The 57,671-nt window shown below is 40.5% G+C and carries 51 protein-coding genes and 2 pseudogenes (1 of these 53 running past the window's edge); 24 read left to right on the plus strand and 29 right to left on the minus strand.

Annotated features, from left to right (window positions below):
* Positions 1 to 144 precede the first annotated feature (144 nt).
* The 10 genes from ACK4HU_RS03330 to ACK4HU_RS03375 form a co-directional block, all read right to left on the minus strand.
* The gene (locus tag ACK4HU_RS03330; protein ID WP_409803431.1) at positions 145 to 342 is read right to left on the minus strand and encodes a hypothetical protein; all 198 of its coding nucleotides are present in this window, start codon (positions 340 to 342) and stop codon (positions 145 to 147) included.
* Positions 343 to 499: 157 nt separating this feature from the next.
* Positions 500 to 3,460, minus strand: a complete 2,961-nt coding sequence (locus tag ACK4HU_RS03335) for a TOTE conflict system archaeo-eukaryotic primase domain-containing protein (protein WP_409803432.1) — start codon at positions 3,458 to 3,460, stop codon at positions 500 to 502.
* Positions 3,461 to 3,569: 109 nt separating this feature from the next.
* Positions 3,570 to 4,652: a Fic family protein gene (locus ACK4HU_RS03340; RefSeq protein ID WP_409803433.1), complete on the minus strand. Its 1,083-nt coding sequence runs from the start codon at positions 4,650 to 4,652 to the stop codon at positions 3,570 to 3,572.
* Positions 4,642 to 4,956 carry a helix-turn-helix domain-containing protein gene (locus ACK4HU_RS03345; protein WP_409803434.1) on the minus strand — a complete coding sequence of 105 codons (315 nt, stop codon included), beginning with the start codon at positions 4,954 to 4,956 and terminating at the stop codon, positions 4,642 to 4,644. Before ACK4HU_RS03345 ends, ACK4HU_RS03340 begins: the two co-directional genes overlap by 11 nt.
* A gap of 437 nt (positions 4,957 to 5,393) precedes the next feature.
* On the minus strand, positions 5,394 to 6,401 hold the full coding sequence (locus ACK4HU_RS03350; protein WP_409803435.1) for a Gfo/Idh/MocA family protein: 1,008 nt from the start codon (positions 6,399 to 6,401) through the stop codon (positions 5,394 to 5,396).
* A 21-nt stretch (positions 6,402 to 6,422) separates the two neighbouring features.
* Complete coding sequence (locus ACK4HU_RS03355; protein ID WP_409803436.1) at positions 6,423 to 8,255, minus strand: hypothetical protein; 1,833 nt, start codon at positions 8,253 to 8,255, stop codon at positions 6,423 to 6,425.
* 379 nt (positions 8,256 to 8,634) lie between these two features.
* The gene (locus ACK4HU_RS03360; RefSeq protein ID WP_409803437.1) at positions 8,635 to 9,141 is read right to left on the minus strand and encodes a heme-binding domain-containing protein; all 507 of its coding nucleotides are present in this window, start codon (positions 9,139 to 9,141) and stop codon (positions 8,635 to 8,637) included.
* Between the two features lie 126 nt (positions 9,142 to 9,267).
* Positions 9,268 to 9,477, minus strand: a complete 210-nt coding sequence (locus tag ACK4HU_RS03365; RefSeq protein ID WP_409803438.1) for a hypothetical protein — start codon at positions 9,475 to 9,477, stop codon at positions 9,268 to 9,270.
* A gap of 29 nt (positions 9,478 to 9,506) precedes the next feature.
* Entirely contained in the window at positions 9,507 to 10,547 is a 1,041-nt protein-coding gene (locus tag ACK4HU_RS03370) for a zinc-dependent alcohol dehydrogenase family protein (RefSeq protein WP_409803439.1), read from the minus strand.
* 217 nt (positions 10,548 to 10,764) lie between these two features.
* Positions 10,765 to 12,231 (minus strand): Gfo/Idh/MocA family protein, encoded by a 1,467-nt coding sequence (locus ACK4HU_RS03375; protein ID WP_409803440.1) that lies wholly within the window; start codon positions 12,229 to 12,231, stop codon positions 10,765 to 10,767.
* A gap of 349 nt (positions 12,232 to 12,580) precedes the next feature.
* On the opposite strand from ACK4HU_RS03375, the gene ACK4HU_RS03380 reads away from it, so the two are divergent.
* The 7 genes from ACK4HU_RS03380 (at position 12,581) to ACK4HU_RS03410 (ending at position 18,830) form a co-directional block, all read left to right on the plus strand.
* Positions 12,581 to 13,720: a Re/Si-specific NAD(P)(+) transhydrogenase subunit alpha gene (locus ACK4HU_RS03380; protein WP_409803441.1), complete on the plus strand. Its 1,140-nt coding sequence runs from the start codon at positions 12,581 to 12,583 to the stop codon at positions 13,718 to 13,720.
* A gap of 1 nt (position 13,721) precedes the next feature.
* The gene (locus ACK4HU_RS03385; protein WP_409803442.1) at positions 13,722 to 14,009 is read left to right on the plus strand and encodes an NAD(P) transhydrogenase subunit alpha; all 288 of its coding nucleotides are present in this window, start codon (positions 13,722 to 13,724) and stop codon (positions 14,007 to 14,009) included.
* Positions 14,006 to 15,391, plus strand: a complete 1,386-nt coding sequence (locus tag ACK4HU_RS03390; protein WP_409803443.1) for an NAD(P)(+) transhydrogenase (Re/Si-specific) subunit beta — start codon at positions 14,006 to 14,008, stop codon at positions 15,389 to 15,391. Before ACK4HU_RS03385 ends, ACK4HU_RS03390 begins: the two co-directional genes overlap by 4 nt.
* A gap of 285 nt (positions 15,392 to 15,676) precedes the next feature.
* A complete protein-coding gene (locus tag ACK4HU_RS03395; RefSeq protein WP_409803444.1) occupies positions 15,677 to 15,874 on the plus strand; it encodes a hypothetical protein in 198 nt (65 codons plus the stop codon).
* 74 nt (positions 15,875 to 15,948) lie between these two features.
* Positions 15,949 to 17,127 (plus strand): DUF4221 family protein, encoded by a 1,179-nt coding sequence (locus ACK4HU_RS03400; protein WP_409803445.1) that lies wholly within the window; start codon positions 15,949 to 15,951, stop codon positions 17,125 to 17,127.
* Positions 17,124 to 18,170, plus strand: coding sequence for a hypothetical protein (locus ACK4HU_RS03405; RefSeq protein WP_409803446.1), 1,047 nt, complete (start codon positions 17,124 to 17,126; stop codon positions 18,168 to 18,170). Before ACK4HU_RS03400 ends, ACK4HU_RS03405 begins: the two co-directional genes overlap by 4 nt.
* Before the next feature lie 219 nt (positions 18,171 to 18,389).
* Positions 18,390 to 18,830 carry a hypothetical protein gene (locus ACK4HU_RS03410; protein WP_409803447.1) on the plus strand — a complete coding sequence of 147 codons (441 nt, stop codon included), beginning with the start codon at positions 18,390 to 18,392 and terminating at the stop codon, positions 18,828 to 18,830.
* A gap of 559 nt (positions 18,831 to 19,389) precedes the next feature.
* Here the strand turns inward: ACK4HU_RS03410 and ACK4HU_RS03415 are convergent.
* Together ACK4HU_RS03415 and ACK4HU_RS03420 are read right to left on the minus strand one after the other, a co-directional pair.
* Positions 19,390 to 20,001 carry a ribonuclease HII gene (locus ACK4HU_RS03415; RefSeq protein ID WP_409803448.1) on the minus strand — a complete coding sequence of 204 codons (612 nt, stop codon included), beginning with the start codon at positions 19,999 to 20,001 and terminating at the stop codon, positions 19,390 to 19,392.
* A complete protein-coding gene (locus ACK4HU_RS03420) occupies positions 19,973 to 22,645 on the minus strand; it encodes an MGH1-like glycoside hydrolase domain-containing protein (protein ID WP_409803449.1) in 2,673 nt (890 codons plus the stop codon). Before ACK4HU_RS03420 ends, ACK4HU_RS03415 begins: the two co-directional genes overlap by 29 nt.
* Before the next feature lie 338 nt (positions 22,646 to 22,983).
* Between ACK4HU_RS03420 and ACK4HU_RS03425 the strand changes: the two genes are divergently transcribed.
* Together ACK4HU_RS03425 and ACK4HU_RS03430 are read left to right on the plus strand one after the other, a co-directional pair.
* On the plus strand, positions 22,984 to 23,352 hold the full coding sequence (locus tag ACK4HU_RS03425; RefSeq protein WP_409803450.1) for a BlaI/MecI/CopY family transcriptional regulator: 369 nt from the start codon (positions 22,984 to 22,986) through the stop codon (positions 23,350 to 23,352).
* Positions 23,349 to 25,655 carry a M56 family metallopeptidase gene (locus ACK4HU_RS03430; protein WP_409803451.1) on the plus strand — a complete coding sequence of 769 codons (2,307 nt, stop codon included), beginning with the start codon at positions 23,349 to 23,351 and terminating at the stop codon, positions 25,653 to 25,655. The genes ACK4HU_RS03425 and ACK4HU_RS03430 overlap by 4 nt, the downstream gene beginning before the upstream one ends.
* A gap of 6 nt (positions 25,656 to 25,661) precedes the next feature.
* Here the strand turns inward: ACK4HU_RS03430 and ACK4HU_RS03435 are convergent, their stop codons facing one another.
* The 4 genes from ACK4HU_RS03435 to ACK4HU_RS03450 form a co-directional block, all read right to left on the minus strand.
* Positions 25,662 to 26,801, minus strand: coding sequence for a glycosyltransferase family protein (locus ACK4HU_RS03435; RefSeq protein WP_409803452.1), 1,140 nt, complete (start codon positions 26,799 to 26,801; stop codon positions 25,662 to 25,664).
* A 1-nt stretch (position 26,802) separates the two neighbouring features.
* The gene (locus tag ACK4HU_RS03440) at positions 26,803 to 27,678 is read right to left on the minus strand and encodes a UDP-2,3-diacylglucosamine diphosphatase (RefSeq protein WP_409803453.1); all 876 of its coding nucleotides are present in this window, start codon (positions 27,676 to 27,678) and stop codon (positions 26,803 to 26,805) included.
* 188 nt (positions 27,679 to 27,866) lie between these two features.
* The gene (locus ACK4HU_RS03445; protein ID WP_409803454.1) at positions 27,867 to 28,292 is read right to left on the minus strand and encodes a putative toxin-antitoxin system toxin component, PIN family; all 426 of its coding nucleotides are present in this window, start codon (positions 28,290 to 28,292) and stop codon (positions 27,867 to 27,869) included.
* Complete coding sequence (locus ACK4HU_RS03450) at positions 28,276 to 28,497, minus strand: hypothetical protein (RefSeq protein ID WP_409803455.1); 222 nt, start codon at positions 28,495 to 28,497, stop codon at positions 28,276 to 28,278. The genes ACK4HU_RS03445 and ACK4HU_RS03450 overlap by 17 nt, the downstream gene beginning before the upstream one ends.
* 435 nt (positions 28,498 to 28,932) lie before the next feature.
* On the opposite strand from ACK4HU_RS03450, the gene ACK4HU_RS03455 reads away from it, so the two are divergent.
* The 3 genes from ACK4HU_RS03455 (at position 28,933) to ACK4HU_RS03465 (ending at position 33,394) form a co-directional block, all read left to right on the plus strand.
* Complete coding sequence (locus ACK4HU_RS03455) at positions 28,933 to 29,157, plus strand: hypothetical protein (protein WP_409803456.1); 225 nt, start codon at positions 28,933 to 28,935, stop codon at positions 29,155 to 29,157.
* Positions 29,151 to 31,409: a DPP IV N-terminal domain-containing protein gene (locus ACK4HU_RS03460; RefSeq protein WP_409803457.1), complete on the plus strand. Its 2,259-nt coding sequence runs from the start codon at positions 29,151 to 29,153 to the stop codon at positions 31,407 to 31,409. The genes ACK4HU_RS03455 and ACK4HU_RS03460 overlap by 7 nt, the downstream gene beginning before the upstream one ends.
* A 938-nt stretch (positions 31,410 to 32,347) precedes the next feature.
* Entirely contained in the window at positions 32,348 to 33,394 is a 1,047-nt protein-coding gene (locus ACK4HU_RS03465) for a putative zinc-binding metallopeptidase (RefSeq protein WP_409803458.1), read from the plus strand.
* Positions 33,395 to 33,594: 200 nt separating this feature from the next.
* Here the strand turns inward: ACK4HU_RS03465 and ACK4HU_RS03470 are convergent, their stop codons facing one another.
* The 8 genes and pseudogenes from ACK4HU_RS03470 to ACK4HU_RS03505 all read right to left on the minus strand — a co-directional run bounded on the left by ACK4HU_RS03470 (position 33,595) and on the right by ACK4HU_RS03505 (position 40,676).
* Positions 33,595 to 33,951 (minus strand): hypothetical protein, encoded by a 357-nt coding sequence (locus tag ACK4HU_RS03470; protein WP_409803459.1) that lies wholly within the window; start codon positions 33,949 to 33,951, stop codon positions 33,595 to 33,597.
* 207 nt (positions 33,952 to 34,158) lie between these two features.
* Complete coding sequence (locus ACK4HU_RS03475) at positions 34,159 to 35,202, minus strand: hypothetical protein (protein WP_409803460.1); 1,044 nt, start codon at positions 35,200 to 35,202, stop codon at positions 34,159 to 34,161.
* Between the two features lie 138 nt (positions 35,203 to 35,340).
* Positions 35,341 to 35,643 (minus strand): annotated as a pseudogene (locus ACK4HU_RS03480) (M43 family zinc metalloprotease); the annotation flags it as partial.
* A 369-nt stretch (positions 35,644 to 36,012) separates the two neighbouring features.
* The gene (locus ACK4HU_RS03485; RefSeq protein ID WP_409803461.1) at positions 36,013 to 37,173 is read right to left on the minus strand and encodes an aspartyl protease family protein; all 1,161 of its coding nucleotides are present in this window, start codon (positions 37,171 to 37,173) and stop codon (positions 36,013 to 36,015) included.
* A gap of 119 nt (positions 37,174 to 37,292) precedes the next feature.
* The gene (locus ACK4HU_RS03490; protein WP_409803462.1) at positions 37,293 to 37,664 is read right to left on the minus strand and encodes a VOC family protein; all 372 of its coding nucleotides are present in this window, start codon (positions 37,662 to 37,664) and stop codon (positions 37,293 to 37,295) included.
* Positions 37,665 to 37,881: 217 nt separating this feature from the next.
* A complete protein-coding gene (gene pruA / locus ACK4HU_RS03495) occupies positions 37,882 to 39,516 on the minus strand; it encodes an L-glutamate gamma-semialdehyde dehydrogenase (protein ID WP_409803463.1) in 1,635 nt (544 codons plus the stop codon).
* 73 nt (positions 39,517 to 39,589) lie between these two features.
* On the minus strand, positions 39,590 to 40,285 hold the full coding sequence (locus ACK4HU_RS03500; RefSeq protein ID WP_409803464.1) for a YjjG family noncanonical pyrimidine nucleotidase: 696 nt from the start codon (positions 40,283 to 40,285) through the stop codon (positions 39,590 to 39,592).
* 7 nt (positions 40,286 to 40,292) lie between these two features.
* Positions 40,293 to 40,676, minus strand: a complete 384-nt coding sequence (locus ACK4HU_RS03505; RefSeq protein ID WP_409803465.1) for an ArsR/SmtB family transcription factor — start codon at positions 40,674 to 40,676, stop codon at positions 40,293 to 40,295.
* A 73-nt stretch (positions 40,677 to 40,749) separates the two neighbouring features.
* Between ACK4HU_RS03505 and ACK4HU_RS03510 the strand changes: the two genes are divergently transcribed.
* The 12 genes from ACK4HU_RS03510 to ACK4HU_RS03565 all read left to right on the plus strand — a co-directional run bounded on the left by ACK4HU_RS03510 (position 40,750) and on the right by ACK4HU_RS03565 (position 51,137).
* A complete protein-coding gene (locus ACK4HU_RS03510) occupies positions 40,750 to 41,427 on the plus strand; it encodes a carboxypeptidase-like regulatory domain-containing protein (RefSeq protein ID WP_409803466.1) in 678 nt (225 codons plus the stop codon).
* 200 nt (positions 41,428 to 41,627) lie between these two features.
* Entirely contained in the window at positions 41,628 to 41,873 is a 246-nt protein-coding gene (locus tag ACK4HU_RS03515; protein ID WP_409803619.1) for a type B 50S ribosomal protein L31, read from the plus strand.
* Positions 41,874 to 41,942: 69 nt separating this feature from the next.
* Complete coding sequence (locus ACK4HU_RS03520) at positions 41,943 to 43,139, plus strand: GlmU family protein (RefSeq protein ID WP_409803467.1); 1,197 nt, start codon at positions 41,943 to 41,945, stop codon at positions 43,137 to 43,139.
* A 10-nt stretch (positions 43,140 to 43,149) separates the two neighbouring features.
* Entirely contained in the window at positions 43,150 to 44,298 is a 1,149-nt protein-coding gene (locus ACK4HU_RS03525) for an ATP-binding protein (protein ID WP_409803468.1), read from the plus strand.
* 1 nt (position 44,299) lies between these two features.
* The gene (locus tag ACK4HU_RS03530) at positions 44,300 to 44,737 is read left to right on the plus strand and encodes an ATP-dependent zinc protease (RefSeq protein WP_409803469.1); all 438 of its coding nucleotides are present in this window, start codon (positions 44,300 to 44,302) and stop codon (positions 44,735 to 44,737) included.
* A 111-nt stretch (positions 44,738 to 44,848) separates the two neighbouring features.
* Positions 44,849 to 45,757 (plus strand): 30S ribosomal protein S6--L-glutamate ligase, encoded by a 909-nt coding sequence (rimK, locus tag ACK4HU_RS03535; protein WP_409803470.1) that lies wholly within the window; start codon positions 44,849 to 44,851, stop codon positions 45,755 to 45,757.
* On the plus strand, positions 45,754 to 46,689 hold the full coding sequence (gene hemC / locus ACK4HU_RS03540; RefSeq protein ID WP_409803471.1) for a hydroxymethylbilane synthase: 936 nt from the start codon (positions 45,754 to 45,756) through the stop codon (positions 46,687 to 46,689). The genes rimK and hemC overlap by 4 nt, the downstream gene beginning before the upstream one ends.
* A 4-nt stretch (positions 46,690 to 46,693) precedes the next feature.
* Positions 46,694 to 47,539, plus strand: a complete 846-nt coding sequence (locus ACK4HU_RS03545) for a peptidylprolyl isomerase (protein ID WP_409803472.1) — start codon at positions 46,694 to 46,696, stop codon at positions 47,537 to 47,539.
* Positions 47,511 to 48,446, plus strand: a complete 936-nt coding sequence (locus ACK4HU_RS03550) for an SDR family oxidoreductase (protein ID WP_409803473.1) — start codon at positions 47,511 to 47,513, stop codon at positions 48,444 to 48,446. The genes ACK4HU_RS03545 and ACK4HU_RS03550 overlap by 29 nt, the downstream gene beginning before the upstream one ends.
* 39 nt (positions 48,447 to 48,485) lie before the next feature.
* The gene (locus ACK4HU_RS03555) at positions 48,486 to 49,871 is read left to right on the plus strand and encodes a sodium-dependent transporter (RefSeq protein WP_409803474.1); all 1,386 of its coding nucleotides are present in this window, start codon (positions 48,486 to 48,488) and stop codon (positions 49,869 to 49,871) included.
* Between the two features lie 248 nt (positions 49,872 to 50,119).
* Complete coding sequence (locus ACK4HU_RS03560; RefSeq protein ID WP_409803475.1) at positions 50,120 to 50,491, plus strand: response regulator; 372 nt, start codon at positions 50,120 to 50,122, stop codon at positions 50,489 to 50,491.
* A gap of 67 nt (positions 50,492 to 50,558) precedes the next feature.
* Positions 50,559 to 51,137: an outer membrane beta-barrel protein gene (locus ACK4HU_RS03565; protein ID WP_409803476.1), complete on the plus strand. Its 579-nt coding sequence runs from the start codon at positions 50,559 to 50,561 to the stop codon at positions 51,135 to 51,137.
* A gap of 126 nt (positions 51,138 to 51,263) precedes the next feature.
* Here the strand turns inward: ACK4HU_RS03565 and ACK4HU_RS03570 are convergent, their stop codons facing one another.
* The 5 genes and pseudogenes from ACK4HU_RS03570 to ACK4HU_RS03590 form a co-directional block, all read right to left on the minus strand.
* The gene (locus tag ACK4HU_RS03570) at positions 51,264 to 53,774 is read right to left on the minus strand and encodes a WD40/YVTN/BNR-like repeat-containing protein (RefSeq protein ID WP_409803477.1); all 2,511 of its coding nucleotides are present in this window, start codon (positions 53,772 to 53,774) and stop codon (positions 51,264 to 51,266) included.
* Between the two features lie 93 nt (positions 53,775 to 53,867).
* Positions 53,868 to 54,995 (minus strand): hypothetical protein, encoded by a 1,128-nt coding sequence (locus ACK4HU_RS03575; protein WP_409803478.1) that lies wholly within the window; start codon positions 54,993 to 54,995, stop codon positions 53,868 to 53,870.
* Positions 54,992 to 56,137 (minus strand): hypothetical protein, encoded by a 1,146-nt coding sequence (locus ACK4HU_RS03580; protein ID WP_409803479.1) that lies wholly within the window; start codon positions 56,135 to 56,137, stop codon positions 54,992 to 54,994. Before ACK4HU_RS03580 ends, ACK4HU_RS03575 begins: the two co-directional genes overlap by 4 nt.
* A complete protein-coding gene (locus tag ACK4HU_RS03585) occupies positions 56,134 to 57,327 on the minus strand; it encodes a hypothetical protein (protein WP_409803480.1) in 1,194 nt (397 codons plus the stop codon). Before ACK4HU_RS03585 ends, ACK4HU_RS03580 begins: the two co-directional genes overlap by 4 nt.
* Before the next feature lie 62 nt (positions 57,328 to 57,389).
* A pseudogene (locus ACK4HU_RS03590) lies at positions 57,390 to 57,671 on the minus strand (DUF6340 family protein) (its annotated part continues 3 nt past the right edge of the window); the annotation flags it as partial.

Here is a 57,671-nt window from a genome sequence, read left to right on the forward strand (position 1 = left end):
AAGGGAATCATCCAGGCAGGTGGGGAAAAGTGCGAGCTGGGTTCGGTCTGTTCCTTGGATAAATTTCATACAAAAAGATAAAAAAAATACCTGATATATCCCATAGGAATAGTAGGTCTATTTATAAAAATATTAAAGGGGTTTTTAGACAGTCTGACGGTTTGCAGCTATAAGAAGTTGGCGATTTCGAAGCACAAAACTGTCTGCCACCACTGAACTTGATACGAAGCACAAAGCTTCATTTAACCACTGAACCGCCAATTTCTTATAGGTGCTGTTGTAAGCTGGCCTTCTGTCCACCGTCATTGTTAAGTCGTTGTATTTCTGTGCTTTTTCAGTCATTTTACTGTTTCTATTTTTCTGTCTGTTTGGCGTGTGTGTCGGCTGTTTTAAAAATTTTAGAGGGAAGAGATTTTAAAAAATAATTTTTCCTTTGGGTGGCAATGGTGGAAGCTCTTCCCGATTTTTCTTCGGGATGTGCTTACACCTGTGAGATGGGTTAGATTAATTCTTCTATTGCTGATTTCCATATAATAAAACCTTTTTTGTTGTCCGAATAGTCGTGTATAATCCTTGTAAAATTGTCAGGACTATTTTCTAAAAATGTCTGTCTTCCTTTTTCTCTAATAATGTTTAGTTGGCTGTCAATTTGTTTTACTTCTTCAATTAGAGATGCTTTGTTTTTTGGTGTATGCCAAATATATGTTGCTTCTTCTGTGTCCAAGGTTTCCAAAACAATAAAATAACTTTGCTCTCCTGCAAGCAGAAATACGAATGAAAATGGATTAAGTACAAAACGAATTTTCATTACCTGATTTTCGTGTTTGTCTGCTAAATATTGAATGTGTTGTGAATGTTTGTATTGCTTGTTTTTGAGAATTTCATTCAACAACTCTTCTGCATTTGAATAAATTTTTCCCTGCTCTTGTAATTCGTCAGATGTAACGATATTTTGCTTTCGTGGAGTGAATTGCTTGAGCAATCCTTTATTTAAAAATTGAAATTTCACACCCTCAACTGCTTCTTTATTTATATGGTCAATGTCAGTTGATAGTGCTAATTGAGAAACCAATTTTCCGTTTTCAAACTCGGCAAATATTTCTACAGTAATATTCTTTGATTTTAATGTTTTGATGAAGTAGGGTTTTAATACCTCAAATTCTGGTCTTATTTCAATGTTTTCAACTTGGAATTCAAGAGTTGTATTCATCTCATTTACAGGATATTTTAACCCTACACTTCCATAATGAAACTCCAATTCCTCAATTGAAACTTTGATTTTCTTTTCTATAGTTAAAATGTGATTTGAAGTTTTGATTTCATCCTTTGGCTCATCAAATAAAGTTACTTGCTTGTCAATTTTTCGATAATAAGTATTGCGTTTCAGGAAAAGCTTATTGAGATAATCAATTTTATAGTCTCTGTAGTCGTAAATAGTAGGGTTTATTTCCGAGCGTTGCACTCTGCCGATATATTGAATTAGTTTGCCCTCAAAAGAAAATGGATAGACCAAAAATAAACAGTTTATGTTTTGTAAATCTGTTCCTTCTCCAAAATATTGCCCTGCGGTAATTAAAACCTGAAAATTACCTTCTTGTAATATTTTCCATTTAGCTTTTTTGGAAGTTTCTGAATCTTCTCCGCTTAGAGCAATTACTTCATAAGATTGTTTAAGAAACAAATACAGCGTGTCAATATGTTCTTTACGCTCGGTAATGATAACCGCCTTTTTTCCTTGATTCAGTTCATTTTTTACATCTTCCAATATCAGTTTATTTCGGGCTGTATCGTGAACCAATATTTTTGATAAAGATTCAAAATTATCTGTTTTGGAGTTGAAAGGAACATTTAATTCCGTGTTTCGGATAATGATTTTTGCCTGTTTGTAATTTTCAATTTCTGTGGTTTGAATATTGGCAATGATTTCTCCCAAATGGGTAAAAATCATTCTTCCATCATTATACTTTCTGAAAGGTGTGGCAGTTAACCCATAAAGAAAATAGGTGTGTAATTTTGCAATCGTATTCCTGAAAGTTTCAGCAGGAACGTGATGGCACTCGTCCACAATAATGGTTCCGAATTGATTTTGTACAGATTCTATTTGTTTTGGTAAACTTTGAATAGTTGCCACAGTAATTTGCTTTCCGATTTTTAACTTCCCTTGACCAATAACGCCAATATCTCTTTTCGGAATACCCAAAAATGCTTCAATGCGTTCTGTCCATTGCTCCAATAATTGTTTTCGGTGAACAATAATAAGTGCAGGTTGTCTTTTATCGGCAATAATTTTTAAACCAATAAGGGTTTTTCCTGAACCTGGTGGAGCTACAATTACTCCGTAATCCTTTTTGGAAGCTGCTTCTATTACTCCTAGCTGATGATTTCGTAAAGAAGCATTGAACACATAAGAAATTGATGGATTCAATTTTCTTGCATCAACAAACCCAAATTCGATTTGTGATTCTTTACAAAATCGCAAAAGCTTTCCGATAAAACCTCTTGGAATGAAAATCTCACTTTCGGTTTCCTCAACCAATTTAAAATATCGGGCTGTTTCATAAGTATTTCTTCCTGATTTCTTTTTAATGAAAAACTCGGAATTGGCAAAATTCAATTCTTCTTTCAGGAAGTTGATAAGTGCAGGAGTCAAACCGCTTCTACTTATCCTGATATTATTATTTAAAGAAATATTCAGTTTGTCGTCTGTTGCTATCGGAGGGTTAAATTCTACTCCTGACTTTAATCCATTATACAGTTCGTCTAAATGGTCTGTGGTAACTTTTTGAATGATTTTAAGAAAGTTCCATTGGTCAGCGATAGGTACAAATGATTCGGGATTGACAAAGCAGCTATTTCCTTTTTCAAAAGTTGGTTTAAAAAGTGGTAAAGCAATCAAGTTTCCAAAGCCTTTTCCTGAAAGGAAATCCTGATTTGGAAACAGTCTGTCAAAACTTGAACTTTTGTCAAACATTGAAAATACACCCGACTGTTCTAAAATAGATACGAATATTTTTCGGCTTCTTATTGCAGGATATGGTTTATCAAAAAATATCCAAACGTGTCCACCATTTCCTGAACGAAAACGCTCCAAGTAGGCTGGAATTTCTTTTTCTTTACAAGCATTAAGAAAAGTAACGGCTTCCTTATGCCAATTGTCTTTATCGAAATCGGCTGCTAAAAACCAAGTTGTATTATCTTGTAGTAATGGATAAACTCCAATCTGATGAAACCCATCCAAGTGCTTTTGGATTTGTTCATCTGAAATTTTCAGATAAGACTTTTCGGTAAAATTCTGAAATGTCCCTCCATTCATTTTATGTGCCCGAAGACGATAAGGGTCATAAAAAACAGCTGGCATATAGCCCGATTTGTTCCCTTTCTCCCAACGAACAGCAAATACATCTTCACGTCCTTTGAAGAGGGAGCGGAATGTGTTTATGTTATCTTGATGTTTTTGCACTACATTTTATTTATGTACCAAAAAGTCTCATATCTAATTTTCGTGTACCATAAATACGGTATTTGGTACGCGTTTTATTTACGTGGGACAATTTGGTACACGTTGTCTTTCATCCTTTTTTCAGTAAATTATAAAGTTTGGTATTGATATAAATAACCTCTCTGCCTTTTTGTTGTGATTTCAAAATTCCTATTTCCTCAAGACCATTTAAATATCTTGATGCTGCTTTCCTTTCAATTCCCAAATTATTTACTAAAAACTCAATCTTGCTGTAAGGATGGATGTAAAGCTGTTCTATCAAATCTTTTGAATATATTCTAGGTAATTTTTCCTGTACCAATTTTTGAGTCTCACTGAACAAATGGTTGATTTTGTTAATTTGTTCAATTGTGCTTAAAGCTGTTTGTTCTATGCCTTTCAGCATATACAAAATCCAATCTTCCCAATTATTTTCAGTACGTACTTCTTGTAATAGTCGGTAGTAATCTCCTTTGTTTTGAATGATATATGAACTCAAGTACAAAACAGGTTCGTTCAATAAACCTTTCAAGATCAAATACAAAACATTGATAATCCTTCCAGTCCTACCGTTTCCATCATAAAAAGGATGAATACTTTCAAATTGATAATGCTGGATGGCTAACTTGATTAACGGAGATACATCATCTTCTCCATCATTCAGATACTCCTCTAAATTTTTCATCAGATTACTAATTGTATCAAAATTATCAGGAGGCGTATAAATCACTTCATTAGTCAAATCATTAACCAATGCTGTTCCTGGAAGTCTTCTAAGTCCGGCATTGTTTTCTTCCAATTCTTTTTGAATGGAAATTATTCCGTTCGTATTAAGAAACCCCTTCTCTTTGATTAAGCGTGTACCCATAAGAAGAGCTTCTCTGTATCGTAAAACCTCTTTAGTTGCTACATCAGGTTTGGCCGATTTCGAATATAAAGCTTGATAAAGTTTATCTTGAGTTGTAATCACATTCTCAATTTCAGAACTCGCTTGCGCTTCTTTTAAAATCACAGCATTGATGAGAATGTTTGGATTGGGCAAAGTGTTTGTAAGTCCTTTTAATTCTGCTAAAGCAACAGCAGATTTACTTTCTTGCTTTAGAATAGCAATTGTTTCCACCAGAGATTTTTTTGGAGGAAGAATAGGTAAGTCGTTAAAAGCCTTATTTTTCATTCTTATTCGCCTTTAGATATTTCGCTCTTTTTTCTGCTGCTTTCAGTGCTTCTATTCCTAAATCTTCGTCTTGAATTTCATGCAAAATCTTGTCGCTTAAAAACAAAACCAAAAGTTCGTCTGTGCTGTAATCGTATATGTCGGCAAGTTTTAAAACTACTTCTTTTGTGATTTTCCGCTCTCCACGCTCCATTTTGCTTAAAATAGCTACATCAATGTCGAGCAAAGCAGCAACTTTCCGCAATGGAAGTTCCTTTTCTTCTCGTATGTGTCTTAACTTTTCGCCTATTGTTTCTGTTGACATAACCTCTATTGACATAATGTGTCAAAATTAAAAAAGATTTTTGGTTTGTCTTCACTTATTTCAAATTATTTTCAACATTCCTGTCGAGCGTTGGGAAATTGGCTCTTTTGTCCCGCATTTGGCGGGAGGTTGTGGGTCGGATTGTGAGGTTTTGTCCCAATATGAATCGGGATGCCAATGTGTGGCTGGCTAAAATTATCCGCCTCAGGAGGATGTGCGGTGGGTCCCGATAGCTCTATCGGGATTAAAACATTGGGGTCGGATTGTGTGTCGCCAAAGTCAGTCCGAAAGTTTTTGTCAAGATGTCAAAGTTCGATTTTCAGATGTCTATTTTTTCGGAGTACTGTCGTTCTTTAGGCTTGCTTACTTATTTATTCCCGCCATTTTTTGGCGGTAATTGGTCTAATTTGGTTCGATTACCGCCATAAATATTCCTTTTATTGTATTTCATTCCTCACCAATTCCCCCATAACCCAATTCGCTCTGGCACCGGAGATTCCTGAGCTTGGACAGGTGCCTTTTCCTAGTAATTCATCTACGATACTATGAATCAGCGGCTGCTGAATATGTTGGGGAAGAGGGAGATTGAAATACTGCGCTTCTTTTTCGCCATCCAAAATCAGATGGAATTCACCTTTTCCGAAGGTGGGGAATCGGATTTGACCTTTGTTGCCATCAATGATGATTTCATCTTTTCGTGCCGATTGTGAGGTGGTAAAACACCAGTTTCCTGTTCCAAGTACACCGCTTTCGAAGGCAAAACTTCCAGTCACGATGTCTTCGGCTTCGTAGGCTTTGGCTTGGTTTGCCGAGAAACCACTTGCTTGGGTGATTTTCCCAAAAAAGAAATCCAATAGATCCAGTTGGTGTGAGGCAAGATCGAAGAAATATCCTCCGCCTGCGATTTCTGGATTGACACGCCAGTTGTCTTCCAGTTTCGTGATCAGGTCGGCCTCGACTTGTTGTTTGAGATTGATATGTACAGTACGGATTTCACCGATAGCGCCATCTTCAAGAAGTTCTTTGATCCGCAGGAAATGGGGGAGCGCCCTTCGGTAGTAAGCAACAAAAAGCGGTACGCCGGCGCTTTCACATACATCGATCATTTCCAGGCATTCTGCGTGATTGCGGGCCATGGGCTTTTCCACATAGACGGGTTTGCCGGCTGCTGCTGCCAGACGAGTGAGTTCGAGATGGGCATTGGGAGGTGTGGCGATATAGATGGCATTGACCTCGGGGTCATGGATCAGGGCCTCGGCGGAGGTGTACCACTTGGGAACCCTATGCCGAGCTGCATAATCCCTTACTTTGGCTTCGTCCCGGCGCATCACCGCAACCAGTTTGCTGTTTGGGATGAGATTCATTGCGGGGGCAGACTTGACTTCGCAGACATTACCTACGCCAAGAATTCCCCACCGTACTTCCGAATCGGTAAATTTTTCCATTGGGGAAAATAAGAAAAGATTTTAATTAGTTTTTCTCGCTTCTTTTCTAGCTTCCCGTTTTGTCTGGTTGAAATCCCTTCTATTTTCCTTTGAAAGGAACATCGTCTCTCGCATACCATCAAGAATTGACTTGATGATCAAGTTTATAAATCCTCTGTTCATATCCCGATCCGCTTTAAATTTTACTTCTCTGGGCGGCATGTTTGGTGAGGCTGGATTATTGGTGTTCAAGGCCGTATTTGCCCCGAAAGTAAGGATATCACTTTTCCATTTAGCTTTATCTTCCAGCTCCAAATTAACTTTTAAGTCGTGGTATAGAAATGATAGGTTCCCTGTGGAGCTTGTCCGTTTGGCTACTCCTGAGAATTTGATTTCGTCGGCAATTCCGGCTGTAAAATTAGCAGGGGTGTAGGCCTCCATGATCTGATTGATTTGTGCCAACTCAAACTTTTTCATAAGGCCTGAAAAAGTGAACTGATATTGAGAATAGCTGAATTCCAAGTCTAGTCGAAAGGGGACTCTATCTTCCAAATACGCCTCGCTTTTAAGGATAAGTGTTTCGCTAGGCGCTAGATTTGTGATATTAGATGCTTCCAAGGTGCCACGGTTGACTTTTACTCTTGCCATAGATCCGTCTGGTTTCCGTTCCTCATTGATCAGATTGACATTGGTTGCTGATAGCGTTTTTATCCTCACTGGATTTGTAATTCCCATGATGGTCTGACCAAGGTATTCCGGGAAATGATTTAGGTCCCTAGCCTTGGTATTGTCCTTGTAGATCAATGCTGATATGCTGTCCAAGACTACATTTTCGACGAAAAGTTTACTTGAATGAATCAGGGAATCGAAGTTGACTCCTTCAATGGCGATTTTGCCGACAGTACCGGAGAATTGAGTATGCTGAAATTTGTAGTTCTTTTGAATTATAGCATTGCTGACATTAGGTTTGAAACTCAATTGCTCCAGTAGAATTGCTTGATCCAGGTAAGAAAGATCAAAAGAGCCCATAGTAATATGGAAAAGGCTGTCACGTGTCTGAATGTCCAAGTTGTTTACTTCGGAACTGAAATCCCGAAACTGGAAAATGAGCGTATCCAGATTTTTTTTAGCGATAACTGAGTCGAATTTGATTTTGAAATCCGTAAAGCCCAAGTGCTGTAAGGGATCTTCTTCCATCTCTCCAGTGAATGTTTTAAGAGAAATTTCCATCTCCTTGAGAAAAAACAAGTCTTCAAGATCATTCTTATCAAGGAGGACATCTTTAACTGAGACACTAAAATTTTCGATGGAAAATTCTCGTTTTCTCAGTGGGTTAATTAATCGAAAAGCAGCGTCTCTAAGCTCAAAAGCTTCCAGAAAATACGAATCAGGCAGTTTGTTTTCTCCAACCGAAGCAGAGTCAGGGTAATCCATAAAAGGGAAAAAGATGGGATTGTATCCATTGACGTTGAGTTCCAAATCAGGTCGGATGATGGCTACTTTTTCCAGTTTAAGTATGTTGGATCTAAGCAGTAAGAAGATGTCGACATTTTCCAGAATCAATTTGTCAGTTTTCAGCGTGATGCTGCTATTGATATAGGGATAGGACTTTCGGGGCTTATCTCTGAGTTGGAAAGTTACATCCAGCACGCTGATATCTCCATCAATGGGGTTTGCCCGCAAGTTTCTAAAACTCATTTCATATACGTCGGCTACTTGGCTAGACTCAAAAACATTGTGCAGTGCCGCAGCGAGCATTTTGTTGATGTTGAGATAAAAAATAAATGCCGCGCCTAAAATTAAAATGATCACCGAAATCAGGATAAGTCCCAGCTTAGATCGTCTTTTTTTCGGCGGATTAGGTTCGTTGATCATTTAGGGACTATCTCGGGTTAAGTATGGATGTTGTGTACTGAAAATTTAAGGCTACGGTTTCAAATTTCAATCCCCGCTAAAAAAATAAGATCTTCGCTTTTGTTTTTGCGAAATTTTTGGCCGAGTAAAAAACCATTTCGAAATAATATCTTTATATGAGTATCCGCTTCTTTGCCAGTAGAAAAAACCAAAGGAAAAAATAGGCGCAAAATTAAAGTTTAGGCTCTTTTCGGTCTCCCGTCTTCCAGCCGAATTTCAAGAGATAATTTGTTCAGTGGCAGAAATGAGTATATCCATATATTATTAATTGCTATGATGTATATCCTTTTTGAAGAGGATAAAAAAAATGCCCCAAATTTAGAATTTGAGGCCGGTTATTTTATTGTGCGGGCGGGGTTCGCCGTTTCATTACCAAACTATCGGGAGGATAAGTTGCTGCGAGCATAGCCATTTGGTCTTTGGCCCAGTCCACTAGGATTTTTCGTTCTTCATCAGAGAGTTTTGCTTCGGGATGAAGTCCGAGGTAGGTGTAAGAAGCCAAGGGCATTTCCTTTTCCTCCACCATTTCGATGATTTCCTCCAATTTATGATTCTGAACAGCAAGCGGAAGTTTGGTGAAAGCGGATAAATTCAATTTTCGTTTGCCTTCATTTACATGATCTGCAAGCATGTATTTGACTGGTTGAATATTAGAATACCAAGGGTAACGAGTCAGATTTGTGTGACAGTCGTTACAGGCACCTTTGAGAATCATGGCTACATGACCAGGTACATTGTAGCTTTTGGTGATGTCAAATTCAGTGTCATTGCTTTCGTTTTTTTCAGCAGGAATAAACTGGATGAGGACGAAAAGTGCAATAAGTCCAAGGGTGATTTTCTTAATCATAGTTGCGAAGGTTTACGGGGTTTTGACAGAAATATTTTTATTTGGTTTAATCCGGATTTATTAAAATCCAAATTCTAATTTCTGTAAAAACACGGAATATTCTATTCGCAAAAGATTAAGATTCCCTTAAATATTTTCTCGCTTTAGCCGGAACCGAAGTGCATCAATTAATAAACACAAACCCGCCTGAAATAGGATCAGAGAACCCGTTCCATACCAAAACCACTCTTCTTCAGCGGATCGAGCAAAAGCTGCATCTATTGTCATGCAAAGTCCTGTTCCAGTAAGTAATAAACCTGAAACAGACTGAATAAGCCATCTAATTTTTGATTTCATTTTTTTTAATTCTTTGAAAAAAAACCAAGTTAAAACCGATCAATCATTACCATTCCATTTTCCTGAAAGGTGTCCATCGCTATCAGTGATTCCACTGCTTGTTCCAAACTGATTCTTCTGCCAATGAGTTTTTCGGGGGCGATTTTTCCTGTCAAAATCATTTGCAACATCTCCGGATAGGCATGTGCTTGCATACCATGACTTCCAAAAATTTCGAGCTCTTTGGCTATGACCAAATACATGGGAATCTCAGGATTTGAATCCGAACCTGCCATCAAGCCGACTTGGATATGTTTGCCCCTTTTTCTAAGACTTGCGATCGAATTGAAGCAGGTCACTTTGCTCCCCAAAGCATCTACAGAAACATGAACTCCGCCCTTTGTGATGTCCATTATTTCTGCCGAGACATCAGGTGATTTTTTTCCATTGATTCCAACAAGAGCTCCTGCAGATTTGGCCAAAGCGAGTTTTTCCTCTGAAATATCCACCGCAATCACGGTAGCACCCAAGGCTGCTGCAATCATAATCGCAGAAAGCCCCACGCCACCACAACCGTGAACAGCAACCCATTGACCTCCGCTGACTTTACCCTGAGCGACGATCGCTCGGAATGAAGTAGCAAACCGACAACCTAGGCTAGCTGCTTTTTCGAAAGTCATTTCCTCAGGAAGTTTGATCAGATTGGTTTCAGCCCGATGAATAGCTACATACTGCGCAAAAGAACCCCAATGTGTAAATCCGGGCTGAAATTGGTCATCGCAGATCTGCTGATTACCGGAATGGCAAGTAGGACAAATCCCACAGGCGCAGACAAACGGGACAGTCACTCGATCACCGACTTTCCAATTGCTTACTCCTTTTCCGACTTCCCGGATCACTCCGGCAAATTCATGACCGGGAACGTGTGGTAGCCGGATATCCGAATCATGCCCCATCCAGCCATGCCAATCACTTCGGCAAAGGCCAGTGGCTTTGACCTCGATAACCACACCATCTAAAGGTGGAGTTGGATCGGGTACAGTCTGAATGGATGGTTTTTGATGGAAAGATTCGAAAATAAGGGCTTTCATAGGTTGATTGGTTTTCTTTTCCCAAGATTGATAATTCTGAACTGAATATGTTGGGAAAATTGGAAGTTTTGGACGAAAAAAACCGTGAGTCATTCCACCCACGGTCTTCTTTTCATTTTTAATTACTCAATACAGGCTTCGTTTCGTGTCACACTGAGCGAAGTCGAAGTGTCAGCCTTACATGCCTGCCAACTGATCACTGCGACTGCATACTGAATTAAACTTCGAAACCAGCTCTATAAGTCCTTCCGACAAACTGATTAGCTTCCTCCAGATTGGTGATTCGCATATTTTCACCATCCCAAAGCAGTTTCTTTCTGCCGTAGAATTCTTGCTGACCTCGGCTGTTTTCTCTTCTAAGCATATAGCTTCGAATAGCTAGATTTCCCATCAAAACAGTTTCTGTCATTGGGCCAGCATAGTCAAAGGATGAAGTCAAGCCTTTGTGTTCGGTGGAACCAAAACCCGCTTTGCAGGCATCTACCCACTTGCGCTGATGGCCATATTCAGGTTCCGTGCCTTCGATTCGATCTGGGCCAAAGTCTTGTGTTCCGTCATTCAGATACAGTTTCGGCATCAAGGGTGAGCTGTCATTGATATTGTGTGATATGATTCCTTTTTCTCCGATAAGCAAAACACCATTTGCTGAATTAGCACCTCCGATATCGTGATCAGCAGGAATAATATCCGGATGAGAAGGTCGCAAACCTCCATCACTCCAAGTCATTTCCAGCGGAACTGGATTTTTGGCCGTAGGCGCATAATGTAAAGTGATGAATGAGGATGCAGGGCAACCCTCAGGGTTGTAATCTGCTGTCCACATGCCGGAATAAACTGAACCTACAGAACACTCGGCATCTTTTGGATAATGAAGGCCAAGCGTACGGAATGGAATATCCATCAAGTGACATCCGACGTCACCCAAAGCTCCTGTTCCATAATCCCACCACCCTCTCCAGCTGAATGGATGCATTCCTGGAGTATAAGGTTTGAAGCTTGCCGGACCTAGCCAAAGATCCCAATCGAGATCCGCCGGTTTTTGGTTTGGATCTGGAGCTGGAAGTGGACCACCTTGAGGCCAAACCGGGCGATTGGTCCAAACTTGAACTTTGGAGACATTTCCGATTTTTCCTGAGTCGATCCAACCTTTGACCATGTCGAGTAGTGGATTGGAAGCTCCTTGGTTACCCATCTGAGTGACGACTTTCTGATCTCTCGCCATTTGGGTTAGCAATCGAGCTTCGCGAATATTGTGTGTCAATGGCTTCTGAACATAGACATGCTTGCCGCGCTCCATACAGAATTTGGCCGCTGGACCGTGAACGTGGTCCGGCGTGGAAATCGTTACCGCGTCGATGTCTTTTTGTTCCTCAAGCATTTTGCGGTAGTCTGCATACAGTTTGGCATTGGGGAATTTACCTACGGATTCTTTTGCAGTACCGGAAAAGTCCACATCGCAAAGTGCGACTACGCGCTCTCTGCCATTTACTGAAGCGTTCAAAATATCACTTCGGCCTTTTCCTCCAGCCCCGATTGCAGCTAAGTTGAGTTGGTCAGAAGGTGCAGTGAATCCAACACCTCCCAATACGTGCCGAGGCACAATGAAAAATGAGGAGGCAATTGCTGCGTTTTTGATAAAGTCTCTTCGGGTTTGTCCAGAAGAGGAGTGATCAGATTTTTCCATGGGTTGTTGTTAATTCTGGTTTAATAGTAAGACAAAATAAGAATTATTGCATTCTGTAGGTACTTGTTTTTGAAAAGGATAAGATAATTGGGATTAATGGTTGGAGATTATTTGATGAAAATTTTGAAATACTGAGGTATATCAAAATTAAACTCACACTATAATTGCATCGTGGAGAATAATATTTGGTTTACAGCACAATTTTTTTAAAATACCGTAATCAAATATCGATTGCGTAAAAAAAACTTTAATTTTCAAAAGACAGGATGGGTAAAAAGTTGTTAGGAATTTACTTTCGAGAATAATTTGGAGTAAATTATTTTCCCATACCCTGTTTAAATCTCTAAAAATGAAGATTGGAGTAATAAAAGAAACGAAGGAATTTGAGAAAAGAGTTGCGCTCAGTCCTGATGTCATCAAACTTCTCAAGAAGAAAGAATTTGATGTAATCATCGAATCCGGGGCTGGAGAAGGGTCTTATTTCTCAGATCAGGATTATAAAAATGCCGGAGCGGAGGTTTCAGGACTTCCAGAAGTTTTTTCTTCAGATGTGATTCTCAAAGTAAATATTCCCACTCTGGAGGAAATTGTACAAATGAAGCAAGGTTCGGCCTGCATTTCTTACATGTATGCCTATCAGCATCCTGATGTAATCGAGGCTTTGAATAAAAAATCCATTTCATCTTTCTCCATGGATGCCGTACCTCGAATTTCACGGGCTCAAAAAATGGATGCGCTATCCTCACAAGCTAATCTCGCTGGGTATAAGTCGGTGATTTTGGGAGCTAATTACCTAGGAAAGATTTTTCCATTGTTGATGACAGCCTCAGGCACAATTACTCCTTCTAAGGTATTGATCTTTGGGGCTGGCGTCGCAGGATTGCAGGCAGTTGCCACAGCTAAACGGCTCGGAGCTATCGTCGAAGTGTCTGATGTAAGACCTGAGACCAAGGAGCAGGTAGAGTCGCTTGGGGGGAGATTTTTGACGGTGGAAGGTGTCGAGGATGTAAAAATGGAAGGTGGATACGCCAAAGAGGTTTCCGCTGAATTCCTTGAAAAGCAACAGCAACTAATCAAAGACAAAATCAAAGATGCCGATTTGGTGATCACTACTGCCCTGGTGATGGGAAGGAAATCTCCAATTCTTGTTTCTGAAGAAATGGTCAAAAGTATGAAAACTGGCTCAGTGATCGTGGATATGGCCGTGGAATCGGGTGGGAATTGTGCTATTTCTGAAAAGAACAAAACAGTGGTAAAGCATGGAGTTACGATCGTTGGTGAATCAAACTTGCCATCACTGTTACCTGTGAACGCCAGTCAGCTTTACGCTACAAATATCAGCACCTTATTCCTTCATCTTTTCAATTCTGTTGGTTTAAATCCAAATCTCGAAGAGGAAATTACAAAAGGTGTGATGATTACGCATGAAGGTCAACTCGTGCACGAGTTCACCAAAAGCATTTTGAATTCACAAGCTAAAAACTCTTGATATGACACTTGAGTCCTTAATAATACTCATTTACGTTTTAGTCCTGGCGAGTTACCTAGGATTCGAACTGATCACCAAAGTACCACCGACCCTGCACACACCACTGATGTCAGGTTCCAATGCAATCTCGGGCATCACCATCGTGGGAGCCTTGATCGCAACAAGCGAACTCGGTTTTACCACGCTAAGTAAATATCTGGGCATGTTGGCACTAGTCCTTGCTACCATCAATGTGGTCGGAGGATATGCAGTGACAGATCGGATGCTTAAAATGTTCAAGAAGAAATGACAATAGCCACACAACTTGCCTACCTGCTTGCATCCATTCTGTTCATCATGGGGATCAAGCTTCTTGGAAAAACCAAGGATGCCAGAAAGGGAAATATGCTGTCAGCCGTCGGGATGCTGGTCGCCATTGTAGCTACCTTGGTCACATTGGATATTCTATCTTTTGTTGAGATTTTTGCTTGTATGCTTTTGGGTGGTGGAATAGGCCTCTATTACGCCAAAAAAGTCGAAATGACCCAAATCCCGGAGATGGTTGCCCTTTTTAATGGGTTTGGTGGATTGGCATCTTTGAGTGTTGCCCTTTCAGATCATTTCCTCAAAACGGAAGTACTTTCCGTGGAAATTGACCCTGTCAACTCCGTCAGTATCATTGCAAGCGTTTTGATTGGAGGGGTTACGTTTACCGGTTCGATTGTGGCATGGCTGAAGTTGAACGGAAAAGTTTCCGGTCAACCGATTACTTTCAAAGGACAACACTTGCTGAATTTGGGTCTTTTGATTTCATTTTTGGTGATTTCAGTTTTCACTTTCATGTACCAGAATGATCCCATGTACATCACGATTCTCGTCGTGATGGCGCTTCTTGTCGGGATTTTGATCGTAATTCCAATCGGTGGAGCAGATATGCCGGTGGTAATTTCCTTACTGAACTCCTACTCCGGGATGGCTGCTTGCGCCACAGGATTTATCCTGAATAATAATGTGCTGATAGTTGCAGGTTCGCTTGTCGGAGCTTCCGGCCTGATTTTGACACAGATTATGTGTAAAGCCATGAACCGATCACTCACCAATGTCCTTTTGGGAGGGTTTGGTCAAACCGTGGCTACGGGTACAGCCGACGGACCAAGTATTGTGATCAAAGAGATCGGGGTGGAGGAAACCGCTATGCTGTTCGATTCCGTCTCTTCTGTGATCGTCGTTCCGGGATATGGAATGGCGGTGGCCCAAGCGCAACACGTGATCCGTGAATTGATGGAGCAATGCGAAAAGCGCAATATCGACTTCAAATTTGCGATTCATCCAGTTGCCGGTCGAATGCCAGGTCACATGAATGTGCTCCTTGCCGAGGCGAATATCAGCTATGATAAACTCATTGAAATGGAGGCCATAAACGATGAGTTTCCAAATACAGATCTTGTCCTGATCGTCGGTGCAAATGATGTGGTCAATCCAGCTGCCCGAACCAATCCTCAAAGCCCGATTTACGGCATGCCGATCCTAAATGCGGATAAAGCAAAAACTGTCATTGTCAGCAAGCGAAGCATGGGCAAAGGCTATGCAGGAGTGGAAAATGAGCTTTTTGGCTATTCCAACTGTCTGATGCTCTTCGGCGATGCGAAGCAGACAATCACAAAAGTGGTGAGTGAGATGAAGGAGATGTGATAAGTCGTTAAAATTCAAAATGAAAAGTCTTCCTTTCGGTTATGAGAGGAAGACTTTTTTTTAAGGAAAAACGACCAAAAGTGGAAAGTTTTAATTTACCACTCAACCCATTTTTTTGAACGCTATAGATTCCTTAAAAAACTCTTTTTATCTGAAACTAATTTTTAAAATAATCATCCTGAAAATCAACAACTTAATATTTAAATCTAATATTAGGTTTGCGAATTTCCATTTTTTTTTTAGTTTTCAAACGATAACTTATTATTAACCATTAATTATTCTTTTATGAAAAAATTTCTTTTAGTGGCGTTTGTATTCGCCATGGGTCTCTCATTCAATATCGGTGGGAGCCAAAAAGTTGAAGCAGGTCCATTCGGGAATCAAGGTCATTGGGTTCCTATGGGTGGAGGTGGTGAGGTTTGTGCTACACACTGGTGGCTAAACAAGTGTATAGTAGGTCAGGAGCGAGAGACCGACAGTTAAAAATCAAAGGAGTGGTTTAGGTTAACCATAGGCCACTCCTTTCTTTTGTTTTTATAATCATTTGTTTTAAAGTCATGAATCTCCAAAAAGCCCCTGTTTTTTATCTTTATCTGATCCTTCAAGGTTTCTGGGGATGTACCTCCTCCTCTCAGCATCAGGAGGAATTTTGTAAGAGTGAAAAATCCAACCAATTCTTTCCCAAGGCAGAAAATCTTGAAATTATTGCACAACAAGATTTTGGAGGTACGATTCGCAGCAGTTTCATTTTTCAGGATACGCTGATTTATCTCCTGGCGGATAAGCCAAAGCATGAAATCAAAATTCTGGACCTGAAAAATCGGCAATTTATTGGTGGAGTACCATTAGATCCCAATTTCTTTGATTTCCCATCCGGGATTCAAGTGATATCAAAGGACAGCATCCTGGTGAGTGACTTCCATTTTCCTATGATTCGACTGATCAATAGCCTTGGCGAGGTTTTAGACACGTATAATCTCTATAAAGAAAACCTTTGGGAAATGCCAAAGGAAGGATTTGCCAATTTCGGCCTTTATGGAGGATTTGGGATTGATTTTCAATATATCCCGGAGCGGAACAGTTTCTTGGTTCCTTTGAGGCAATTGGATCAATGGTACTTTGCCAAGGAAAAGAAAAACTTTCCCGCCATTGGTGAATTCAGTCTCGAAACTCGTGATTTTTCTAAGGTTTTTGGCAAATATGAGGGGCTATACGTTTCAGATGAAAATTTTCTCCTGCCTTTTTATTTAAGTCACCCAATCATTGAGCGGGTCGAAAATCAGATTATTCTGTCATTCTCCATGAATCCCAATCTATATGTTTATTCATTAGATGGGAAATTCTTGCAGCAAAAATGTGGTAGCATTTCTGAATTTGAATTAGGCGAGCCTCTACGGTATGACATTAATGATTACGACAGCGATGGAATTATGAATTTCAATAAAGGCAATTCCTACTTCGGTGAATTTTTCTATGTAAAAGATGTAGAACGATTCATAAGGGTGTATTGGAAATGCGAGATAGGAAAAAAAGGGGAATGCAAATCGAAGCAAGCTTTTGTTCTGATTTTTGATCGTGATGTCAATTTATTGGAGGTTCGGAAGACCAACGAAATTTTTGAAGGAGATGCGTATTCCTATCAGGTACCGTATCAAAATGGGTTTTTATCCAAGCTTGCTACAAGAGAAAGTGATGATCAGTTTATTCTCAGTTTATATTACCAGTTAGACAAATGATGAGGTTCCCAAGGACTTTACTTTACATTTTTGCTACCCAATTTCTGGGAATTTTTGCAATGGCAAACTCGGATTCCCTGAGCAAAGAGGTCAAGCCTACCCTAGAAAATCTATACTATGGAAATATAAATGAAGTGATCACCAAAATGCTTTGGATTGGAGATCAATCAGCAATTGGATTGAGATATAATGAAAAAATTCCAAAGGATTTGGTTTTACTCAACCGGAACAAATTGATTGTAGATAGTCTGAGCTTTAATGAGATGTTTTTGGAAGGATATGATAAGCAATCCGGCAGATTTAACTCCATTGATGGATTGGTTCAGGCTAGTGAGAATGAATTTTTAGTAATACATAGTCATGGCACAACAATCCTAGAAATAAATCAAGATAAACTTGACGTGAATATTAAACAATTGGAGAAAAGAAAACCTGCTATTGAGGACAAGTATTTGAAGGGGTATAGCTTAGTTCAGTTAGAAAAATATACGATAGGTTATCGAGTTGAATCTAATAAGTACCTCAGCTCTGCAGATTTTTGGGTCTATGATTGGGAGAACAAAAAACACGTGATCTATTTAGATTCACAACATTCCGAAGCATCCAAAAATTGGTATTGGAAATTAAAGGGTACTCCAGAGGCTTATAGTACTGCTTCAATTTATAGACACAATATCATCCAGACTCGGGACGGATTTATTTTCAATCTGCCTCTAAAAAATCGGTTCTTGAAATTTTCCAAAGCCACAGGGGCAATTCAAGGCTATACCTTTCCAGAATTAGAAAAGAAGAACCAAGCTTGGTTTGCCTTTTACGACTGGAAGTTAGACAGGGTATTTCCAATTTTGGATACGGGAAAAGAGTATCGGGTTTACTCTTTGGATAGGGAGTTGAAGAATTTCTATTACTTGGCGTCCTCTACAGAACAGCCTTTCGGTGTGATGGATGGGAAAGTTTATTTGAGAGAGATTGAGTTTAAGGAAAAAAATAAGACTTGGTTTTGTAACCATTATCTGGTCGATCTGTATCCAAAGCTAGATTGAGCCTAATGTTTTGAGATAAAGACCATGCCCCGACTTGCTGAGGCCTTGACCAAGCACCATATTTACAAAGTATGGACCCCTGCTATATTTCAAGCTGAACTCCAGAAGATTGTCCTAGATTTGAGGTAGTGCTGAAAGTGATTTGATAGAATTCATGAAAGCAGAATTCTATCAAATCATTTCTCGTTTTCTGGCAAAATAATTGCAACTAATATGCTCATGAATCTATCAATCTTTTCCTCTTTAATTTTGACGCTGGCACTTTACTTCAGTCAGATTGAATACAGCCAACTGATTGGAAGTTGGCAACTCGTGCACTTCAGTGGTATGGAGAAAATCGTAAAATCCCCTCAATACCAAAATGCAAATGCTTTGGAAAAGGCCGGCATGGATGCAAGAATCAATTACCGATTGGAAAATACGGTGTACAAGTTTGAAGAAGGTGATTTACTGAAATTTACTGATTTTGAAAATCAGACGGTTGTGCAAAAAGAAGCGAAAATTGAGCTGATGCCAGGAAACATACTCTTAATCCATGACGAAAAAGGAGATCGTTTAGCTCAAATTGTTGAATTTTCTGAAGAAAGAATGGTTCTTCAGCCTATTAGTAAAAGCTCTGCCACGGGTCAATTGATCTTTGAACGAATCAAGAAAAAGTAGGCAGTGGTCAGTGGTCAGTGGTCAGTTTTCAGTTAGTTGAATTTTGAAAAAGATTTCTATCTGCTTACTAATCATTCAAAAAATTAAATACCCTTAAAATAGACCAAAAGCCGCCAGGGACTCCTTTGTGGCTTTTTTATTCTTTTTGCTTTCAGTAGGTGATAGGAATTGAGGGGAAAAAATTTGAATTTTAAGTAGATGATTTAATTCATATGAAATCGAGCATGACTCAAAGCGACGCACAGAGGTATGGTTATAATTCATGCGAAGATTCCACCTGCCTGCCGGCAGGCAGGTGTGTCCTTTAAAAATCAAATTATAACCACATGAAAACTTTAATCATACAAATTCTTGATCAAAAGGCAGTCGGTTTGCTAGAGGAAATGGAAAATCAGCATTTGCTAAAAATCAAACCATAAAAATTCGAAGAGCTTCAAAAGTCAAATTGCCTGACGCAATAATTGGCGCTACTTCTAGTTAATAATTTGACTCTAATAACTAGGAATATTAAAGACTTCGAGAAGATCGATTCTTTAGAAATATTAAATCCTTGGGAGCTTTAAATCTGTTTTAAATCCAACTCCAACTGTCTCGGCAACAGCTGAAAGGTCTTTCGGTGCCAGATCGTACTTCCAAATTTTTCGATTCCTTCTCGATGAGCTGAGGTCGGATACCCGACATTCCGCTCCCATGCAAAATGGGGATGTTCCATTGCCAGTCTTTCCATTAGTTCATCACGATACACTTTGGCCAGAATGGACGCTGTGGCGATACTTGCGATCTTACCATCTCCTTTAATCACGCAAGTAAAAGGCAAGTTCAAGTCCGATTTCCAGCGATTACCATCAATCAGCAAATGTTCTGGCTCCACCTTGAGTTGAAGAATTGCTCTTTTCATCGCCAAAAATGAGGCGTTCAAAATGTTAAGCTGATCGATCTCTTCCACACTCGCTTCCCCAATAGCCCAGGCGAGTGATTCTTTTTTGATTTCTTCGATTAAGCTTTGTCGGTTTGCTTTACTGAGTTTTTTTGAATCATTGATCCATGGATTGGAATAGGAGGTAGGAAGAATCACTGCCGCAGCCACAACCGGCCCTGCCAAGCAACCTCTTCCCACTTCATCGCAACCTGCCTCGATACGATTAGCTTCTAAATAGGGGAGTAGTGACATCGTGGTTCACCTCTTGGATTTTGTAATATTTATGAATCATCTCCGCCACCAATCCGGTCCATCCGGTCTGATGGGATGCTCCCAATCCTTTGCCGGAATCACCATGAAAATACTCATAAAACAAGATGTAATCCTTGAAATGAGGATCTTCTTGAAATTTTTTATTCTTTCCATAGACAGGCCTGTGGCCATTTTTATCCTTCATGAATATTTTCATGCATCTAAAAGACAGCTCTTTAGCAATAATATCCATCGTTAGGAAGTTTCCCGAACCTGTTGGGTATTCGATAGAAAAGTCGCCACCATAGTAGAAGTCAAACTTTTTCAATGACTCAATAATCAGGTAATTTATTGGGAACCAGATCGGTCCTCTCCAGTTGGAATTGCCGCCAAACATCCGTGTATCGGATTCTCCCGGAGTGTATTTGATGGAAAGCGTATCGCCGTTGATTTTCATGGCGTATGGGTGCTTTTCGTAATACTTGGAGAGCGAGCGGATGCCATAATCACTCAGGAATTCATCTGAATCCAGCATTTTGTGCAGGACACTTTTCATTCGGTGACCACGAAGCAGCGAAAATAGTCTTCGCTTGTCATATCCAGGTTGAATCCAGCTCGATACAAGCGAGGCGAGTTTGGGCTTTTCTCTTAAAAAAAAGTCCAGTCGTTTTTTGAATTCAGGAAGGTCATCAAATAAATCCTCGCGGATGGGTTCGACTGCAAAAAGAGGGATCAATCCTACTATGGATCGTACTTTCAGCTTTTTAGGTTCTTTTCCTTTGAGGTGAAAGACATCATAAAAGAAACTGTCTTCGTCATCCCAAAGCGAGATATGTTCGAGGGAAATATTATTCATCGCACCGGCGATGTAGAGAAAGTGCTCCAGAAATTTTGTTGCAGTAAATTGGTAGACTCTGTTGAATTCACAGAGATCCAATGAAATCCGCAAGAGATTCAGCGAAAACATAGCCATCCAAGAGGTACCATCGGCTTGTTCCAATTTCCCTTGATAATAGCTGGCATGACTTCGGTCAAAAAGCGAAATATTATCCAATCCAAGGAATCCGCCTTCGAAGATATTTTTGCCATCACTATCCTTCTGATTGACCCACCAAGTGAAGTTGAGCATCAGTTTATGCATGGCACGTTCCAAGAATTCTTGATCACCCTTACCACCGTTCAGCTTCTTGTCAATCTGATAAACTCGCTGTACGGCATAGGCATGGACGGGCGGGTTTACATCGGAGAAATTCCATTCGTATGCAGGAATCTGCCCATTGGGATGCATATACCATTCATTGAGCAGAAGTACGAGCTGATCTTTTGCAAATTCAGGATCGATACGTGCGATGGGAATACAATGAAAAGCCAAATCCCAAGCTGCATACCATGGATATTCCCACTTATCCGGCATGGAGATAATGTCATAGTTTTGGAGGTGCCGCCAATTGTTATTCCTACCCTTTTTTCGCTGTTCGGGCGGGGTGTATCTGCCTTCATCCCCTTCCAGCCAACGGTTAACATCATAGTAGTAAAACTGCTTGGACCACATCAATCCCGCAAAAGCCTGTCTTTGGATAGACTTCAGGTCAGAATCTGTTACCCGATCTTGGATCGCATCATAGAATTCATTGGCCTCTTTCTTGCGCAAGTCAACACTTGCCAGGCAAGAGTCCAGAGGTTTTTCCTCGATCTGATGCTGCATTCGCATTTTAATCGACCTGCTTCCCCCTACGGGAACATCCAATTCAAAAATTGCGGAGGCTTTTGTTCCGGAATTATTTGGATTCAGACCCGCTCGGTCTCCAGATACTATATAATTATTGATTCCGTCTTTGGAGGAGTTTTGATCATTTGGAATACCGTATAATTTCTCCCGATTGGTTTCATTATTACAAAAAGCCAGTTCGGTATTGCTGCAAAAGGTAAAGATGTAATTCCCTGATTTTGGATTAAATGCTTTGATGGAGTGTTCGTCCAATTTGGAGATTTTTGGCATAAAGGGCTCATGGCCTGTAAACCACGTTTTCCTAAACCAGATCGTCGGCATGACTGTGAGTTTGGCAGCTTCCGGTCCTCGGTTGTGTACGGTAACTATGGCCACGATGTCTTCCACATCGTTCTTTGCATATTCAATGAAGATATCGAAGTATCGATCTTCGTCAAAAACTCCGGTGTCGATCAGTTCAAATTCATCCTGTAGCTTTCCTGCTTTTCTGTTCTCATCGATCAGTTTTTGATAGGGGAATTCAGCCTGAGGATACTTGTAAAGCATCTTCATATAGCTGTGCGTAGGGGTCGAATCCAAGTAATAATAGATCTCTTTGACGTCTTCTCCATGGTTCCCCTGATTTCCAGTCAATCCAAAAAGGCGCTCCTTGATGAATGGATCTTTCCCGTTCCAAAATCCCCAAGCTAAGCAAAGCTTTTGCTTGTGATCTGAGATTCCGGCGATTCCTTCTTCACCCCAGCGGTATGCTTTGCTGCGGGCGTCATCATGAGTAACATTTTCCCAAGCAGCGCCATCCGGACTGTAATCTTCACGGACAGTCCCCCATTGTCTTTCGGTGAGGTAAGGCCCCCACTTCTTCCAATGTTTTTTGTATTCTTTATCTTCCTGTAATCTTATATATTCAGCTGACATGCACTATTTCTCCTTTGAGCAAGATTCGAAATTATCAATTTCTGAGTATTAAAGTCAAAAATGAATCTTTCTGTTTACTAACGGTATTCTAAATTTTTTGCGGTTGAATTGAGAGGATATTTGCAAAAATCGATAATGTAAACTCTCTTTTTACAGCAATCGCATTTGGAAATCGGTTTCCAGATAATGTTTTTTCTCTTAGGGTTTTTAGCAACTAACTCGCATTCAAAGTTTCTGGAATTTTTTCTACCCTAAAAAAAATTGGAAAAATATTTTGATCTACACTTGTAGATGTAAAATACTGTTCTACATTTGTAGAAGAAAAATACTTGATACTGATGAAACTCACACCAACCGAAGAAGAACTAATGAATCACTTGTGGAGGCTTAAGCGGGCTTTTATGAAAGATTTGTTGGAATGCTATCCCGATCCAAAACCTGCAACCACTACGGTTTCCACACTTTTGACCCGAATGCAGGAAAAGAATTTTGTCGGCTATGAGTCCAGTGGAAAATCGAGGGAATATTTCCCTTTGGTATCCAAAGAGAACTATTTCGCCAAGCATATTCAGGGCTTGATAAAGAATTTTTTCAATGATTCTCCAGCGCAGTTTGCCTCATTTTTCACAAAAAAGGCGGATTTGACTCAGGAAGAATTGGAAGCTCTGAAGGAAATTATCGATGACCAATTAAAGAAAAAGATATGATCCTGTACCTCCTCAAATCCGTTGCTTGTCTGCTCATTTTGCTTTTGGTTCATCGCTTGGTTTTACAGCGAGAAGCAATCTATAAGTTCAATCGGTTTTTCCTTTTGGCAGCTGTAATTGGATCTTTTTTCATTCCCTTGGTGGAAATTGAAGTAGCAGAAAAAAGGGATGAATCGGCTCAGGTATTTAGCCAAGAAATAATCCCAGTCCAAGATTTTTACTTTGAGTCTTTTCCAGATTTGGCTTCTGAGTCAGTTTCAGAGGTGGTTTTAGCCGAAAAAACGATGAATTGGACTTTGATTTTTTGGACAGTTTATGGTTTGATCACGCTTGTCTTTTTGATTCGATTTTTTCGCAACATCAATTTGCTTAGGCACAAAATAAACCGAAATGTCCACGTGCAATTCCGAGGCGAAACCTTGGTTTTGTTAAAAGAGCAAAGTCTTCCCTTTTCCTTCTTGAGCTATATTTTTGTTTCGAAAGATTATCTCGATGAGGGTCAACTGACAGATTCGATTTTTGCTCACGAGCAGGCCCACGTCCATGGAAGACACAGTTGGGATAATCTCCTGATTGAAAGTTTGCTGGTGGTGTTCTGGTTTCACCCCGGACTCTACCTTGCACGGCAGTCGATCAAACTCAATCACGAATTCATTGCCGATGAGGCGGCATTGCAAATTACTCCACTGGATCAATACAAAAATTTCCTACTAGCCATGATGATCCCGGAGAAAAGTCACGGATTGGCCAGCAGCTTGAATTTTTCTCTCACTAAAAAACGATTTGAAATGATGAAGCGAAAAACAACAAATTCGACTAAGTGGATTTTGATTTTAAGTGTGATCCCTGTACTGGGAGCGATGGTTTATATTTTCAGTGAGAAAGTTGTTCCTTCTAGCCTTGGCGAAGAGAAATTAAGTGAGGTTCATATTTTCCCTTTGGATTTAGAGAAGACGGAAAAAGTATATGATCTTACTGTTTATTTGGTTTCAGGAGGTAGGTTCCTCCTTGATGATGTTCGGAGTACAAAAATTTATAAGATGGATCAGCTTTCTGAAATATTAAATCAAAAAGCTTCCATTAATCCTCAAATTAAATTGGTCATTCAAGCAGGGTCAACCATGGGCGATGTAGAAGAAGTTAAATCAGTTTTTCGTAGTCATAATATTAAAAAATTGGTTTGGATGGATCCTGACGGTGATAATAAAGTAGAAGAACTTGGAGTAAACGCTTATAGTTTGATCTATGGCTCTCCAATCCAGACGCTCACCAAAGCCGAATATTACAGCCAAACCAAGTTTTTCATTAAATATCCAGATGGAGTAAAGGAAGAGCTCAGCTATGATCAATTGCCGGAGAAATACGCCAAAGATTTACCAAATCCTCCAGGAAAGATGAAAAAAAGTATCCCAAGTTCAGCCCTTTTTGAAAGCTGGAAAAATGGAGATGAGTTTGCGATTTGGATTGATGGAAAAGTGGTTCCGAATTCAAAATTGGAAGAATTGCAAGTCTCAGATATTGCTCATTATTCTTCCAGCTACGTCAATTCCAATGCGCGATCAGCGCGCTTTCCTCAAAAGAATCAAGTTAGTATTTATACATTTTCAGGTTTTGAGAATGTCTATGGAGCAAATTCAAGTTTCGGAAAGAAACCAATGGGAGGTTCTGTGACCTTCAATTCAGAAAATCCAAAAAATCAACAGCACACTCTTAATTCCTACCCAGTTTCGCTCTATCAAGCCTACTATGTTCAATATCTGGAACGGCTCAAATCCGGATCTTCTTTTATAGATAGATCAAAAACTGATCAAGAACGATTATTCGAAATGTTTAATGATTTAATTGATAAGTACCATTCACTGAGAACTGAAGACCAACCAAAGGTTGAACCTCCTGTAAATCCACGTTTACTTCATGACAGAATAGAAAAAGAAGGAGAAACTAATTATGAATTGAATGAAAAAATCAGCGAGAAAGAGAAAAGTCCGTTTTCAAAAGTTTCCCAAATTTCATCTGTCAAAAACTACATGGTAACAAGTTCCAGCTATCAAAAGCAACTTGCGGAATTTGAAATCAGAACTAACAAGAACAGACTATTTTCCCAACCTTCGGAACAAGAAATTGCTGAGCTCCAGCAGTTATTCAATTCTTTGCAGGTTAATTACCTAAATCTTTTTATGGAAGAAAAAAGAAAAGTAAAGCGGGCCAATTTCCCCTATGCCAAAATCGAAAGAGAAGGCAAAATCATCTACAAAAGAATGGAAGACCTGACTCCCGAAGAACGCCAAGAATTAGGCTGTTAAAACAGATCAACCCATCGCAGGCATAGATCCTTGAGGGAAAGGAGTTTCACTTTCTTTCTCTGTAACCACTACATCTGAAAGTATTTCTCTAAAAACCGATTGCCAAGAATCAGCCCATTTTATATACTGGTCAGATTCTGTTAAGACCTTTTTTTGCAATCGGTCCAGCTTCGCAAAGTCAAAATTCTCGGAAGCAATTCCCACACCTGAAGCCTCAGCATCCATGGCATTGCAGGCCTGTTCATACTGCCCCGCGACCGGAATCATCATGACCGGCTTGCCTAAATAATTTGCCTCGCAAACAGATTCAAATCCTGCTGTACAAACTAGCCCTTTGCAATTAGCCATGTCCTGTAGAAATTTTTTATCATGAACGCGGTGGAAGCTCAAATTTGCTAAGGGATATTCAGTCTCAGCTGCTCCTTTTTTATCCCAATAGGCTTTGATTTTAAGGTGTTGATTAGCTTTAGCAAAGTGAATGACTTCCTCTGAATAGCCTGGGTTGACCATGTAGGCCAAATAGAAATCACCTGTTTTTGGCTCTAAAACTTTTACCTCCGGTCGAAGTAAAGGAGGAACTACCCGTACTTTTTGATTGGCATACCGGACTTGGGGCAAAAAGCTTAGTGCTAATCTTTCATCGGCCCCCAAACTTGTCAATGCAGTGTTAAGCTGGAAAAGAAATTTATCGACAGGCTTGTTTGGCGCAAACTTGAAACTCGGATGTCCCATCAAATATTGATGACCAATTACCCAGAATTTGGCTTTTGGGCGAAAAATGAAATTATATATCCCACCAAGCAAATCGTAAAAATTTAGGATCACATCCGGTTTTTCGGTTTTCACAATTTCATCAATAGTTTTTAGACTTTTCTGGTAGGTGTTCAGCTTCAGAACGTTTTTCAGGATTGTTTTGTGGATTGAGACTTTCTTCTGATTTCTGTCAGTTTCAAAATTCGGACTTTTAACCAAGTGGATCGGTGCCTTAATCTCCCGCTCAAAAAACTCAGGAACAGCTCTTCGTTTGCTTTTGCCTAAAATCACTCCAATCAGATGGTGACCATTTGATTCCAGTAGCTTGCCGAAGGCAATAGCTTGGGTCATATGTCCCCGACCTTCTCCCTGAACGATAAAAAGAAACTTCATCTTACAAGCGAATGAAAGGTGGATTTATATCGTCTTTTGGCAAGTCAAATGACACCTTTCGAAGCGGAATCACCGGACGCTCCTCTTCCTGATCCGGACTTCCTGAACTGGTTTGATTGTCGATTTGGATCCCTTTGAAGTCAATTTCATTGTAGTATATCAACTGCCAGTTTCCTTCATGATCTTCAGCCAGTGCACTCATCGTCTCGACCCAGTCACCGGAGTTCATATATTCAATTCCATCGATTAGCCGACATTCTGCTTGGTGAATGTGACCACAGATGATTCCATCACAGCCTTTGGCTTTAGCCATTTTGGCAAGCTCCGTTTCGTATTGATCGATATAGGATACGGCTGATTTTACTTTTCCTTTGATATATTGAGACAATGAAAAATAGCGTAATCCTCTTTTTCTTCGATAGTGATTCACCACACGATTTAGCCAGAGTAAAAAAGTGTAACCCATATCCCCGAGATAAGCGATCCATCTCAGGTTAGTGGTAATGCTGTCAAACACATCCCCGTGAGTGATGAAATATTTTTTACCAAAGGACTCATAAATCATGTCTGTTTGGATTCGGAGTTTGCCAATCTGAAGCGGTAATATTTGCTCCAGAAAATCATCGTGATTGCCTCTGAGGTAGAAGACATTCGTATTATGATTTTCGATCATCTTGAGGATTCGGTTGAAAAAGCGGGTGTGCTTTCGTTTCCAACTCCCTGATTTTTTGAGTTGCCAGCCGTCGATGATGTCTCCGTTGAGGATGAGATTTTCGCAGCGGTATTGTTTCAGAAACCGGGCTATTTCCTTGGCTTTGGAGCCTTTGGTGCCCAAGTGAACGTCAGAAATGACGATTGTTTTGTAGTGAGTCTTCACACTGTGGGTTTTGATTTAAAGCTACCGCAGCGATATGAATCTATAATGTTTAGGTTATTAACAAATTGCTATGAATTCCAAATATTATTCTGCAAAAATGAACGGAACGTTAAGGTAACGTGAAAAAGGGGCATGGATGGAGGTTGGAGGCTAGGAAGTAGGGAGGTATGGAAGTTGGGATGTTTGGATCATCCAAGTTGCAATCCTGAAAAATCAGAGGGGAGAATAATTTTTGCTGATTCAAAGGAGTTTAAAACCAAAAGATCCTGATCTCCGGTGATCAAATAATCCGCGCGAGATTCAAAAATCAAATCCAGAAAAATATTATCTCGTGGATCTCTACAGATTTCAAATTTGCGAGAAGGACTGAAAATTAGTGAAACTGAAAGTATTTTTTTTAAAAATTCCTGTCGCTCCACTTTGCTTAGGTATCTCTCAAATTTAGGTCTTTTTAGAATTTCAATAAGCTCATTCAGAGTTTGCTTTGAAAAAGCGAGTAAACCATATTCTATTGCCTTTTGAAGCGATTTTTCTGTGGGTGAGTTCTTGATTAATGCAGCACTAATCAAGACATTAGTATCAAAAATAAAAAGTTTGTCACCGGAGAATGTCATCTAACGCATCTTGAGTAAGTCCTCGAGAATTCATTTTTTCTTTTAGGTCTGTTAAATATGCAAGCACTTTTTCTTTGTCTCCCTTACTCAGCGCCTGCCTAATTTGACCTTCTATTATTCCTGAGATTTGTTTTTTAAAATCAGGAGAAGAACCTTCCCACGCTTTGGCTAAATCAGCTCTTACTTCGATACTTATCTTTTCCATAACCTTGATTTTTATACAATTTAACGAAAAAGCAGAATCATGGATCTCATTTCTTCCTTTCAAAATTTGCAAGAAATTACCGGTTAATGAATATATAGATCTAGAACTTAGATGATTCTTAGATGAGCTTAAAAAAGCTTTAGCTTTTTTACTTTGCGCCCTTCGAAAGGATTGATTCCACTCAAATCTTTGAAGTTCGGAGAGGGGTTGATACATCCTTTTCTCTCTTTCTTTCTTTGCGGTTAAAAAAAGTACTCTAATGAAGGGTAAGGATTGAGTTTAATGTTTCAAAAAGCACAGTCATTCCGCATTTGTAAATCTTTCTTTTTCTTTCTGGGAGTGATAAAGCAATAAAGCCTTTTTCCACAATTTTACGCAAGCGGTCAAAAAACTTGGATTGGACTTTTTAGTTTCGAGGCTAGAAATATAAACCTCATGATTAGAATATCTTTACTACTATTTGGGTTGTTGCTGACCTGTTTACCAGCACTCTCCCAACAAACTGGCTATCCAGGAAATTATGAACTTGCTGCCCGATTTTCACCCGAGAAAATGAAAAAAATGGTTTTCTCCACCAGTGTGGACCCTCACTGGATGAAGAAATCAGATCGTTTTTGGTATGAGTATGAAACCACTGATGGTAAAATTGGTACGTGGTAGACCCTACACGTGGAACCAAAACTCAGCTTTTTGACAAAGACAAACTCGCTGCGGAGATTTCCAAAGCGGTCAAAGATCCTTTCGATGGTCAACACCTTAAATTGGATGATTTGAAGCTCATGGACGATGAAAACACCATTCGATTCAAAGTAAAAAGCACTCAGGATGTATTGAAAAAGGACTGGACAGAAATCAAAGCAAAAAACAAAAGCTCTAAGGACTCGCTGGAAAAGAAAGTGCATACTTTTCTTTATAACATCACTACACAGCAACTGACTGAGATTGAAACCGAAAAGGACCCAAAGCGTTTGGCTTGGGCAAACATAGCTCCTGATTCCTCCAAGGTTGTTTTTGTAAAGGAGTACAACCTGTATTGGATGGATAAGGCAAACTTCCTGAAAGCTGTGAAAGATGAAAAAGACTCGACTATCGTAGAGACTCAATTAACTACAGATGGCGAAAAGGACTACGAATATGGCTTTGGCGACCGTGGAGATGACAATGAAGAAGTAGAAAAGAAAAAGAAAGACCGCAAGCGGGCCGGAATCCTTTGGAGCACGGACAGCAAGCAGTTTATCCTGACTCGAACAGATCAGCGCAAAGTCAAAGATCTTTGGGTGATTCATAATACCCGCGATCCTCGGCCTACTTTGGAAACCTACAAATATGCCATGCCAGGAGAAAAAGAGCAGCCAGTGAGTGAACTTCTATATTTTTCCTTTGATTCTAAGGAGCTAAAGAAACTTCCAATCGCAACTTTCAAAGATCAGACGGTTTCGCTTTGGTCAACCACACCACCAACCAACTCCCGAGATGACGACTTCCGTCCTACGCTTTGGTTGGGAGACTTGAATGAATTTTACTTTGCAATCACTTCCCGAGATCTTAAGAAGGTTGATGTAGTCCGATGGAATATCACTTCTAATCAAAAAACTGTAGTTATCGAGGAGCGAAGCAATACCTATATCGACTTTGAAAAAGTTGAAATCGCAGGAAATGATCTGATTTGGTGGTCAGAGCGTGATGGTTGGGGGCACTTTTACCTCTATGGTAAAGATGGTACACTCAAGCGTCAACTCACTTCCGGCCCATACCACACTGCAGGTGCTGCTAGAGTGGATGCGAAAACTCGCAGACTATTCTTCACTGCAAATGGTCGTGAAAAAGGAGAGGACCCTTACTACGAACATTTATATAGCGTGAGCCTGGATGGCGGTGCAGTCACTTTGTTGAATAAAGGTGATTTCAACCACGACATCAATATCAATGACAATGCAAACTTCTTTGTCAGCAATTTCTCAAGAGTAAATACCGCTCCAGTTTCCGTTTTGATGGATCGCTCCGGTGCAAAAATAATGGACTTAGAAACGGCAGATCTTAGCCAGCTTTTTGCCGCAGGCTATCAATTCCCGGAGCCATTCAAGTTTAAGGCTGACGACGGAATCACAGATTTGTATGGGGTAATGTACAAGCCCTTTGACTTTGACTCGACAAGAAAATATCCACTAATTCAATACGTGTATCCAGGTCCTCAGACTGAAGCGGTCAACAAAGCTTTCGGTCGTGGTTTGGATCGAACAGATCGTTTGGCCCAGTTTGGGTTCGTAGTGGTGACTTTGGGAAACCGTGGAGGTCATCCTGCCCGATCCAAATGGTATCACAATTTTGGCTATGGCTCCTTGAGAGATTATGGTTTGGCTGATAAGAAAGCAGCTGTTGACCAATTGGCGGATCGCCATCCGTTTATCGATCGCAATAAGGTTGGGATTCATGGACACTCCGGAGGTGGATTTATGTCCACAGCTGCGATGCTTGTCTATCCAGAAGTCTTCAAAGTAGCGGTTTCCTCTGCAGGTAACCATGAAAACAATATCTACAATCGCTGGTGGTCAGAGAAGCATCATGGTGTACAAGAGCGAATTCTTCCAAGTGGAGACACGACTTTTGTCTATCAGATTGAGAAAAACCCGGATTTGGCCAAAAACTTAAAGGGCCATTTGATGCTAAGCACCGGTGATGTGGACAACAACGTCCATCCTGCCGGCACGATCCGCATGGCCAATGCGCTGATCAAAGCCGGAAAGCGATTTGAGTTGGTGATGCTACCGGGTCAAAGACATGGATTCGGTGATATGACGGAATACTTCTTCTGGAAAATGGGTGATTATTTCGTTCAGCATTTGCTGGGAGACAATACTCCACCACCTGTGGATATGATTGAGATGCAGCGGGATAAACCTAAGGATAAGTGATCAGAAGGCAGTCACAGTAGGCAGAAGTTTTCGGTACCCTTTGAGGTTTTACAAACCTCGAAGGTTTTTTTGTTTTTTGCCGCAAAGCACGCAAAGAAGCGCGAAGATTTTCTACCACAGAGTTCTCAGAGAAAAAGAGTTTCAGGAATTAACCTTTATAATGGTCTTTTTAACTTTTTGACACTTTTATTCTTTTTCAAGGTCACGGAGGGGAAAAGCTGAAGCTTTTCTTGGGTTAACCTTTGAGGTTTTACAGACCTCGAAGGTTTTCTTTTTTTTGCCGCAAAGAACGCAAAGCACGCAAAGAAGCGCAAAGATTTTCTACCACAGAGTTCTCAGAGAAAAAGAGTTTCAGGAATTAACCTTTAATCTCTGCGTTCACGGCGCCTCTGCGGTGAATTTTTTCAGCCGCAAAGTGCGCAAAGTAACGCGAAGATTTTTTATCACAGGAGTTCAAAAAGGATAAAGACGGGTATTTTTTTGTGGGGGCCTCTAAAAGAGTACCAAAGGTACGTTCTGTAAAAGCCCTGTATGCAACGCCGGGATTATGGAAAGATGATTCAAAACTGAGTGCTGAAGGCCTGCCTTTGCCGATCCGGCAGGCACTATCTGGTTTTTAAGCCACGAAGAACGCAAAGGTGCGCAAAGATTTCTAGCCCAAAAGTTCGCTGGAAAAAAGGACTCAAAATATCTCTGCTTTTTCCGCGCCTATGCGATGAATTTCTTGACTTGGAATATGAAATCATATTTACCTGTCTATTGGCATGTTTAGTAATTACCTTTGAATCTGAATCAAGCATCACTGCTATGAAATCAAGCCTGCCTGAGGCAGACAGGCATGACGAAAACGTCAAACAATGGAATAATTATCGTACATGCGAAGATTCCACCTGCCTGCCGGCAGGCAGGTGTGGCCGCTTAAAAGCAATTATAATCATATGAAAATTTTTGAATGCGATCATTGTCATCATGCCCTATTTTTTGAAAACAATCGCTGTGAAAAGTGCGGATATCTGACCGGTTTCTCAGTTGAGGAACGGAATATGCTGTCCTTTGATCCTTCCGTTTTGGTCATGACTTCAGCCAAGGATGAGAAGTTGTTTCGCTATTGTGCAAATCGTGAATATGACGTTTGCAATTGGTTAATTCCATTTGAAAAGGGGGAGCGGTTTTGTGCTGCATGTCAACTTAACCGAACCATTCCAAACCTCTCTGATCGCCAAAATTTCCAAAAATGGAAAAAGCTGGAAGTGGCTAAACATCGCTTGGTCTACCAATTAGACCGCCTCAATCTACCGTATGTGAGTAAATTCAAAAACACAATGGACGGTCTATTTTTTGATTTTCTCTCCCGTAGTCCCAGTCATAACCGCATGACGGGTCATTCCAGTGGGGTGATTACTATCTTGCTTGAGGAGGCAGATTCTGTCCATTTGGAAAAAATGAAAAGTGAACTCCTGGAGCCGTATCGAACCTTGATTGGTCACTTTAGGCATGAGGTGGGACATTATTTTTGGGATATGCTGATCGCAAAAGATTCGGAAAGCCTAACTGAATTCAGAGCGATTTTTGGAGATGAACAAAAGGATTATAATCAAGCTTTGCTTACCTATTATCAATCCAAATATCAGTCGGATTGGAAAGGGAGCTTTATCAGTCAATATGCCAGTTCGCATCCTTGGGAGGATTGGGCGGAGACTTGGGCGCATTACCTGCATATCATGGCGATGGCTGAGACCTCCTTTTCGTTTGGACTCTCAGTGAATCCTCTTTTATATGAACCTGCTCTTCAGGGAAAAATCGAATTTGATCCCTATGAGACCCTCGATTTCAATCTGATTTTCAAAGCTTGGTTTCCCATTTCATTTGCTATCAACAGCCTTAATCGCTCCATGGGGATTCCTGATGCATATCCCTTTGTGGTCAATTCAGCAGTGCTGAGGAAAATGAGATTTATTCATCGGCTACTTTTTAAGATGCGTTGATTTGGGATTAGTCACGAAGAACATCAAGGTATTTCACCATAGAGTTCTCAGAGAAAAAGTAGTTTAGAAATCAAGCTTCAAAATGTAATATTTAACTTTTTGGCTCAATTGGATTTTTCAAGGTCACAGAGGGGAAAAATTTTCTATTGATTCCCTTCTTTAAAAATCTCTGCGTCCCCTTCGCCTGGGCAGTGAAAAAATCATTTAAACTCCTTCCGCAGAATCGTGTAATTCACCGATTCGTCAAAAGGTATGATCGGCATTCGGCTAGTTGAAGGGGGAAGTTCGAAAAAGGGTAGGGAAGAATTTCCAGGTTGCAGATTCGAACTATTTAATTCTCGATTAAGGAGGAAATCCATGGGAAAATGGACTTCTATCGAATCACTTTGAAGCGTGTCAAGTTTGTCTAGAAAAAGGTGATTTCTAAAATCGATTTTGGGTTGGTCGGGCAGCTTTTTATTCAACCAATGAGGAGAAAAGAAAACGTTTGTGTCCTGTGCTAATGTAAGATTCGAGAGGCCAAAAGCGAAGCAAAAAAGGAGTATGAACAATTTCATGTGTTTATAATTTGATTTTTAAAGGCCACACCTGCCTGCCGGCAGGCAGGTGGAATCTTCGCATGGATAATAATTTTCCCTCTGTATGTCGCTTTGGGTTATGCTTGATTTCATTTTAAGTCAAAATTAGGTTGAAATCATTTTTACAATTTGTATTTCAACAAGTTAAGAAGCTCTCCACGAATTCCCCAATGATGGATGTTAAATTTACTTTTCGACGATGATTTCGAAATCTTCAAATATTGCTACTCCCTCAGTGCCTGGCATCATAACAGCAAAAGGAATCAACATTACCATTTTTCGATTAAATTTTGGAATGGATAATTCAAGGATTTGTCCATCAAGAACTCCGGATACAGGCTTATTTTCTGTTGTGAGAACCATTGTTTCTAGTAATTGGGATCCTCTTTCAAGTAAGGTATTCTCATAGACTCGTATGGCAATCGCTACTCCAGGCCCAGTCAAACCGGTTGAAGTGACTTTGGTACGAAGGGTCACTTTGGCGTCTTTAGGGATATTTGCATTTTCGATTTGAGAAAACCAATATCCCGTTGATGTTGATGTTCTACCGGGGACTGAAGATATCACCAAAGCATTTGGAGTGGAATTTGTAATTCTCTCACCTGTAAAACTCCCCTGTGAGTTGGAAAAAACCCAATTTTGACCACTCGCTTGAGGACTGAAAAAGACTGGACTTACTGTATAATCTTTTGCGTATTTAATACACTTTTCTTCAGCTGCAAGTCTATCGAATAGTTCATCCAGATAATATTTTTTGTTTTCGGGAGTATCCTCATAGTAATCATACATATGAACGTTTTCATGCATTAAGGAAAGAGGTCTGCCGTCACAAAGGAAAGAATTGTCGTGCCTTAAATTGAGAAAAGCATGGCCAATTTCATGGAAGACGAAAATCTCCCGTCTTATATCGGTATAATTAGCATATCCGCAAGAAGGGTCTTTTGAGATGAATATTTGTCTTCTTCCTGATACAGGAAAATTGATCCACCCATATCCGCAATATTCCCTTCCATCTGGGGGCGTAATTTTGCCATCAACATACTGCATATCCAAACCTGACATATCGAGATTATATCCCCTGGCTTTGGCTTCTGCTAAAAACCGATCCTTGAAAATGGTCAGCGAAGGAAAAGGATCCGGTGCTGGAGTTACTTCTTCTTTGGGTTCGCAGGAGATAAGTGTTGAGAAAATTAGCAGTAATAAAAGGAGGGAGTAGGAGCGTGAGGCCATTATTCTGGGTTTTAAAAATTAGAATATAGTCAATTAAAAATACAGGACGTCAATGTCTTACCAAAAGTTTCGCGAGTGATTAAAGAATTAGAATTCAACCGACATCATTAAAGCTATTGTATTAAGAGTTTTACCGTTTTAATAAATCGGTATGACAGTTGGATCAAAGACGCCTCGTTTCCAAGGTTGAGGTTTTCTTCGCTCGTTAAGATTGGAATTGACTGGCAAATAGTATCCTTTTTCAAGCGTAGTTCTCATTTTGGTGACTTGATCCAAAGTGAAACTATTATAAACCGATGGGTTATAGTCCATAACGTTGGAAACATAAAAGTATTTTTCCTCGCAATTGGTTTTCAGGAATCGATAAAATTTTTTCTTTTCATTATCATATGAATCAGTATCTGGAAAGCCATCTCCATCTTTACATGGATCAACCTGTGAAAAGGTGTGTGGATAACCTTAAAAATGTCCCGTTTCGTGAATCATAGTAAAGGTGGATAAACTCTTACCCATTGCAAATCCATAAAATCTTGAAAGAGGAATATTTGAGGTGAGTAAAAGCTCCAAATGCCTTTTTCAGTAAATAAAAAGACCAATCCGCTGATCACTACTAAGATCAAGTAATGAAAAATATAACGGTTTGCAGGGATCTTCTTTCGGTTCATTTCCTATTCAAGTTCTGCAAAAGAATCTGAAGGTAAGTGAAGCAAAAATTAATTGAATTTGAATCTTTTGTGATGGAAAAGAAGAGTTTTGTTACTTTTTTCCAAGGCTTTCATTTAAGGTTTTAAGAAGGTTGGATTTTAGGACTTACTTGAGTGGTATTCTTTTAAAAATCAATTTTTCCCCGTTTAGTTTTTCAAGTTCCATCTGATCAAAATTCTTTCCGAAGAAGAATTGCATAAATTCACATTCGTCACCAAAATCTTCCGGTTTTCTTCCGTTCACGGCTGCGATATATTCCCCGATTTCAATCTGACTATCCTCTGTCACCATTCCCAAAGGCTTTCCAACCAACACGATTTTTCCCTCTTTATACTGTAAATTGATATGGGTTGGATCTTTGAAATTCGGGTTGCCAGACTTGAGATCTAGATAGAATGATGATTCGGAATTATTCAAGATTGTTCGATTGCTGAGGTTTGAAAAAAAGCTTAAGCCAATTTTTGAACGTTTGGAATCTTCAAAATCAACAGGGATTCGGGAAAAATATCGACCTCCAATCAGTAAACTGTCAACCAAAATTGTCTTGGATTCATAGGTTTTCAAACCTAAGGCACCCATCGAACTGCTTATATTAGGATTGCTGAGGCCAAGACTGTCTTTCATAGTGAGAAAGGACTGAATAGCAGGATTGTCTTGCGGGAAATCCATCACTTTAGTATATCCAAAATCGATCAATACCCGGTTAAATTTCTCATTAGCAAATCCAGTGCTGACAAAAGGTCGGTTGTTGATATAGGTAACAGGGAGTCGAAATAGTGAATCTGAAACTGGAAAAGGCTTTTTGGATACCTGGATGATGTTATTCTCAAAATCGATTTCCCAATTTAGCTGTCGAATCACATCCGCCCCCAACAAATAAAAGTCCAGGCAATACAAATAAGTCATGTCATTGACCAGGCTTCGAACATTAGGAAAAGTGAATCCTCCAATTTGGATTTTATCGCTGACGCCTGTTTTCACTTTTTGAACTTGATTATTCGAGTCCCGCATTTTAATCTTCTTTCCTTTGATCTTTAATTTTCCGCTTGGTTCACTCAGGGAATTCGCTAGCCCCATACTCGCTCCTGTGTCGAATACAAACTCAGTGTCTACTCCATTCATTTTCCCTTTGAAAACAAGAAGTTTGGATTCGGTGGAAAACGGGAAGCTGTAGATGGAATCTGAGGACTCAATCAAGTTTTGTGAGAATCCAGAATGGTAGGAGGTAAGTTCCAAAAAAAATAAAAGAAAATAGAATTTCTTCATTTTTATCTAGTTTATCGATTTATAACTTATCAACGAAGTAGAAATAATGGTGTTGGGAAAAATTGAAGAACGCAGTTTTCCGGTTAAGAGTGAATTTTGGACTTGTTGATTCATTTCAATTAGACGTGCTGATCGATCAAAATCGTATTCCCATCCGGGTCAAAAAAAAGAATACTGCCAGGACCCGAACTTCCCGGATTCACTTCTTGAGCTAAAAGGATCCCCCTTTCTTTCAACTGATTTTGAATAGAGCGTACATCATCAAAAGAATCAACCACGTTCGCATTTTGATCCCAACCCGGATTGAAAGTCAGAATATTTTTCTCAAACATCTCATGAAAAAGTCCGATCAGCGTATCCTCATTTTTCATGATCAGGTAATTCATCTCATCACTTCCGGCAAATACTGAGAAGCCCAGTTTTTGATAGAACTCTTTCGATACCTGAAGATTTTTGACTGAGAGACTGATGGAAAATGCGCCGAGTTTCATAAGTTGCTTGAGTTAATTTGAAGCAATTTATCGAATCCATTTTATTAAAAAATCTAAAATCTTGGGTCACCCTGAGCGAAGTCGAAGGGTCCTCGACTCCGCTCGGACTGACAAAATATTTACTTTATTAATAATTTCATCATTTATAGCTAAAGAACTCCGAGAGGTAGGCACTCAATGTGACCATCGTCATTGAAGCCTCCCTACTTTGAGTGTTTTAATCATTTCCCAAGAATGGGTATCGGTAATCTTCCGGAGAAACAAAGGTTTCTTTGATCGTTCTCGGAGAAACCCATCTGAGCAAATTGATCATTGATCCGGCTTTGTCGTTGGTGCCAGAAGCTCTTGCTCCACCAAATGGCTGCTGACCTACCACTGCACCGGTTGGCTTGTCATTGATGTAGAAGTTGCCTGCAGCGTTTCTGAGTTTTTGCGTAGCAAGTTCAACAGCATAGCGATCCTGTGAGAAGATCGCACCTGTCAAGGCATAAGGAGAAGTTTGATCTACCAGCTCGAGGACTGTTTCAAAGTGCTCTTCATGATATACATAGATGGTCAACACGGGGCCAAAAATTTCCTCGCACATGGTGGTGTACATCGGGTCTTGAGTAAGTATTACTGTCGGCTTGATAAAATAACCTTTTGATTTATCAAAGCTTCCACCAGCTATGATCTCAACACCAGGTGCTTTCTTCGCATCTTCAATGTATTTAGCGATTTTATCGAATGACTTCTCATCGATCACTGCATTGATAAAGTTGCTGAAATCCTCAGTACCCCCCATTTTCATGGAAGCAAGATCTTCCAACATGTATTTTTTCACATCTTCCCAAAGATTGGAAGGGATATAAGCACGAGAGGCTGCAGAGCATTTTTGACCTTGATATTCAAAAGCCCCACGAACCAGTCCTACAGCAACAGCTTTTGCATTGGCTGATTTGTGTGCCAAAACAAAGTCTTTGCCGCCGGTTTCTCCTACGATTCTTGGATAGGATTTATAAGTTTTGATATTTTCTCCGATGGTCTTCCAGATGTGCTGAAAAACGCCAGTGGAACCAGTAAAGTGGATTCCGGCAAAGTCAGGATGCTTGAAAATAATGTCACCTGCAGTTGGTCCATCGACAAAGATCAAGTTGATCACACCATCAGGAACTCCGGCTTCTCTGAACACTTGCATCAACACATTTGCAGAATAGATTTGCGTGTAGGCTGGTTTCCAAACGACCGTATTTCCCATCATTGCGGCGGATGTAGGTAGATTTCCTGCGATAGCAGTAAAGTTGAAAGGCGTCAAAGCAAAAACAAAACCCTCCAAAGGTCGCTGCTCCAGACGATTCCAAACCCCATTTCCTGAGACAGGTGGCTGTTGTGCGTAGATTTCGCACATGTATTTGACATTGAATCGCAGGAAATCGATGAACTCACAAGCAGCATCGATTTCTGCCTGCATGGCATTTTTGGACTGACCGAGCATAGTGGCTGCATTGATTTTTGCACGGTAAGGACCAGCCAAAAGATCGGCGGCTTTTAGAAAAATAGCCGCGCGTTGTTCCCAAGCTAAATTTACCCAAGCTTCCTTTGCACCCAAAGCAGCATTGATCGCCTGATTCACATGGGATGCATCGCCTTCATGAAAGTGACCCAAAATATGCTTGTGGTCGTGGGGAGGTGACATAGGATGCGTATTACCTGTTCGCACTTCCTCGCTACCGATGTACATAGGCACATCGATTTGCTGGGACCTGGCTTCCGTTAGTGCGATTTGCAGTTCTTTTCGTTCCGGACTTCCAGGAGCATAGGCTTTTACCGGTTCGTTGATAGGAGTGGGTACATTGAAAAATCCTTTTAACATATTATTTGGAGTTTATATTAGTTTCTGAGTTTGCAAAGATAAAGGTTCGCTTCGGAAAGGGTAGGAGTTTGACTCATAAAAGGTCTTCCAACTCCCGAAGGTGAGTAATGGTATAAGTGGGCTTCAATTCTATTGTTTTTCCTTCAGGGTTGAAGAAAACCTGGTCAATAGCTGCATTTTGTGCACCTAAAATGTCCGAATCGGGATTGTCGCCAATCATCAAACAACGATCTGGGCTTGTAGCCAATTGATCCATGGCATGATAGAAAATTCTCGGATCGGGCTTTTTGTGTCCTGTAGTTTCTGAAGTTACGATCAGCTCGAAGAATCCATCCAAACCCGAAGAACTCATCTTTTTTGCTTGCGATTCATTGAATCCATTAGTGATGACATGGACCCGATATTTCTCCTTAAGGTAAGTCAGGATTTCTTTTGAATAGGGGAAAACGTGAGGTTTTGAAGAAGTACGATGCATAAAATCCTCCTCAAATTCTAATGGAATACCCTCTACATTTCCTCCAGCATGAGTGAAAATCCGGGGAAATCGCTCCTTCCTCAGTTCATATTTATCCATTTTTCCCACGTTGTACCAATCCCAAAGTTGAAAATTGATTGCATGGAAAGCTTCGAAGAACTTTTCAAAAGTAGGAATTCCTAAATCTTGCAAACCATAAATTTGGTATAACTCGGAGAGGGATTCGGCGACATTTCGATCGTAGTCCCAAAGGGTGTGGTCAAGATCGAAAAATAAATGTTGGTACGTTTTCAATGGAAATTCAGCGTCTATATTGATTGTATTGGATTTTGTTGATTGCCAGTTCTCGGTTTGATTTCAGGATTTCGTATGTTCCCTGATCTCTGATCAGACTTGGATCCTTTTGGATAAACTTGAAAATCTGCTGAATGATTTCAATGTATTCTTCTAAAATGTAATAGAACATCCATTGATCCACCCTTTTGCTTCCCAACAAACCTGCGTTTTTTAAGTATATAAGGTGGCGGCTTGTTTTTGTCTGTGTGAAATCAAGAATATGCTCCAAATCTGAGATACTCAATTCTTTATTCAGCAACAATAAATGGATAATTCTTACACGAGGTTCTTCGGAAAGTGCCTTAAAAATTCGCAATCCATAGTTTAAACTGATATTTTTGAGTCTCATTAGTAAGTTTTAACTTATAAATCGGCCGGAAAATAAAATTTCCTCCGAAATTAGATTAAAATAGCAGAGCCTTATGGGGCTATCAACAGATTCAATATTCGTGAAAATATTTCAGCTTCTTCCTTTCGTTCTGATTTTTGCTCTGGGAATTCTACTCATTCCCAACTTTACTTTCGCTCAAGTTCAACGAGAGCGGAAAGTAATTCAGCTTTCTGGTATCATCCTAAATGCCGATAGTACCGATGCCGTTCCAGGTGTGAATATTTATGTACCCAAAAAAGGAAGAGGAACTGCCAGTGGTCGTTTTGGTTATTTTTCGATGCCGGTATTGGAAGGAGACAGTGTCGTCTTCACTTTTATTGGCTTGAAAAAACAAACTTTCAAAGTTCCTGAGAAAGTTGAAAATGACCGGATTAGCTTGATCTTGACCATGCAAATCGATGAGATAGCCTTGGCCGAAATCGAGGTAATGCCTTATCCAACCGAAGAAGAATTCAAAAAAGCAGTCATTGCTATGAATGTGGTCGATCCGATGTCTATCAGTCGATCCAATATGAGTCCAGAGATGTTACTTCGTTGGGCGGAGTCCATGCCAGCATCTGGTGGAGAGAATTACCGCTACTTCCAGCAGGGCCAAATGCTTCAAAATCAAGACCTCTACGGCCCTAGACCGCTTCGTATCCTCGATCCTTTCGCCTGGTCTCAATTTATTCGCTCCATTAAGCGGGGCGATCTGAAGAACAATAACTAATTGAGTTCAGAAAATCCCACGGAACAAGAAATATTCCTTTCCAAACATTTGGTCAAATTTATTAAAAAGGTATCTTTGTGCCTCATTTCGAAAAAGCAATATAAAACTAGCTATATCGTGAAATCGAGCACAAAATGAACATCCTAATTGGAATGATCATTTTCCGAGCGAGATTCCATAAGGCCATAATAACAAACACTATGAAAAAAGATATTCATCCAAATTACAGAGACGTCGTATTCTATGACACGTCTAGCGAATTTAAGTTTATGACTAAGTCAACTATCGAGACTAGCGAAACTACCGAATGGACAGATGGTAAAACATATCCAGTTTACAAAATTGAAGTAAGCTCTGAGTCTCATCCTTTTTATACTGGCAAGAAAATGCTTCTTGATACAGCTGGTAGAGTTGAAAAATTCAACAAAAGATACGCAAAGAAGTAATTTTCTCTGGCGATCGCCGAAAAAGTCTCCCGGAGCATGGATTCCGGGAGACTTTTTTATTTTTGCCTTATGAACCAAATCTTATTGTTTGACGACCCCGCAATCCGGGGATCACTTCTGCCCTTTACTTTTACCCGGCCTGTGGCAGATATTAGGGTAGGGATTCTTAAGATCTCCGAAAAATGGGGTATCTACACCGAAAAGGAGGTTTTTCACCTTACTCAAGAATACCTTCAAGAAAAATTTCCCAGAAATTCTGAACCTGCGCTCGCCATCAATGGCGCTTGGCTTCCGGAAGCTGATTCCTTTGACCAGTTAAAAAAGTTGAAACCCAAACAGTCACTTTATTGGGGGAAGACCCTTATTGCGACCTTTATCGGTGAAACTGAGAAAAATTTAAGTTTTGCGGCAGATCGCGAGATCGTTCAACTCGATTCAGAGCCGACATTAATTCAGAAAAGCTGGAATATCTTCCAGTTCAATGCGGCAGAAATAAAGAAGGACTTTTACCTCTTGACGAAAGGGCGAAAATCTCAGCCTGTCAATGATCCGCATACTATCGTCTATTCACCCCAAAATATTTTCATCGAAGAAGGTGCGAAAATCAAAGCGGCTGTATTGAATGCAGAAGCAGGTCCAATCTATATTGGCAAAAATACAGAAGTTCAAGAAGGAGCTTTGATTCGTGGGCCATTTGCGCTTTGTGAAGGTTCTACCGTTAACATGGGCGCCAAGCTCCGAGGTGACACCACTGTTGGACCTTTTTCCAAAGTCGGAGGAGAAATCTCAAACGCCGTATTTTTTGGGTATTCCAACAAAGGTCACGATGGATTTCTTGGGAATTCAGTCATTGGCGAATGGTGTAACTTGGGAGCAGACACCAATACCTCCAACTTGAAAAATAACTATGCGCAAGTGAAGCTTTGGGATTACCTCAAAGGCGGTTTCTCTAACACCGGATTACAGTTTTGTGGACTGATGATGGGTGATCACTCCAAGTGTGGGATCAATACGATGTTTAATACAGGAACTGTGGTGGGGGTCGGAGCTAATGTTTTTGGAGATGGATTTCCAAGAAATTTTATTCCCTCTTTTTCCTGGGGTGGAGCAGCAGGTTTTTCGACTTTTTCCATGCCTAAGTTTGAGGAGACTGTAAAGGCGGTTTATGGTCGAAGAGGAAAAGAATGGACCAAAAAGGATCAAGAAATTATGGAACGGGTTTTTGATTTGACCAAAAGCTTTAGAATTTGGGATAAAAATTCCTGATCGCCGAACTATGCAATTTTCAGAAATACCAGGATTACCCGAAACCAAAGAAAAGCTAATTAATGCTGTCAAATTCAATCATTTGGCACATGCCCTTCTTTTTCATGGGCCAGAGGGCTCTGCAAATTTAACCCTAGCATTGGCTTTAGCCACTTATTTATATTGTGAGAATCCATCCGATACAGATTCTTGTGGTGCCTGCAGCCCTTGTCAGCGTATGAGTCGACTGGTAATGCCAGATTTGAATTTTGCTTTTCCGGTCATTGCAAAATCAAAGGATGATGACAAGGTTGAAGAGGAAGAAGATGATAAGGTTGATGTCCTTACAAATTGGAGGAAATTCGCAATAGATTATCCATATGGTAATGTCCATGATTTCATTTACTTCAATGGATTCGAAAAGAAACAGCTAAACATCTCCAAGGCTTCTGCCCGTAAGATGATTCAAGCGCTCTCGCTCATGTCCTTTGAGGGAGGATATAAAATCATGCTGATTTGGGCTCCTGAATTTCTACACCCTTCAGCTGCCAATGCTTTGCTCAAAATAATTGAAGAGCCGCCTGCCAAAACCATTTTCATGTTAGTGACTTCACAGGCAGATCAGCTTTTGACTACGATCCTTTCCAGAACCCAAAAGATTTTGGTGAGGGCTTTTACCGATGAAGAAATCAAAGCCCATCTCATAGACACTGAGATGAGTGACAGCAAATCAGCGGATCAAATTGCCATGCTGGCGGATGGAAATCTGAGAGAAGCTTACCGGATGATTGATCAGGTCGAGGATGTACAGGTAACTCAGATCCGAAATTGGTTTCGATTTTGTGTATCCAAAGATCTCAAGGAAATTTTTGATTTGGCGGACTGGTTTCATAAAGAGCCCAAAGAGTCTCAAAAATCACTCATGCTGACAGGATTAAATGTAACGCGCGAGATTTTGCTTAAGAATTTTGATTTGGACTCCCTGCTCCGGACTACAGATGAAGATCGTACTTTTATCGATAAGATCAGTAAAAACGTCCTGAACGAAGATCATGCGGTAAAACTCTATGAGTCCTTTAATCAAGCACATTATCATTTGGAGCGAAATGGAAATGCCAAGATGATTTTCACCGATCTTTCGATGGATATTTTGGTCATGATGGCCCAGAAAAAACAGTAAAATGGAAAAGAAACTAATCGGTCGGAAGGAAAAAATCACACTTCCGGATCTAGGGTTAAAGTCAGTTTGGGCCAAAATAGATACAGGTGCATTTACCAGCAGCCTTCATGCAGAAAAAATCAGAGAAGTCGAGGTAGATGGAAAAATGATGTTAAAGTTTGAGATTCTGATGCCCGCCCACAAGGATTTCACCGGTAAGACTTTAACTTTTGAAAATTACAAGCAAACGAAAGTGAAGAATTCCTTTGGCCAAGCTGAGATTCGGTATTTGATCGTAACCAACATAAAAATTGCTGGAGAGGTCTTTGCCGCAGAATTCACGCTATCGGATCGTTCAAGCATGAAAAACTCCATATTGCTTGGGAGAAAAATCCTTCAGGACAAGTTTCTGGTGGATGTCAACAGAGTAAACTTGTCCAAAGCTTATCGCAAGAAATAATGAAATCGAGCATAGCGAAATTGTTACATTTTGGAGTGATTGTCATTCATGCGAAGATTCCACCTGCCTGCCGGCAGGCAGGTGTGGCATTATTAAATCAATTATAAACACATGAAAATCGCCGTCCTTTCGAGGAACTCAAATTTATATTCTACCCGTCGACTGGTGGAGGAGATCAAAAAAGCCGGACATGAATCCCTCATTGTGGATCATAGTCTTTGCGATCTGATCATCGAGCAGGAGGGACCTTCGATTATTTATCGGGGACAAAAACTCGAGGGGGTTGATGCCATTATTCCAAGAATCGGGGCTTCAGTGACTTTTTATGGTACTGCGGTGGTTCGTCAGTTTGAACTTATGGGCGCATTTTCAGCTGTAAATTCCCAAGCGATAGTGCGAAGTAGGGACAAGCTGAGAAGCCTTCAGATTCTGTCCAAAGCAGGATTGGGAATGCCGAAAACAGCATTTACAAACTTTTCCAAGGGCGGTGAAAAGCAACTGATCGAGCAGGTCGGCGGAGCGCCATTGATAATCAAGTTGTTGGAAGGAACCCAAGGTTTGGGAGTTGTTTTGGCAGAAACAAAGAAGGCTGCACAGTCGGTTGTGGAGGCTTTTCATGGATTGAAGGCAAGAATAATCGTTCAGGAATTTATAAAAGAAGCAAAAGGAGCGGACATCAGAGCTTTTATTGTCAATGGAAAAGTAGTCGGAGCGATGAAGCGTCAGGGCGCTGAAGGTGAATTTCGATCTAATTTGCACCGAGGCGGTGTAGCTTCAGTGATAAAATTGTCACGCGTGGAAAAGCAAGCCGCTCTCAATGCTGCCAAAGCACTTGGTCTTGATATAGCCGGAGTGGACATGCTTCAGTCTGACCGAGGCCCATTGATTTTGGAAGTAAACAGTTCACCGGGTCTGGAAGGTATCGAGCATGCAACGGGCATCAATGTCGCCGAAGAAATTATCAAGTATGCAGTGGAAGGGGTTCAAAAGAAATACCCCAAAAGAGACCAAACCCAATGAGTAGAAAAGTAAAAATCGGAACACGAGGTAGCAAATTGGCACTTTGGCAAGCCTATCATGTGGAAGATTTACTCAACAGTGCCGGTATAGCATCTGAAATCATCATCATCGATACGAAAGGCGACCAAGTGTTAGATGTTTCTATCTCCAAAATCGGCAGTAAGGGAGTTTTTACTCAAGAGCTGGAAGATCAATTGGTTGACGGAAGAATTGATATTGCCGTTCATTCTGCGAAGGATATGCAATCCACTTTGGGAGATAATTTTGAAATTATCGCCTTTACAGAGCGGGAAAAAGAGAATGATATTTTGCTTTCTAAGCAGGGGAAAATAGATCTTAGGGACTCGGCAAAACCCATTATTTTGGGCACTTCCTCTACTCGAAGAGTGGCAACACTTAAGCATTTTTACCCTCACGTGAAGACTGTCGATATCCGAGGAAACCTCCAAACTCGGATTAGAAAAATGGAAGATGGGCTCTGTGATGCACTTTTGCTCGCCTATGCCGGAGTTCACCGCATGGGATATGATTCAATGATTGCTGCGGAGTTGGATTTGGAGGAATTTACTCCTGCAGTCGGGCAAGGTTCTGTGGCGATCGAAGCAGCTAAATCACTTGATTCAACTTTGCGAGAGCAAATCATACAAGCTTGCAATCACCAAGAAACTGAATTTAGATTAAAAGCTGAGCGGGCCTACCTTAGGGTTTTAGAAGGAGGTTGTAGCATTCCTGTTTTTGCTTTGGCCACTTTGGAAAATGAATCACTCACACTCCGGGGAGGAATCATCAGTTTGGATGGCCAAAACCGCATTTACTTAGAAGTAAAAGGAAATCAAAACCAAGCTGAAAATTTGGGTGAAGAATTGGCTAGGTTGGTTTTTGCCGCAGGCGGAAAAGATATTCTCGAAGAAATCAAAAAAAAATCGCAATAGCATAATGAACAAACTCATCCAGGGTCTTTCTATCTGTTTTTTGCTGGTAAGCACGCTGGCTTGCGGACAAAACAAAGACTATCTCATCACGATCTCAACTAGGCATGGAGAGATCAAGGCAATTCTTTTTGACGATACCCCAAAACACAAGGATAACTTCATTTCCCTTGCGAAAGCCGGAAGATTCGATTCCACTCAATTTCATCGGGTGATTCAGAATTTTATGGTTCAGGGAGGAGATGTTTTCACCAAAGAGGAATTGCCTGCTGAGAAGTGGCCTACAATTCCTGCTGAGATTCTTCCAAATCGTTTTCACAGAAAAGGGATGATTGCCGCCGCACGTCAGGGCAATAACATCAATCCCACTCGGGCAAGTAATGGTTCACAGTTTTACATCGTGCAGGGAAGAACTTACGAGGAATTGGAATTGACGACTGATTTTCCAGCCTTGCAAAAAGCGGTCCTTCAATATGTTCAATTGGAAAGCCAAAGACCGCTCAAAGAGGAATACAACAGGCTTTACGCAGAGCAAAAGCTTGACAGCCTGATGACCTTATTACTGTCCAAGCGGGATGAAATCGCTAAATCTCTGAATTTGACTTTGACAAAAAATTATACACCAGAACAAATCGAAGCCTACGCTAAGATGGGAGGTACCCCACATTTGGATCGAGAATACACGGTATTTGGTGAGGTGATCGCAGGTTTGGATGTGGTTGAGAAGATTGCCGCCGAACCTACCACTCGTGAGGTGCCAAATTCTCCTGTGTTAATGCAAGTAAAAGTCGAAAGAATCTCCAAAAAGAAAATTACCCAACAATATGGATACCGCTACCCAGAAGTCAAATAAGCCTAAAATCCTGATCACAGGCGCCAATGGCTTGCTTGGACAGAAATTGGTAGAACAGCTAGTCGTCGAAGGAAAGTTTGAGGTAATTGCTACTGGAAAAGGTCCTTGTAGACTTAACAGTGTGGGTTTTGTTTACCAAGACCTTGATATCACAGATCCAAATCAGGTTGAGAATGTGATTTCACAACTTGCTCCTGATACAATTATTCACGGAGCAGCGATGACCAATGTGGATCAATGTGAATTGAATCAGGAAGATTGCGTGCTTGTTAATGTAAAAGCAACTGAATACCTGGTACGAGCGGCTGAAAAAGTAAAATCTCATTTCATTTTTGTATCCACCGATTTCATTTTTTCGGGTGAAAATGGTCCATATGATGAAGAAGCTGAGGCTGCTCCTGTAAATTTTTATGGAGAGACGAAGCTGACTGGAGAGAACCTGGTCAAAAGTTCAAACACTTCATGGGCAATTGCCCGAACAGTTTTAGTCTATGGAATTGCCAATGACCTAAGCAGATCGAATATTATTCTTTGGGTTAAAAGTTCGCTTGAGGCAGGAAAGGAAATTCAGGTGGTAGATGATCAGGTGCGGACACCCACCTTGGCAGAAGATCTGGCCGCTGGCTGCATCCTGATCGCTGAGCAAAAGGCCGCAGGAGTATTCAATATATCCGGATCGGACGTGCTTACTCCTTATGAAATGGCCATGATGACTGCTGATTATTTTGGGCTTAACAAGGACTTAATCAAGAGAACAGACTCCACCAAGTTTACTCAACCTGCAAAGAGACCTATGAAAACAGGCTTTATTATCGATAAAGCAAGAAAACTGCTGGGATTTGAGCCCAAAACTTTCCGAACGGGAATAGGTATTTTGTCAAAACAAATTATCTTAGCCCGCTCTTAAAAAGCAGTTGACACCCAATTATTAACTTTATATTTATTTATGGCAAAAATTTCAAATACGGAAGAGCGGGGACAATTTGGTTCCAGTCTCGGTTTTATAATGGCCGCAGCAGGGTCTGCAGTAGGTCTGGGTAATATTTGGAGATTTCCTTACCTGACCGGTGAAAACGGTGGTGGGGCTTTCGTGTTTGTTTACATTATCTGCGTCTTATTGATCGGCTTGCCCTTGCTGTTCAATGAAATTGCACTTGGAAGAAGGTCCGGAAAAAATCCCATCGGGGCCATTCGTGATACGGGGGGAAACAAACTATGGCAGTCCGCGGGCGTGCTTTGCGTTCTTGTTTGCTTTTTTGTGTTCAGTTATTATTCCGTCATCGCAGGTTGGACGGTAGGCTACATTTTTACAGAGATCGTCAATATCCCTGTAGACTTTGAGGATTTTGTTGAGACTCCGATGTATGTCCTTCCATTGACCTTTATTTTCATCTTAGCTACAATACTGATTGTATTAGGCGGAGTATCCGGAGGGATTGAAAAGGCAGCAAAATTCTTAATGCCAATCCTATTTATCATTATCATCTTCATCGCAGGCAGATCTGTCACGCTGGAAGGAGCACAGGCCGGTATTGAGTACTATTTGTATCCGGATTTTTCCAAGATCAATGCAACAGTTGTATTGCAAGCTTTGGGACAAGCGTTTTTCTCTATGTCTGTAGGCTGGGGGTTGATGATCACCTTTGGATCCTATCTCCAAAAAGATGCGAATATCGTTCAATCCGGAGGCTGGATTGCCGGTATGGATACAGCAGTTGCACTTTTGGGTGGATTAATGGTGTTCCCTGCACTATTTGCTTTGCTTCCCGGAAAAGATCCTGCGGCAGGACCTGCTTTAGTATTTGATGTCCTTCCGAAAGTATTCGATGCCATGCCAGGTGGTAATTTGATCGGTGGATTGTTCTTTATCCTATTGATGGTAGCAGCACTAACTTCCACGATTTCAATGCTGGAAGTTCCTGTAGCTTACTTAATTGATGACCGAAAGTGGAATCGAAAAAAAGCAACTTGGACAGTTGGGATTGCAGCAATGGTTTTGTCCGTTCCTTCTGCACTATCCTCGATTGAAGGTAATTTTTTCGCAGAGCTAAGCTTCACATTCTTGAGCAATAAGCTCACCGGATTCTTTGGAATTATGGACTTTATATTCGGCACATTTGCCGTAATTGTGATTTGTCTGATGCTTTCATTATATACGGGTTGGGGTCAAAAAATCGGAGATTACGCAGATGAATTGGCAATAGGTTCACCAGGTTTTAAGGGTCCATACCGAACTGCTTGGATGTTTTTCATCAAGTGGGTTTGTCCAATAGTGATTATTCTACTGATTCTAAATACAATTGGTTTGTTTGGTGCTCCTCAGGCAGCATAAAAATTTCTTGACAAAATCTTAAAGGGGCCTAGTTGCCCCTTTTTGTTTTAGTAGTTTTTTTGTTTATATTTTTTATGTTAAATGCTTTTTATATACTTGAAATTGAATTTGACGCATAAATCAAAGGTTGGCATCATTATTTCCCATAAGATATGCTCCCGAATAAAACTAAGGCCTTGATACCTGCCAGAAGCTGGGAGTGGCCCTTGAAAATTAAAACATAATCGATTAGGTAATTATTTAAAAATATGAAGTTTCTTCTTGTAGACGATGATTCTGTACATCTCCTGATTCTGAGAAAGATTTTTGAGAAATCTAATCATGAAGTCATTGTGGCTCAAAATGGGAAAGAAGCGCTTCAACATTTGGAGATTGACCCGTATTTTCATCTTATTCTCACTGATATTATTATGCCGGTAATGGATGGATTGGAATTTTTGGAACATCTCAGAGAAAGTCCTCAAACAAGTAAAATCCCAACTATTGGAATCACCGCCGGAGATGTGGAGTATTTTCGAAAAAAATCAAAGTATAAATTCGAAAGTCTCGTACCTAAACCTTTGGATTTTTATGAGCTATATGATTTAGCACAAACAACAGCCAAACATCATATTAATTGAATCATAATTGGCAAGGGAATTGCAAATTGCTCGTTTAGTAGAAAACTAAACCCTAATCCCTTTAACCATGAAAAAATTCATCTTTTCTGCGATTTTCCTCTGTGGGATCGCTTTTGGTGGGTACTCCCAAAACGGTGGCTTTGGTATCAAAGCAGGTTTAAGCAGTACTGAAGTAGACTTCAAGAATAAACAATTCACACCTCAAGGCGCTCAAACAGGCTACCATATTGGTGTATTTGGACGTATTGGAGGCGGAGGCTTTTTTGTACAGCCTGAATTATTGTTTACCCAGACTAGCGGTAAATTTCTAAGTGGTCAAGACCAAATCAACGCCCAGTTTAATCGTTTGGATATTCCTGTTATGGTTGGGATGCGCTTATTGAAAGTATTTAGAGTTCAAGCTGGTCCAATTGCAAGCTTGAACATCGATTCCAAGCTGAAAGAAGCAGGAACTACTGTCAAAGATGTCGATTTTGAAAATGCAACACTTGGATATCAGGCTGGACTTGGATTAGATTTTGGAAATCTTTCTATAGATGGGAGATACGAAGGTGGTCTGAGCAAGTGGACTAAAAATATCCAGAATTTCCAAACCGACAATCGAATTAATCAATGGGTTCTCTCTCTTGGATTAAAAATTTTCTAAGAATCCAGAACATAAAGAAAGCCCTCTGAATGTTCTTCAGAGGGCTTTTTAAATTTTAATATCGAATGTTGAACATCGAATTTTGAATGATGAAGTGGGTGAACTATTCACAATTCACCGTCAGGCCTACTTTTCCATCACCATAGGGCCAGGCTGGGCCAAATCGTGAATCTGCTTCAGATCGACGATATAGACACTTCGACCATGCGAACCCACGATCAGGTGATTTTCACGCTCCTGAATTACCATGTCGTAAATCGCTACATTCGGAATTTCTCCCTGGAAAAGGTTCCAGTTGTTTCCCTCGTCCATACTCACATACAAGCCATGATCAGTTCCTAAATACAGGATATTCGGCATTTTTGGATCTTCGATGATGATGTTGGTGGCTTCTTCCGGAAGGTTGGCCTTAATGGATTTCCAAGTTTTTCCGTAGTCTTCGCTTTTGTAGACGTAGGTATTGAATTCATCAAAGCGGTACCCATTAAGCGTGATGTAGACTCTTCCTTCCTTGTATTTTGAAGGGGAAATACTGCTCACCCATCTGTCCTGAGGAAGTCCGGCGTTCAAGCTGGTCCAGTTTCCTCCGTTATTTCGAGTGATCCATACATTTCCATCATCCGAACCCGCATACAAGGTCCCAAACTCAAGTGGAGATTCTTCCACTACAGAAAGTGTAGCAAACGGAACGTTTCCGCTTTTCTTGTTTTTAGTCAAATCCGGAGAAATAGTCGTCCAAGTATTTCCTTGGTCAAAAGACTGATACACATACTGCGAACCCATGTACACAATGTCCTGATTGTGGTAGCTGAGTTCGGCAGGAGTTCTCCAGTTCCATCGATTTGGAGCATTTCCAATATCATGACCCGGAGTGATTCGCTTTCTCTCGCCAGTCTTTTTGTTGATTCTGGCGTAGTTTCCAAACTGAGAACCGGTGTAAACAATGTCATTATTTCGGGTATCAACCGCCACGACCATTCCGTCTCCGCCGAAAAGTGGCTCCCACGGATCTTCGGGCTTGTTTGTAGACTTTCCATACCACACCCCATTGTCCTGCATTCCACCATAGACTGTGTAAGGAGTAGCTTGATCGACCATCACCGAGTAGAACTGGGAAATCGGCATCTGAGTATTCATGTGATCCCAACGTGAACCTCCACCGTAGCTTCGATATAATCCGCCATCATTTCCGAGTAAGATATGCTTGCTGTTAGTTGGGTCAATCCACATGGATTGATGATCGGAGTGTGGGCTTCCTATTGAGTCTGTGCGACTGAAGTTCTTGCCCCCATCTCTGGATACAAGCAAAGGCACTCCCAAAACAAAAATTTCATTTTCATCTGAGGTGCTCACTCTGACTTCACCGAAATAGTACCCGTAGGTGTTATAGAGACGGCTAATGTCTGATTCAGATACTTTCTTCCAGGATTTTCCAGCATCTTCAGAGCGATAGACTTCCGCCCCGATGATGGGTTGGCCAAACATGGCTGCGTTGGCATCGACTGCGCCACCGTTATAGTTTGCGATTTGAGTAGGTGTGATTTTGCCCGTCTTCAGCAAGCGCTTGATTTCAGCTGGAGTGTATTTAGAGGAAAATTGACTTCTGCGGGCCAAGGACTCGAGTTTTTTGTCGTCCATTGCCAAGGCTTGATCCACAGTCATGTCCTTGAAATCTTCCAATTTCAGTGGGTTTTCTTCCTGCTGCTGATTGCCTCGTGGGCGAGGGGTTTCCACCGGTTTTTCGGAATTTCCCTGATTATCCAAAAGCGCATAGGCAACATTTGGATTGGAAAGACTGAAGTCGAAACCGATTCGGCCAACAAATTCATTCTGAGGGAATCCTGTTACAGCTTTTTTCCAGGTATTTCCTCCATCCTCAGATCTCCAAATTGCTGAACCCTTGCCATTGCCAACAAAGTCGTGCGCCTGTCGGAATCGCTCCCAACTCGCAGCAAGTAATATATCTGGGTTGGTAGGATGAATCTGAATATCGATGATGCCGGTATTGTCGTCGACGTAAAGTGTTTTTTTCCAAGTTTTGCCTCCGTCTGTTGTTTTGTAGAGACCTCTTTCTTTGTTTTTGGAATAGAGTCCACCCATGGATCCAACCCAAACGATGTCCGGATTGGTCGGGTGAATCAGGATTTGGCCGATGTGTTGGGAATGAATCAGCCCGATGTGTTCCCAGGTTTTTCCTCCGTCTGTAGATTTATGAATTCCGTTTCCAGCATAAGTGGATCGACTGGAGTTGTCTTCGCCGGTTCCAACCCAAAGGATGTTATTGTCAGATGGGGCAAGTGCCATGGCACCGATGCCCAAAGCACCTTGATGGTCAAAAATGGGATTAAAAGACTGTCCTTTGTCCTCAGTTTTCCAGATGCCTCCAGAAGCTGCGGCCACATAGAAAGTCATGCCATCATTGGCTACTTCAATGTCCACAATTCGACCTGAAGTATTGGTGGGGCCTACATTTCGGGCTTTGAAATCTTTTAATGGAGTGGAAGCAAGCATCGCTTTGTGCTTGTCTACGGATTCTTGAAGGGCCTTTTCTGTAGTAGGTTTGATGTCTTGGGCTTGTAGCGAACCGAAAGTCATCATTCCTGCTGCCAGCAGGATGAGATAGGTAGATTTTTGCATATGGGTTTCTTTGATCAGGAGGGAATATAAGCAATCGCCTTCAAAGTCATGGTGCATGGCTTTTGGACGGGAAAAGGTCTTTTTGAATGGTGATTATTTGGAGACTAGTCTAAGTTTATAAAAAGTCAAATACTCCTGTTCTTCCCCGATAAAATCGTCGTTTCGAAGGGCATAGAATGCTTGATCTGTTGATTCGATGTTTAAGATAAAATCAATTTTAGAAGGAATTTGGATCTCATTAGAAAGTCCCATTTCTGGACTATAAAGTCTTAAAAAAGACTTATTGAATTCCGGGTAACGAAAATAATTTTCTGGCATATTCAGTTTATGCGCAATGAAATTATCCTCAGCGATTCCACTACTATAATTTATGATTAATATATTTTTTGAAGCGTAAATACCTTCTATATGAGCCTCGTACATGGTGTTGCCCGATACATATCCAACAGGCTCTTTTTGACCAGGTATAAGGTGAAATAGGGATGGTTCAAAATTTATACTTCTAATCCATTTTCCGCTATCTGCTAAGGAGTGAATATGAATAAGTTCTTCATTCGACAAAGCAAAATATAAAGTGTCCCCGAAAACTGAAAATTCGACTCTGGGGATGTCAAAAAATAGGTCAGAGTGTAATTTTGAGGTTTCAGGAACTTTGACCATTGCTTTGGAAGATTGATTCTTTGGATCAAAAAGCTCCAAAATTGAGTAATCTCTAAAATAGTAATTGATGTAAGGACTGATACCATCCCTTCCCGGATACCAGAGTAAGAGATTATCATTCCAAAAATTGATGTTTTTAGCGTTTCTTCTTCCGCCCCGAGATTCTGAGATAAAGGGCATTTCTAAGCTTTCCAACAAATTTAAGTTCTTATCAAAACGATGGATTTTTTTACCGTAAGTAGAAGCGTATAATTCGTCCTGTTCTGAAATAACGGTACTTGAAAACCAGTCAACAGCTCCAGGGCCATCTTTTGGATAAGTTTTTTGAGCAATGATTGCTCCTGTCGAATCAAATTTTATTAAAGAATTGGTGGAAACATCTCTTAAGTAACCGTAACCATTTCGAAAATTAGCATGCCAAATTCTGCCCAGATAATCCACCTGAATCGAGTCCTCTATCACCAGTTCCCATTCGTTGGAATTGACAGTGGAGTCGGATTTTTCATTACAGGAGAAACCTAGAAAGCAAAAAGCGAGGATTAATACGGTTTGGTTTTTCATTTTTGGACAAGTTTGATTTGATACACAGTCACCACTTCGGGCTCTTCTTCCAATGAATAAACATCTTGCATGGCCCAGATTCGACCTTGGGAGTCCACTCGAGAAATTCGATATTTTGGAGAAGAGGATTTAGGTTGGCTAAATTGATTCTTTGAGTTGCGAATAATCCATTTCGATGGATTCATTCGATTGGTTTCTTTTCTAAATTCCTCACGACTAAGGGTAGTAGGTGGCAGGTTTTCCTTTTTAATTCCGGAATAGTACTTGATCAGATCGACATCCCCCACTTTATAAATATTTGAAACTTGACCTGCATAATCCGAAGGTGAGGAGTAATCATCTTGCCCTCCATATGGAAACCCTTTTTTCATCACAAAATTATCAAAACGGATTCCAACCGATTTTTGGGTTAATTCAGGATCCAGAAGGTCCACATCGTAAAGTAGGGTGTCATTTTGGTGTGAAAAAGTCAGCTGACTTCCAGAGAGGGCAAAAGTGATCGAAATGAAATTGAAGGCCTCACCCGATTTTACAAATCTGCTTTCAGGATGCAGTGGTAGAATAGGCAGGAATTCCTCGGTGGAAAGAGGAATAAGGTCCATGGCATTATAACCCTCATAGTATTCCTTTCGGTTGGGTGGAAAATCAGTTTGAGGACTTCCTGAAAAAGAAATTAAGGCTGGTCCTGCATAAGTATCGGCCAACCTAACATGGTCAAATCCGGAGTAAATCATTCCTTTTGGTGGATAGGTTCGCTTTAGCCCCTTTAAAAAATTGAACTCTAGGTCATAGAAATAGACTCCTCTCGGCCCTTGAATCACAATGGTATCTCCCATGAAAATCCCACCGGATGTAATTCCCCCGAAACCTGTTGGAGCATCTTTTGGAACGTCAAATCGATGTAAAATCTCTCCATTCGAGTTAGTCAATAGCATAGGAGTATTGCTTGCAGAAACGCTGAATAAAAAAAGATCCTTTTCAGGATGAATGCCCATCAACTCCAAACCTTCCAAAGTTTGAATCTGTATCGAATCCACAATCTCCAATTCCCATTCTAAGGATTCGTAGGCGGTTCCGGTTTTCTCGCTACAGGAAAAAAGTAGAAAGCAAGAAACGAGGAGGGATAAGATTTGGGATCTCATTTTTCGATCAATTGATAGCGATACAATCGAATAAATTCTTCCTCTAGGTCAGGATTTGGTTCTTTTTGGAAATAAAAATTATCTCCATCCAAGGCAAAACCCATTGTGTTGACATTCTCAGGTAGTGTGATGTGATTAATAGGAGACAGGGTTGATTTTTCTAAAATCAAAAGCTTCATAGACTTTCCTTCCATTTGTTTTTTACGAAGAGCTATTCCCTCCTCTCTTCGACCTTGTTCATGGAGCACTCGTGTTTCTTCTAGTTCTTTGGTAGAAAGACCAGCATAGTAATAAACTAGAATTTTGTCCTTCCATAATGATATTTTCCAAATTGCTGCCTGATAGATATTTAGGGAAAAAGTAATGCTACTAAAAGATTCTAGTGGCTTTCCGTCGATTTGACCAAAGTCCTTTAATTCCAAGTTTTGACTTTGCATCCAAACTAATGAATCACCAGAAATTTTATAACTATGAATAGCCGGTTCTCCCGCAAAAGCAACAAAGACCTCCTTAGAATCGGTGGTAAAAATGGGTTCATAGTCAGGCATGCCCCATCCCAATCCATTTAGAAACCGACTTTCAGGACGAAATGAAATGAATTCTCTGGAAGTTCCTGTTTCAGGATCAGTTATTTCGATGGCTCGAAACCTGGTGTAAAATTCTTTCTCTCCCTGAAAAGAATCATGTGTTCGAAGTGATTTGAAAAATACTTGTCGTTTGGCCTGAAAGTCAATCCATTGTATGGAATTTCCCGGTAGAGAAATAAATGCGCTTCCAGATTGAGGCTCAGGATGAGTATGTTTTCGAATTAATTCTCCGTTGGTATTAAAAACAAAAATACCTGGTACTCCAGCGATTGCAATTCTCTCCTCGTCCAAAAAACCCGGTAAGGTGACTTGATTGCCAAAATTATCCGGGCTATCTCCCTTTTTGCTAAATCTGTTGATCAATTCTCCACTCTTCTGGTCCAAAAGGATAAACTCTCTTCCAGTTTCATCATAGATGAGAATTTTTCCGAACTCTGCATCAGCAAGAATGGGTCGTCCGATGATATCAAACTGTAGTGAATCAACCTTTTCAAATTCCCAGCTACTCGCAGGTTCAGAACTCGCTGTTTTTTCTTCGCTTGATCCGCAACCCCAAACAAAAAGTGCGGTTGATATTACCGCACCGAATATAAATTTATTCATTGTCTAATTTTTTCCCTTAAGAAACTAAATCAGGCATTTAGATTCAAGCAATCGACTAAAAATTATTTCCTCTCATTATCTTTTTCCATTTGCTGCTGTAAAACTGCCTGCTGCTGAAGAAGACCATTCAAAGTTCTTACATAGGTGCGTCCCTTTTTCAGTCCAAAATCCGTGTAAGCCATTCCTGCCCATTCTTTGGCAAGCTCGAGCGAACCCAGCACTTCGTAGCCCACAGCAATATTGTAAGTCAGCATACCGCCACTTTCTTCATCCGCATCCGGTAAGGCAGCCTGCCAGGTTTCGATGGCTTGCTCCCATTGGTCTACCTCAGCAAGTCTGGCGCC

It is taken from the genome of Algoriphagus sp., assembly GCF_046296635.1.
Classification (GTDB): Bacteria; Bacteroidota; Bacteroidia; order Cytophagales; family Cyclobacteriaceae; genus Algoriphagus.

What these genes read in the sequence shown, in the direction of transcription:
- ACK4HU_RS03580 (WP_409803479.1), bottom strand. Translation starts at nt 56,137, where the DNA reads ATGAGATCCCAAATCTTATCCCTCCTCGTTTCTTGCTTTCTACTTTTT.
- ACK4HU_RS03435 (WP_409803452.1), bottom strand. Translation starts at nt 26,801, where the DNA reads ATGAAGTTTCTTTTTATCGTTCAGGGAGAAGGTCGGGGACATATGACC.
- ACK4HU_RS03450 (WP_409803455.1), bottom strand. Translation starts at nt 28,497, where the DNA reads ATGGAAAAGATAAGTATCGAAGTAAGAGCTGATTTAGCCAAAGCGTGG.
- ACK4HU_RS03385 (WP_409803442.1), top strand. Translation starts at nt 13,722, where the DNA reads ATGACACTTGAGTCCTTAATAATACTCATTTACGTTTTAGTCCTGGCG.
- ACK4HU_RS03475 (WP_409803460.1), bottom strand. Translation starts at nt 35,202, where the DNA reads ATGGCCTCACGCTCCTACTCCCTCCTTTTATTACTGCTAATTTTCTCA.
- ACK4HU_RS03520 (WP_409803467.1), top strand. Translation starts at nt 41,943, where the DNA reads ATGAACCAAATCTTATTGTTTGACGACCCCGCAATCCGGGGATCACTT.
- ACK4HU_RS03340 (WP_409803433.1), bottom strand. Translation starts at nt 4,652, where the DNA reads ATGAAAAATAAGGCTTTTAACGACTTACCTATTCTTCCTCCAAAAAAA.
- ACK4HU_RS03455 (WP_409803456.1), top strand. Translation starts at nt 28,933, where the DNA reads ATGATTAGAATATCTTTACTACTATTTGGGTTGTTGCTGACCTGTTTA.
- ACK4HU_RS03445 (WP_409803454.1), bottom strand. Translation starts at nt 28,292, where the DNA reads ATGACATTCTCCGGTGACAAACTTTTTATTTTTGATACTAATGTCTTG.
- ACK4HU_RS03360 (WP_409803437.1), bottom strand. Translation starts at nt 9,141, where the DNA reads ATGATTAAGAAAATCACCCTTGGACTTATTGCACTTTTCGTCCTCATC.
- ACK4HU_RS03345 (WP_409803434.1), bottom strand. Translation starts at nt 4,956, where the DNA reads ATGTCAACAGAAACAATAGGCGAAAAGTTAAGACACATACGAGAAGAA.
- ACK4HU_RS03575 (WP_409803478.1), bottom strand. Translation starts at nt 54,995, where the DNA reads ATGAAAAACCAAACCGTATTAATCCTCGCTTTTTGCTTTCTAGGTTTC.
- ACK4HU_RS03380 (WP_409803441.1), top strand. Translation starts at nt 12,581, where the DNA reads ATGAAGATTGGAGTAATAAAAGAAACGAAGGAATTTGAGAAAAGAGTT.
- ACK4HU_RS03550 (WP_409803473.1), top strand. Translation starts at nt 47,511, where the DNA reads ATGGATACCGCTACCCAGAAGTCAAATAAGCCTAAAATCCTGATCACA.
- ACK4HU_RS03515 (WP_409803619.1), top strand. Translation starts at nt 41,628, where the DNA reads ATGAAAAAAGATATTCATCCAAATTACAGAGACGTCGTATTCTATGAC.
- hemC (WP_409803471.1), top strand. Translation starts at nt 45,754, where the DNA reads ATGAGTAGAAAAGTAAAAATCGGAACACGAGGTAGCAAATTGGCACTT.
- ACK4HU_RS03530 (WP_409803469.1), top strand. Translation starts at nt 44,300, where the DNA reads ATGGAAAAGAAACTAATCGGTCGGAAGGAAAAAATCACACTTCCGGAT.
- ACK4HU_RS03350 (WP_409803435.1), bottom strand. Translation starts at nt 6,401, where the DNA reads ATGGAAAAATTTACCGATTCGGAAGTACGGTGGGGAATTCTTGGCGTA.
- ACK4HU_RS03505 (WP_409803465.1), bottom strand. Translation starts at nt 40,676, where the DNA reads ATGAGACTCAAAAATATCAGTTTAAACTATGGATTGCGAATTTTTAAG.
- ACK4HU_RS03425 (WP_409803450.1), top strand. Translation starts at nt 22,984, where the DNA reads ATGAAACTCACACCAACCGAAGAAGAACTAATGAATCACTTGTGGAGG.
- pruA (WP_409803463.1), bottom strand. Translation starts at nt 39,516, where the DNA reads ATGTTAAAAGGATTTTTCAATGTACCCACTCCTATCAACGAACCGGTA.
- ACK4HU_RS03555 (WP_409803474.1), top strand. Translation starts at nt 48,486, where the DNA reads ATGGCAAAAATTTCAAATACGGAAGAGCGGGGACAATTTGGTTCCAGT.
- ACK4HU_RS03470 (WP_409803459.1), bottom strand. Translation starts at nt 33,951, where the DNA reads ATGAAATTGTTCATACTCCTTTTTTGCTTCGCTTTTGGCCTCTCGAAT.
- ACK4HU_RS03395 (WP_409803444.1), top strand. Translation starts at nt 15,677, where the DNA reads ATGAAAAAATTTCTTTTAGTGGCGTTTGTATTCGCCATGGGTCTCTCA.
- ACK4HU_RS03390 (WP_409803443.1), top strand. Translation starts at nt 14,006, where the DNA reads ATGACAATAGCCACACAACTTGCCTACCTGCTTGCATCCATTCTGTTC.
- ACK4HU_RS03410 (WP_409803447.1), top strand. Translation starts at nt 18,390, where the DNA reads ATGAATCTATCAATCTTTTCCTCTTTAATTTTGACGCTGGCACTTTAC.
- ACK4HU_RS03545 (WP_409803472.1), top strand. Translation starts at nt 46,694, where the DNA reads ATGAACAAACTCATCCAGGGTCTTTCTATCTGTTTTTTGCTGGTAAGC.
- ACK4HU_RS03490 (WP_409803462.1), bottom strand. Translation starts at nt 37,664, where the DNA reads ATGAAACTCGGCGCATTTTCCATCAGTCTCTCAGTCAAAAATCTTCAG.
- ACK4HU_RS03465 (WP_409803458.1), top strand. Translation starts at nt 32,348, where the DNA reads ATGAAAATTTTTGAATGCGATCATTGTCATCATGCCCTATTTTTTGAA.
- ACK4HU_RS03430 (WP_409803451.1), top strand. Translation starts at nt 23,349, where the DNA reads ATGATCCTGTACCTCCTCAAATCCGTTGCTTGTCTGCTCATTTTGCTT.
- ACK4HU_RS03570 (WP_409803477.1), bottom strand. Translation starts at nt 53,774, where the DNA reads ATGCAAAAATCTACCTATCTCATCCTGCTGGCAGCAGGAATGATGACT.
- ACK4HU_RS03330 (WP_409803431.1), bottom strand. Translation starts at nt 342, where the DNA reads ATGACTGAAAAAGCACAGAAATACAACGACTTAACAATGACGGTGGAC.
- ACK4HU_RS03485 (WP_409803461.1), bottom strand. Translation starts at nt 37,173, where the DNA reads ATGAAGAAATTCTATTTTCTTTTATTTTTTTTGGAACTTACCTCCTAC.
- ACK4HU_RS03365 (WP_409803438.1), bottom strand. Translation starts at nt 9,477, where the DNA reads ATGAAATCAAAAATTAGATGGCTTATTCAGTCTGTTTCAGGTTTATTA.
- ACK4HU_RS03415 (WP_409803448.1), bottom strand. Translation starts at nt 20,001, where the DNA reads ATGTCACTACTCCCCTATTTAGAAGCTAATCGTATCGAGGCAGGTTGC.
- ACK4HU_RS03560 (WP_409803475.1), top strand. Translation starts at nt 50,120, where the DNA reads ATGAAGTTTCTTCTTGTAGACGATGATTCTGTACATCTCCTGATTCTG.
- ACK4HU_RS03525 (WP_409803468.1), top strand. Translation starts at nt 43,150, where the DNA reads ATGCAATTTTCAGAAATACCAGGATTACCCGAAACCAAAGAAAAGCTA.
- ACK4HU_RS03585 (WP_409803480.1), bottom strand. Translation starts at nt 57,327, where the DNA reads ATGAATAAATTTATATTCGGTGCGGTAATATCAACCGCACTTTTTGTT.
- ACK4HU_RS03375 (WP_409803440.1), bottom strand. Translation starts at nt 12,231, where the DNA reads ATGGAAAAATCTGATCACTCCTCTTCTGGACAAACCCGAAGAGACTTT.
- ACK4HU_RS03400 (WP_409803445.1), top strand. Translation starts at nt 15,949, where the DNA reads ATGAATCTCCAAAAAGCCCCTGTTTTTTATCTTTATCTGATCCTTCAA.
- ACK4HU_RS03510 (WP_409803466.1), top strand. Translation starts at nt 40,750, where the DNA reads ATGGGGCTATCAACAGATTCAATATTCGTGAAAATATTTCAGCTTCTT.
- ACK4HU_RS03355 (WP_409803436.1), bottom strand. Translation starts at nt 8,255, where the DNA reads ATGATCAACGAACCTAATCCGCCGAAAAAAAGACGATCTAAGCTGGGA.
- ACK4HU_RS03405 (WP_409803446.1), top strand. Translation starts at nt 17,124, where the DNA reads ATGATGAGGTTCCCAAGGACTTTACTTTACATTTTTGCTACCCAATTT.
- rimK (WP_409803470.1), top strand. Translation starts at nt 44,849, where the DNA reads ATGAAAATCGCCGTCCTTTCGAGGAACTCAAATTTATATTCTACCCGT.
- ACK4HU_RS03565 (WP_409803476.1), top strand. Translation starts at nt 50,559, where the DNA reads ATGAAAAAATTCATCTTTTCTGCGATTTTCCTCTGTGGGATCGCTTTT.
- ACK4HU_RS03420 (WP_409803449.1), bottom strand. Translation starts at nt 22,645, where the DNA reads ATGTCAGCTGAATATATAAGATTACAGGAAGATAAAGAATACAAAAAA.
- ACK4HU_RS03370 (WP_409803439.1), bottom strand. Translation starts at nt 10,547, where the DNA reads ATGAAAGCCCTTATTTTCGAATCTTTCCATCAAAAACCATCCATTCAG.